We start from the raw sequence: 55,805 nt of genomic DNA on the forward strand, positions 1-55,805 counted from the left end.
TCGCTTCGTCGAGCAGGGGCAGGCAATCGCCGACCGGCAGTTCCATCGCCGCGGCGAGGAGATCGACCCGGAAGTCCCGGCCGATGATCGCGGCCGCCTGGACCAACCGGCGGCAGTCCGGAGAGACCCGCTCCAACCGGGCGCCGATGATGTCGAGAACACTCCGCGGCGGCCGGTCCTCGCGCCAGGTGCCGTCCGCGATGGCTCGCGCGACCTCGCGGACGAAGAGCGGGTTGCCGCCGGTGATCTCCTGCACCCGCGCGGTCTGCCGGTCGCTTGCCATCGGCAACTGTTCACGGATCTCGTCGAGGCCGAAGCCGGTGAGATCGAGACGCTCGGCGGAGCGCGAGCGGAGCAGGTCGGGCAGGAACCGGGGGAGCGCGGCCGACGGCTCGGACTCGCGGCAGGTGGCGAGGACGAGAACCGGTAGCTCGGCGAGCTGGTCGGCCACTTGCCGTAGTACCAGCAGGGACGGCTCGTCGCCGCGATGGATGTCGTCGAGGATGACCACCAGGCCGCGCGAACCGGCGGCGGTTCGCAGTACGTCGACCAGTTCCTCGAACAGCCGGAAGCGATCCTCGGTTGCCGTCAGCACCTTGTCGGGGTCGATCTTCAGCGACCTGAGGATCTGCCGCCACGGCCAGTAGGCAGGAGCGCCCTCGGTCTCCACGCAGCGCCCCCAGGCGACGGCTGCACCCACCGCCAGTGCGGTCCCCGCGAACTCCTGCGCCAGCCGGGTCTTGCCGATCCCGGCCTCACCGACACACACCACCAGGCGCCCTGCGCCACCGCGCGCATCGTCAAGCCACCCCCGCAGCCCCGCCAGTTCCCGGCCCCGCCCAGCAATCCCCATCCGGCCAGCATCCCCCACGGACGGGGCAGGCGGAAGTAGGGCGCTTGTGTCCGTCGGAGAGACTTGGCCTGTGAAACGGGCCGTGCGGGGGTTGCGTCGGGTGCTGGTCGGATTTCTGGTTCTGCTGGTTGTTGTCACGGGGGCTTCGCTGACGTACAACGCGTTCACTGGTGACGAGGAGCCGCCGCCGGAGGGTCTTCGGTTCGTGATGGCCGGCGATGTCAACACGCGGTACGAGACGTGGGGTACGACGGGGAGCCCGGTCGTGCTTGTGCACGGCTCGACGGAGTCGGTGGAGAAGTGGTCGAAGCTGGTGCCGCTGCTGGCTCGTGATCATCGGGTGTACGCGTACGACATCACGGGATATGGGTACAGCGAGCGCAAGGCGCCGTACACGGTGGAACATCTGGCGGCGCAGCTGCTGGGCTTCCTCGATGCGATGAAGCTTGGTGGCCCAAAGCAACCACGTCCGCTGCTTGTCGGACATTCCCTCGGCGCGGGGATCGCCGCCGAAGCCACGCTGGAGGCACCGAGTCGGATCGGTGGGCTGATGTTCCTGGACGGGGACGGCCTGCCGCTCCCGGGTGGGCGCGCGTCCTTCGTACGGCATGTCTTCGTCAATCCCTACAAGACAAGCGCTCTGCGGTTGGTCCTCGGCTCTGACACGATCGTCCGCAAGCTCTACAACTCCGCCTGCGTCCAGGGCTGCCCTGCCCTCGACCACGCAGGCGTCGACCAGTGGACCCGTCCGCTTCGTCAACCGGGCGCGGAGAAGGCCCTCTGGCAGATGACGGCCAACGGCATCCCTGCCGTCACCCCCGAACGCCTGGAAACCTTCCGCACCCTGCCGATCCCCACCTCGGTCGTCTTCGGCGCCCTCGACACCCAAGGCGGCTCGGCGCAGGACACCGCCACCCGCATCGGCGCTCCAGCCCCGACCCTCATCCCCAACGCGGGCCACCTGACCCTCATCTCGTCCCCCACAGAAGTAGCGACGGCGATCAACGCCCTCGCCGCGAGGCCGCCTTCGGGTTAGGCGCCCGCGGTCAGGTGGAGGTTGGAGGCTGCGGCGGTGAGGACGATGGATTGGCCGCTGATGGCGATCTCCTTCAGGGTGGCGCCGAAGGGGAGGTCGGGCAGGCCGATTCCCTTGGCCAGCAAGGAAGTCACCGCGCGGCGGATGACGGACGGCACCTCTTCGGGAAGCTGGTCGACCAGGAGCCGGATCCGGCCGTTCACCGCCTGAGGGCGGACGGTCGCGGTCGCGTCGACTCCCCGGACCTTCACGCGGGCCTGCAGTTTGCCGCCGACGATCTGCAACGACAACCCGTCCAGCCCGCTGGCGGCCGCGGTCAGCTTGGTCAGCGCGCCAGGGGAGACCCGAAGCCGTACGTCGGTCGTGTCGACCGTGACGACCGCCTTCGAACCGGTCAGCAACTCGTGCGGCACATGGATGCCCGTCATCACCGCGCTGAGATCCTCCGCCGCGACCGACTTGAACGACGGCTCCTGCATCGTCACCGTGATCTTGGAGAACTTCTCCTTGGCAACCTGCGGCAGAAACCCGAACCCACCGATCTCGGCCGACGTGCGAGAGGCCTGTACGTCGTACCGTGCCGCCTCCTGCTCGGCCGCCTTCGCCAACTGCCCCTCGGCCAGCGACTCGCCGACCCGATCGACAGCGAACAACAGGCCGGCCAACAGCACAAGGAGAATCACCAGCACCTTGAGCCCGCACCCACGCCTCTTCGGGCTCATCTGCCCCTCCCCGACATCGGCTGGGTCGGCTCCGGGCGGCATACGGTCGTCATGGCGTGACCCTATCGACCCCCTGCCACCCACCGAACTCTCAGCCTGTCAGCCATGCCAGACGGGGGCGACGTTCTTCCGGTAGCTCCGCCCGAAGACGCCGTTGATGATCGCGAAGACCGGCGCGGGGATGGTGTCGGCGAGCGCGGCCTGTTCCTCGGGCCCGGCGCCGTCGATCGCCCAGGCGAAGAAGCGACCACCCCGCGCCGGGCTGACCTGGCCGAACTTCCGTCCCATCGCCTTGATCTCCGGGCTGTCCTTCTTCGCGAGATAGACCGGCTCGATCTCGGCCTCCTCGTGATCGAGGTGCCGCACGGTCACCGTCTGCAGCTCCCGCATCGCCGCCAGAGCCGCCTGGGCGTCATCCGCGGACGCCGTACTCCGAAGGGTGCCCATCGCGCTCCGAGCCGAGGCGAGCGCAGCCGCCATCGTCTCGTGCTCGGCATCCATCTGAGTCAGCAGTTCGCGACTCACCCCGACCGCTTCGAGCGCCGGCCAGGCGATCTCGTGCTCGCCTTCGTGGTGATACACCAGCTGATCGTCGAAATTCGCCCAAGCGGTGGCGAGCTGCTCAGCGCGCTTCCGGTCACCGGCGGGGAACGCACTCAACGCGTCCACGAACCGCTTCAAATCCCGGCGGAACGCAGCGTGAATCGCCCTGTTCATACTCATCTCGGCCATGACCGGAGTCTAGGCCCGCCTCACCGCTTCGCGGCGCGTTTCACCTCCTGATCACTCGCCTCGCTCGGCTGCCCCTGAACGATCAGCCGCTCCGCGAAACCGGCACCGAAGGCTGCCAGCAGCAGGTTCGCCGCGTTGACATTGGCCGTCTCAGCGGTCGCGATCGAGAACAACCACACGGTGAGTCCGGCAACCCCACCGATCGGAATCCTCGACAACGACGCGACATTGGAACCGAGCTGCGCGAGCACATGCTCGGGAAGGATTCCGGTCGACCTCTTGGCCGCACTGATCACCGCGCCCAGAACGCCGAGCAGCGCCGACAGGATGGACAGGAACGGCCCGGACGTCCATTCCTTCGTACCGATCTGATCCGAGAAAACGGCGAGGATCACCAAGACGGCGAGCAGGACCGGTCCACCGATGAGAATCAGCAATTGCTGATAGTGGCGCACGATCGCGAGCCGCCAGTAGTCGTTCGAGATTCCTTCGTTCCGGATTCTCATCGCGGCGGTGACCTTCTCCCGCGACGCGGCCAACTCCGATTCGGTCCAGGAGAAGTACGGATCAGGCAGCACGTGACGAATCGCCTTCACCCGCCATTCCGGCAGTCGCCCTGGTTCCTCGGCCTCCGCAAGCAGCAACGTCGCATGCAAGCGCAGCTCTTCGATCCCGTACCCCTCGATCAACTCCTGCTGAGCACGATGAAGGTGGTGCCAGGCCGTCTCCATGTCGAGCCGTTCGGACGCCCTCTTCGCCGCCGTGATGAGCTTCACCGCCCCCGGCTGATCACCGGCCTCATCGACCTCCAGCCGGAATTCGGCGATCTCCGCCTCGATCCAGGCCTGCCGCGGATCCTTCCAGAACATCCGCACCCGCCGCCATCGCGGCGGCGAGGTCTCCGTCCGGAGTCTGGCCATTGCTCCCCCTCGACTGAATCAAGCCACTGATTTCCGGACGAGCCGATCGTGCGGTCATCAGCTGCCGCCGGAACCACGGAGAAATTGCGCAGAACCGGAACGGCCCCTGCCGCGCAGTATCCAAACCGGAAATGCCCCTGTCAACGCCTCGAATCACCCCGACCGGAGACCGCGAATTGGCGGCACAAATCGCCGGCGTACCCGCCAGTTGCAGGAGCTTCGTTTGCCCGCGGCCAAGACAACCCAGGACGCACATCGGCAGCTGAGCCCGCTGTGTCACCCGGCTGCGGCAACAGAATTCCTTGACTGATCTTCCATTGGTCCCCGTCGGGAGGGGCCTTCGGACCCTGGAACACCCGGCGCGAACGCCAGATCGTAAGAACAGGGCGGATGCCGAGACGTTCGCCCGGCGGACGACTGGGGGTTCCATGACAACGACACCGAAGCCGGACTCACCGCAGTTGCCGGTGGGCTGGCATCCGGATCCCTGGACCGATGGCGACCTCTACAGGTACTGGGACGGATCCACCTGGACCGCCCAGACCAAACCCGCACCCCGGAAGAGCAAGGAACCCCGCAAGCGGCGCTCCGTTGTCTTCCCGCTCACCTTTGCCGCGTTCCTTCTGGTCGCTGTGGTCACCGCCGTGATGATGACCAGAGGCGATGCGTGCAAGGTTTCGATCGGCCCCGCAACGGTCGACTTCTTCGCCTGCCAGGACGTCGAAGCGCGTCAGTCGCAGATGCAGCAGGAGGTGAATTCCGCGAAGGAGAACGCTCAGGCGCAGGCAGTAGGTCAGCCGACCTCGACGGTGAATCTCACCGGCCAGTGGACTCCCACGCAGGGCGGTTTCAGCTGGCAGATCGAGCAGTACGGCAACCAGGTGGTGGTTCGCGAAGTCACGCCGTACGGGATCACCGCAGTCGCGCAAGGCACCCTCGCCGGAACCGTCGCCAACCTCACCTACCAAGCCGTCGACGGAAGCAGCGGCAGCAATGTGCTCCAACTGGTCGACAACAGAACTCTTCGGGGCACGGTCCGCAGCTACGCCACAAACGCCGAATCAACCATCGAACTCCACCGCTGAGCCATTGCCCTGCCGTGTTTTCGCCGAGATGCTGTGAGCCGGGGGAACTGATGACAACTGACGGAAAACCGGCGGCAGAGGCAGCCATAAAGCTGATAAAGCTCCGGTACGCCGGCGTCTGCACGTGCGGCGCCGCCGTGGCGCCCGGCAGCTACGCCGGCTGGGACAAGGTAACCCGTAGCGTCCTCTGCGAGACCTGCGTTGCCACCCCGCCCGCGGACTCGAACGGTGCTGCTGAACAACCAGTAGACATCGGCCGCCCCGGCGCGTCCCTAGACCGCGAATACCAACGCCGCAAGCACTCCCACGAGAACCGCGTCCGAGCCCGGTTTCCACGGCTCGGCGGCCTACTCCTGGCAGTGACGGGCGAACCAGCCAGCACCAAGTCGTTCGCAATCGGCGCCGAGGGAGAGCAGCATGTTGCGTCCAGGCTCGAGAAGGCCTGCGGTGACGAGGTGCTCTTCCTCCACAACCGGCGGCTCGGCAAGCGACGGCGCGACGGTGACATCGACCACCTGGCCATCGCAGCTTCGGGTATCTACGTGATCGACGCCAAGCACTACAAGGACGCCACAGTCCGCGTACGCCGTACAGGTGGCCTTCTCTCCCCGGCCAGGGAGCAACTGCTGATCAACGGCCGCGATCGCACCAACCTCATCGCCGGCTCCACCAAGCAACGGGACGCGCTACTAGTTGCCCTCGACAACCACCCGCTCGCGGCGTCCGTTTCCGTCACCTCGCTGCTTTGCTTTCGCACTGCCGACCTGCCGTTCTGGGGTGACGCCGAAATAGCCGGCGTACGAGTTCTGGCTCTCCGCGGAACCATCAAGCTCCTGCGCCGCAACGGACCATTGACTCCTTCCGATCGCCAATCCCTCCATCGCCATCTAGCGGCCGAACTCCCGCCGGCCTGACCCGTTCACCTGGGCGTTTGTAACGTTCAACGCGGTGGGGCGATGTACCGGTCGTTGGCGGTGTGACCGGTCGGGCTCTGGGGAGGGACGGCCGGCGGAAGAAGCCGCCTGTTATTCGAGGGGGAACAACTGCATGCGTTATCGACCCGTCGCGTTCGGGCTCGCGGTGGCGGCGCTCGCCGCTGTCAGCCTGACCACACCGGCGCAGGCCAAACCGGCCGCTAGCAGTACGACAATGGCAAACACCACATCCGCGGGGACGACCGCCACGAGGGTGGTGACCGCCGCGATCCCGTTCGGGCAGAACGGTGACATCCCGGTCGCCCGCAACTACTCCGGAGACAGCCGGTACGAGATCGCGGTGTTCCGCCCCAGCAACGGGACCTGGTACATCCGAGGTGTCGGCGCGTACAAGTTCGGGCAGAACGGCGACATCCCGGTGCCGGCCGACTTCACCGGAGACGGCCGCGCCGAACTCGCCTTGTTCCGGCCGTCCAACGGCTATTGGTACGTCCGCGGCGTCGGTCAGTTCACCTGGGGCCAGGCCGGCGACGTACCGGTTCCGGCGAACTACATCGGAGACAGCCGTGCAGAGGCGGCGGTGTTCCGACCATCCACCGGCAAATGGTGGATCCGCGGCACGGCCGCCATTGCCTGGGGCAGGAGTGGGGACATCCCCGTGCCGGCCGACTACCTCGGTGACAGTCACGCCGATCTGGGCGTGTTCCGGCCGGCGACAGCGCAGTGGTGGGTCCGTGGTGCCGCCACCATCGCGTGGGGCGTGAACGGCGACATCCCGGTGCCCGCGAACTGGGTAGGCACGGCCAAGGCCGACCTGGCGATCTTCCGCCCGTCCACGGGCGCCTGGAACCTCCGCGGTACCAGCCCGGTCACGTGGGGCACGAACGGCGACCGCCCACAGCCCGGCAACTACGCCGGCGACACCGGCACGGACCAGGTCGTCTGGCGCCCATCCAACGGCACTTGGTACCTCCGCTACCGAGTCCCGATCACCCCGCCACCGCCTCCGCCGCCGAACTGCGACCCGTCGTACCCGACCGTCTGCATCCCACCGCCACCACCGGACCTCAACTGTGGCGACATCACGTACCGGAACTTCAAGGTGATCGGCACCGATCCCCACCACTTCGACTCCGACCACGACGGAATCGGCTGCGAAAGCTGACCCACCAATCCACCGGCCCCGAGTAGCAGCTCGGGGCCGGTACTTCGCTGTCCCCGTCCACCGCGGCGAGCCATCTTCTGGCTGATGCTCTCAGCCATCGGCCGGGCCACGTCCTTGCCGGATCGCCTCGACCATCTCCGGCAACTGCCGCGCGAATGCCTCAATACCGCTGCGCGTACCAGGTCGGTGGCTCGCCGAACATGCTCTTGAAGTCGCGGATGAAGTGGCCCTGGTCGGCGTAGCCGAGGTCCGCCGCCAGCGCGGCCCAGTCGATCGCCCCGCCAGCGGCCATGCGTGCGGTCGCCTCGTGCAGGCGGTAGCGGCGGATCACCCACTTGGGTCCGATGCCGACGTACTCCGCGAACAGCCGTTGGAGCCCCCGAATGCTCAACCCCAGCTCACCAGCGAGGCGTTCGACCCTGGTCACGGCCTTGTCCTCGGCGATCAGCTCGACCGCGGCCGCCGCCTGGCGTACCCGGGGGTCGTCATCGTCCGGCAGGTGTTCCAGCAGGAACGCATCCATGGTCGGCGCGTCGAGCACCGTGGGCGAGTCCGGGCCGAACACTTCGGCCGCCGGGACGACACGGTCGGTGATGGTCGAGACTGAGGCACCGAGGAACGGGCGGAAGCAACCCGGCCGGAACGCGACGCCGAAGACGTGGTCGCGGCCCTCGAGGACCTTGAGCTGGTAGCTGCTGCAGACGCCATTGACATCCGCGCGGCCGCCGCCGAACGACAAGTGCACGTTCGGGTACGGCACGATCTTCTGCCGGTAGGGCTCGACGTAGTCCCAGCGAGCCTCCCAGTAATGCTCCACCCATGGCGAGAGCGCCGGCGACGGGTGGTGGAACGCGTGGCGCTGATGCCTGGTCCAGGCACTCGCCAGCTCACGAATGTCCCGTCCCACGCGGCAGAGTGTATGTCGTCTTTGTTCAATACCCCTCCGGTCCACGCTGCCTAGCATCGCCGCCATGTCACACGTTTCCGACGCGGCCCAGGCCATGGCCGCAATCGCCCGCACCATCACCGACGACCAGCTCGCCAACAAGACTCCCTGCACGGAGTACGACGTGCGGGCCCTGATCAACCATCTGCTGTTCTGGGGCCCGTCGCTCGCCGGCGCCGGCCGCAAAGAGTCCGTTCCGCAGCCCGCGAAAGCCGAGTCCGATGTGGACCTGGCAGCCGGCGACTGGCGCGGCCACCTGCTCGCTCTGCTGGACGACATCTCGTCGTCGTGGACGCCGCCGAGCGCCTGGGATGGCGAGACGAGCATGGGCACACCGCAGATGCTGCCCGCGCCTGTCATGGGCGACATGATCGTCGGCGAGTTGGCCGTGCACGGCTGGGATCTGGCGGTCGCGACGGGGCAGCGGCTGGAACTGCCCGCCAATCTGCTGGCGCATCTGCACGACACGATGTTCGCCGGCGTCGAGCAGGGGCGGGAGATGGGCATGTACGGACCGCAGATCGCGGTGCCGGCCGACGCGTCCACCTTCGACCGCATCCTCGGCCTGACCGGCCGTGATCCCGCCTGGGCGTAGTCCCCACCCGGCTCTGAGCAGCGGTGCACCCTCCGAAAGAAGGTCGGGGGGTGCACCGCCCGCATCACATGGCTTGGCAGTGGTCTTCCTCCGGCCGGCAAGCGCCCGGGAGGCGATTCGTAGTCGGGCGCTCGCCATCCGATACGCTAGGCCCGCGTGCGCCCCCGTAGCTCAGGGGATAGAGCAGTGGTTTCCTAAACCATGTGCCGCAGGTTCGAATCCTGCCGGGGGCACTTTGTGATGTCTCAAGACATCGGCAACAGCTGAACCCATGTTTCGTGGGTTCAGCTGTTGTCATTTGGGGTGTCTGCGGGTGGGGCCTACCCCGCTGTGCTTCGTGGGGGTGGGTCAGCCGACCAGGGCTCGGATGTTCAGGTGGCCGGCTATGGAGTCGTAGCGTTCGGCGTAGAGGGTGGTGCAGCGGCCGGAGGTGCAGCCGGAGCCGGCGAAGGCGAGGCCTCGGATGGTGGCGGTGGTGGAGGTCGGGCGGGTGTAGATGGGGCCGCCGGAATCGCCACTGACGATGGCGGTTGCGCCGTCGCGGGTCGCCCGTACTACGTACGTGGTGCAGCCGTCGGCGTCGCAGTACTTGGCGCTGGTGGAGCGGACGGTGATGCCGCACAGCGAAGTACTGAACGAACCCGATTGGCAGATGCTCGTGCCGACCGCGGGGTCGGCGCCGCCCTTCACAGTGCGGGTGTCGACGCTGTCGCCGGGGCCGTCGGTCCAGATCTTGGCGCCGTACGAACTGCCGGCCAGCAGGGACTGGTCGTAGTCCGGGTAGTTCGTGCGGACCGTTGTGGTGCCGTAGTAGTTCGAGCCTGAGCGCCAGATCGTGCCGGGGCCGCCGCAGTGGCCGGCCGTCACCGCGCCGCGGGTGTTGGTGGCCTGGATGACGACCGAGAAGCCGGCGGTGCAGTTCTTCGTTGTCGAGGTGATCCGCGCCCCACCCCAGTGACCGCCGGTCGCGGTGTCGCTGAGCCGGGTCATGCGCTGCGGGCTACCGGCGACCACCGAGACTCCTGCCATCGATTCCAGCCCGGCGATGCTGGCGGCGGAGGTGGTGGCCTTGTCGTACTCGACCAGGATGTTTTCGCTGGCCGGATCGAGATCGGCGGTGAAGGTCGTCTTCGCGGCGTCCGCGGACCAGTCGCGAGCGCCGATCTTGGTCCAGGCGGCCGCGATGGAGCGAGCGGACCGGCAACTGCGCTCGACGGTCAGCATCTTGAGACCGGGCTGCGGGACGTTGCGGGAAATGGCTGCCTTGTACTTCGAATCGTCCACCACCGAGTCGTCGAGCACGACCTTGTAGCCGGTCTCGGGTGAGCCGAGGAGGCCGACGATGCCCTGGCTCAACCCGTACGGCAGGCCGGATGTCGGCCGGCCGGTGTTGGTGAGCGGCTCGGTCGAGCGGACGGCGGCGGACACGCCTTCGCCGAGCGCCTGGCCGAGCGGGCGTGGATCGGTCGCGCTGGTCGGTTGGGAGAGCCTGGTCGCGTTCATCGAGGTGGTGGTCGGGTCGGCATGCGTGCAGGCCGCCGGCGCTGTCACTGAGGCGGACGTGGGCAGCACCGACACCGAGGCGACGGTGACTGACAGCGAGCAAAGGGCGAGCAGCGGGACGGTGGCTGAGAGTCGCACTAAGCTCCCCAATCGGTGGACGGCCTCCGTGAATGGTCCGCGCACGGACGACTCATAGTCAATAGCCGATCACCGTCTGCGAGCAAATTTGACTACCGTGTGCGAGCGTAGATCGCAACTTCACGCCCGTCGCCCGCGTAGAACCGCAGTGTCGCCTGGTCCGTGCTGATCCGCCGGGCCGCGGCCAGTACGGCGGTGTGCGGCACGTTGCCGCATTCGATCAACCGCTGGCCGTCCGCGTGACTGGTGAATTCGCCGCGCTGGCCGATCGTGAACGTCCCGGCAAGGCTGTTGCAGCCGTCCGAGCCGGTCCAGGTGCCGTCGCTCCGGAAGGTCAGCGTCGGGTCATCGGGCCGACCGACCTTGAGCGTGGTGAAGCCATTCAGCTTCACCGGTCGCCACGTGCCGGCAAGAGCTTGCGCAGAGGTCACCGCGGCTGTCGTTGCGGCTGCTGTCGGTTTGCTGGCCACAGGGACCGGCGGTGGGGAGGTGCTGCCGTGGTCGAGGCTGACGCCGACACCGGCGACCACGGCGATCGCGGCAGCGGCAGCGCCGGACGCGATCCACGTACGGCGTTGTGCCTGCCGCACGCCGGTGGTCGCGCGGCCGGCTAGGTCAGGGGCCAGGGGGACGGAAGCGGCGGCGCGTTCGAACGTGGCGCGCAGGTCTTCCTCGAGCTCGGTCTTGCTCACGGCAACCTCTCATCAACACGGTGGGACTGCCTCGTCTTCCGCAGTGCGGCGAGCGCCCGGCTGGCGGTCGCTCGCACGGAGGACGGTTTGATGCCGAGCAGGTCGGCGATCGTCCGGTCGTCCATGTCCTGGTAGTAGCGCAGGACCAGGACGACCCTTTCCCGGGCCGACAACGTGGCGAGGGCGCGCCAGAGGTCGTCGGAGTTCACGATGTCGGTGGCGGGATCGGGCACCGTGTGGTCGGTGTCGATCTCGGCCGCCGGAGCCTCGGTGAAGGACCGGCGGCGCGTCATCGACAGGTAGGAATTGATCAGGATCCGCCGGACGTAGGTGTGCGGGTCGTCCGCCCGCTGCACCTTCCGCCAGGACCGGAACGCCTGCATCAGCGCGATCTGGGCCAGATCCTCCGCCCGCTGGTAGTCGCCGGAGACGGTGAACCCGAGACGCACCAGTTCCTGTCCGCGCGCGGACGCGTACTCCTCGAAATCCACTCGCAACTCCCAGCCTGGGCGTACAACACCTCACACCTATTAGACGCAGTGAGCTACCCAGGGTGCTGCAACCTTTCACACACAGTTGCGTCTCACCCTGCAGTCAAGCGTTCGACGTGAAGCCTCTGGAGGTGGCGGGGATTGACCGCCCGCCTTGCGGGTCGACACCGAGGGGTGACCCGCAAGGCGGGGGGATGACCCCGGCTCGGACGGCTTCGGGGGGCGCGTCCGAGGGAGGGTCAGCGCAGGGCGAGGGACTTGATCAGTTCGGGCGAGACCTGCCGTGGTGACGCGAGGTCGCCCGGCTTGCCCTGGCCCTCGAACGAAGTCGCCACCAGCCGGCGGCAGCCGAAGGCTTCGGCCGTGTACGAGAGCACGCCGCGGTCGTTGTCGGTGAACCGCAGCACGTACGTCGGGCCGAGTTCCTTCGTGCACATGTTCGGCTTCTTGGCCACTGGCTTCGCGCTGTTGACCAGGGTGAACAGCTGGGTCGCCTGGGCGGCCATGCGTTTGGTCTGCACCGTCGCGTAGTCCTGGCCGGTCGCCGTCGGGTCGTACTGGCAGATGGTCACACTGACCGGGTTGAACGCGGACTTGGCGGTGCCCTTGCCCCAGACGGCTTTGTCGACGGCGGCTTTCACCGCGGCGATCGTGTCGGGGCAGTCCATGCTCGGCGTTCCGCTGGGGGTGGGCGGAGTAGCGGTGGGTGTGGTGCCGGTGGTGGTCGGCGTTTCGGTGGGCTGGGCACCGGGAGTAGGGCTGTCCTCGTTACCGCAGGCGGCGGTGACTCCGAGGACGGCCACGACAATCGATGCTCCGATGAGGCCCCGTGTCCTTGATGCACTCACGACTCGGTCCTTCCGGGTTGGCAAGGAGGCCCATCATGCTCGACCTGCCACTCACAGGCCGTATAGGTACTGTCACGGGGCGGCGTCTATCCGGTCACGAGCTGGATCGAGTGTCAAAAGCAGCAGTTCTGTAACGTGTGCGGGCTGTTCGGGTCGCGGGTTTGGGATGATCTGGAAGGGCAGTCGACGGAAGGACGGACGTGGGCAAGAAGAAGGATGCGGCGACGCTCGCGCAGCGGGAGCGCGAGGAGTGGCAGCTTGGGCAGGACTGGGCGCGCTGGCTGATGGCCGGCAACGCACCGCAGCCGCTCACCTTGTACGGCATCGTGCTGGAGCAGGGCGAGGTCGCCTATCTGCAGGCACCCGCGCACTACGCGCGGCTGTACGGCGGCAGCGGGCAGTACACCCAGAGCGGCGGCATCTTCTTCGGCAGGCCGGGCATGGTGCTCGGACTGATGGCCGCGAACGCCGCCCTGAACGCCGGCCGGAAGGCGGCCGCGCGGCGCGACATGCAACTGCTGTGGCGTGATCTGCAAGAGGTGCCGACGATCGCGACGAACTACCGGTTGATGTGCCATCTGCCGGCGCGGGGCTGGTTGAGCTTCTACTACACCGCGGTGCAGGAGTTCTATCCCGACCCGGCCAACTGGACGATCACCTTCGGCTTCCAGAACGCCGAACCGCTGCGGCTGGGCGGTCTGTCGACGCCGACTCTGTCCGTGCTGACCGCGTGGACCGTACTCGGAGCCGAGCGCTGGAAGAGCGAGCCGGGCATCGCGCCGCTGATCCAGGCGGCGACCGCGCAACAGGTCGGCCCGGGACAGCAGCAGGGTCAACTGGAAGGCCAACAACGCAACCTGCCTCGAATCCCCGGACAGGACTGAGCCCGGAATCCCGGGCAGAGATGCGAACCCTCGACGGAGTGATTCGGAGTTCCGGGCGGGGGCCGAACTCAGGTAGGACGGGTCTGGAGTCTCCGGGCGGGTGAGCGGGAATTCTGGGCAGGGTTATCGGAGTCTCGGGCGGGCTGAATCCTGGGTGGGAATGAGCCGAAGTCTGCGGGCGGGAATGCTGGATGGCAGTGAGGTGTGGGTCGCGTAATCTGGGGGGTATGACGAGCCCGTACGAAGACGACGAGCCGCTGCTGCCGGAACAGACCAGCGATGACGATCCCCGCTCGTGGGGGGAGAACGACCCGCGTAGCGACGATGACGAGCGCATTCTTCGCGAGGTTCCTCCGCATCACGGATGACGGTCGATTCGCAGCGCGGCGGTAGTCGCGTGTTTCTCGTCCATGGCGGGTTGTGGGATGCCATGGATTCGAGGGGTTTCTGGCGCACGCCGGGGATTTCGGCGGGGCTTGAAGCTGCGGGGTTGGACGTGATCGCGCCCGATCGCGTGCGCAGGGCTCGCAGTTGGGCGCAAGAGGTCGACGAACTCGCGGCGCTCCTGCCGGACCAGCCGGTGCCGCTGGTTGGTGCTTCCAATGGATGCTCGGTGGCAGTGCGGCTGGCGCTGGCATATCCGGAAGCCGTGAGTCAGTTGTTGCTCGCGTGGCCCGCGACCGGGGGAGACGTGTCCGTCGACGAGCGGACCAGGGCCGGCCTGGTGGCGCGGGGTGCTTCCGGCGAGGTGGCTGACGGGTTGCTGGCTGGAGAGACGTTGCGTGGGGTGGCGGATCGGGAGCTTGCCGGGCTGGGAATTCCGGTGGCGGTGTTGCCGTCCGCACCGGAGAATCCGTCGCATCAGCGCAAGACGGTCGACGCCTTGCTGGGGCTGATCCAGGGGAGTCGGGAGTTGCCGGGCTGTCCTGAGCCGCCGACGCCGGATTTCCCGCCGCACCGGGACGCGCTGGTAGCCGCATTCGTGGAGTTCGCGAACGGCTGACGCAGAGTTTCAGGGGGAGTCGTGGAGTTGAAGGCGTTCGAGGATTCGCACGCGGCGGTGGTGGCGAGCTGGGCGAGTACTGCGCAGGAAGTCGCGCTGCTGTCCGGGCGCGAGGAGTACCCGTTCCCGGCGGACCTGGTGGGCAGTTGGCGGAAGGTGGCCGACGACATCGCGTCGTACTTGTACTTCGATGGGGGAGCGCCTGTCGGGTACGGCGAGCTGTGGCTGGATGACGAGGAGGACGAGGTCGAGCTCGCCCGGATCATCGTCGCGCCGGACCTTCGGGGGCAGGGGATCGGCGCCGAGTTCGTCCGGGCCTTGTTGCAGCCGGCGCTGGCGGCTGGTTATTCAGCTGTGTTTCTGCGAGTCCGACCTGACAACGAGCGGGCGATCAGGACCTACCTGCGGGTGGGCTTCCAGCCGGTCGACGAGAGGCTCGCCGCCGAATGGAACGAACCCCAGCCGATCAACTACGCCTGGCTCCAATACCCGACGGTCAACGCCAAGTAGGCACCAGGCCGACGAGACGAGGCGTCACAAGAGGCACGCCTCGCCTACGGCAGGGTCGGGCGCGACTGTCAGGGGCGGGTGCGGAGGGCGTCGCGGATCTCGACCAGGAGTTGCTGGTCGGTGGTCAGGGGCTCGGGCTCCGGCTCCACGCCGGTGGCGGCGGCCGCGGCGCGGCGGTCCTGGATCTTCTTCATCGGCACGACCAGCACGAAGTAGACGACGGCCGCAGTGAGCACGAACACGATCAGGGCGTTGATGATCGCGCCGACGTCGACGATCGACTTCTCGTTGCCGTCGACGATGTGGAAGGCGAGGCCGTTGACGTTCGTGCCGCCGATCGACGCGATCAACGGGGCGACCAGGTTGTCCACCACGGTCTTGACGACGGTCGCGAACGCGGTGCCCATCACGAACGCGATGGCGAGGTCGAGGATGTTCCCTCGCATGATGAATTCTTTGAAGCCCTTGAGCATTCCGTGCCTCCACGATTGGGACCCTGGCGGCCCGCGGCGGTCGATATCTGCAAAACGTAGGGCCATCGGGCGGTGCGGGGCGAGGAACCGCGCCGCAACGGGGCTGACAAGTGATCGACAGTCAGGAGGTCGCTGGCGATGCCGTGAGGGCAACTGTGAGGCGGGAGTTGGTGCCGGCCTGGGCCAGGTGGGCCGCCGTCTCGGCGGAGGTGGCGACGACTATCAGCGCGCCAGGACTGCCGCTGGGGGAGGCGCGCGGGTTCGGAAGGGCGATCACGCGAGCGGCGTCGGCGAGGAGGGTCGCCAAGGCCGTGCCGGTGCTGGTCGCGCCGTAGACGTCGATCCGGTCGCCGACGCGGAGCAGGGCGGCGATGTCGGCGTCGTCCAAGCGAAGTGGGTACGCAACCAAGCCTGGGCCGAGTGCGTTGGGCGACAAGAAGCGGGCGTCCGTCAACGGTTCGCCGGCGCGGACCGGGCCGGCCAGCACCCGTTTGGCGAAGTCGGCGCCAGGCCGTAGTACGCCGGTGGGCGCGGCTGCGGGAGGTAGGTGCAGGGTGCGCAGGTCGCTGGTCGAAGGCACGGCTCCGCCGGGGAGGTCGCGCGCGGCGGCGAGCACAGCGATGGTCGGCGGCGGCTCGGGCGACACGGCGGCCAGGGCGAAGTAGACGGCTGCCGCCGCGGACACCCCGGCGAGCAGCCGGCGATGCCAGCGGACGGCTTTGCGGAGGTCGCGAAGAAAGGAGTTCGATCGGTTCATGCCAGAGAAAGTACGAGTTTCTCCGGCAGGTCAGGCCCCGTTGTCCACAGGGCCCTCAGAGCTGGTCAGGCCGCGCTGGTCTTGCTGGCGCTGCCCGCCGACGATCCGCCCGAGGAGCTGGACGAGGACGACGAACCCGAAGACGACCCGTTCGAAGACGACCCATTGGAAGACGAGCCGTTGGACGAGGAAGACCCGGAGTCGGACGAGGACGTCGAAGACGAAGAGCTGGACTCGCTCTTGGCCGGCACGGTGCTGGTGCCGCTCGAACGGCTGTCGTTCCGGTAGAAGCCGGAGCCCTTGAAGACCACGCCGACCGCATTGAAGACCTTGCGCAGGGTGCCCTCGCAGTTCGGGCAGACGGTCAGCGCATCGTCCGTGAAGCTCTGCCGGACCTCGAGCGAGTTGCCACACTCGGTGCACTGGTACTGGTACGTCGGCACGTTGGTTCCCTTCAGGCCGCTAGCACTCCTACTACTCGACTGCTAATAATGCGGCACGGGCCCGAAGTATTCCAACTCCTGCCCGTCAGTCCGCCGGTCTGGACCAGTTTCGCCGGCCTGGCAACCTCCGCACCGGTCGGTTACGTCTCCCCAGCGTGGGATCACTGGGGCGGGACAGCCTGAAACCGTTACTGAGAGTGACGCCAGGCCTGCTCATCTGGGCGACTGGCTGCCTGCTCCTGGCCGCCTACGGTACGCGATGGGACACGATCGGCCTGTTCTCGCTCTACCTGGGCCTGAGCATCGTGATGCCAGGAGTCCTCCTCTGGCGCTGGCTACGCGGCAACGGCGACGGGTTCGCCGCCGACTTCGCCTTCGGCACGGGCCTCGGCCTGGCTCTCTCGATCCTCACCTACATCCCTGGCCGAGCCCTGGGCGTACCGCTCCTGCCTCTCGTCGTCCCAGCCGCCACCTTGGACGCCTTCCTGACAGTGCCCGTACTACGAACCAACTGGCGCACCCGACGCGCTCCGATGCCGGCCTGGTGGGCGTGGTCTGTAGCGGCCGCGGCAGTGGTAGGGCTCTGGGTGATCACCCGCAACGGACTCGCCATCGAGCCGATCGCCTTTCCCGACGCCGCGTTCCAGTACAGCGACATGCCGTACCAGTTGGCGCTGGCCGGCGAGCTGAAGAACCATCTACCCGGCCAGATCCCGTACGTCATCGGTCAGCCACTGAACTACCACTGGTTCATGCATGCCGAGGTGGCCGCCACCACCTGGCAGACCGGCATAGAGCTGGACGTATTGCTCCGCCGACTCTTCCCGACTCTCTGCGCCCTGCTGCCGATCCTGTCGGTCGCAGCGCTGGCCACGAAGCTGGCCAAGCGGTCCTGGGCAGGCCCGCTCGCTGCGTGGCTCCTGCTAACCGTCACCAGCTTCGACGTGTACGGCTGGGACGGGCGAGAGTTGATCAGCCAAGCGCCGTACTCCACTGCCGTCCTCATGTACAGCCTCACGCACGCCTTCGCGGTCGTATTGGCCATCCCAGTCGTCTGGCTGATCGTCTGCCTCCTCCGTGAAGACAGGCGACCCGGCAACTGGCTGCTGCTGGCAGTAGGAATCGCTGCGCTCGCAGGCGCCAAAGCGTCGTTCGTGCCAATGCTGGTCGCAGCCATCGCGCTGGTCATCGCAGTGCAACTCGCAACGACTCGCAGACTCGACCGCGCTCACCTGGGCCTCGCTGCAGTAGCCGTGCTCGCGCTAGGCGTGGCCCAGGTCGTCCTGTTCAGCGCAGGCTCGTCCGGCGTCGCCCTCGGCCCAGGACAAAGCTTCCGAGCGCTCGCCCCCAAGGTCGGCTTCGGCAACCACTACGGCAACCATGCGGCAGAAGTAGCGGTCCTCGGTACTACGGGCCTAACGCTCCTGGTCTCCTGGGCGATCGGCGGCGTCGGCATGGTCGCCTTCCTGCAGAAGGGCAGGTGGAAGGACCCGACCGCTGTCTTCTTACTCGGCTTCCTCATCGCCGGTGTGGCTGCCGGTGCTCTCCTCCATCACCCAGGCTTCAGCCAGCTGTACTTCGTCCGCGCAGCGTTCCCCATCGCCATAGCCGGCTCGGCTTGGGGTCTGACCCAGCTGCTCGACAGCGTGCGCTTCCGCGTCGCCCTCCCACGCATGGCGGCAGCCCTCGCAGTCGGCGCGGTACTGGCCAAGATCCTCGGCGCGGCGACTCCGGACCGACCTCTCAAGCGCCAGGGCGTCGCACTGGTCAGCCTGCAGGTCATCGCTCCGTGGCTGACAGCGCTGCTGGTAGCGGCGATCGTGACGCTCCTGCTGACCAAGACCCCCGGCCACTGGAAGGTCCGACCCCTGGCGCTCGGCCTCGGCGTACTCGTGGTCTTCGGCGTGGTCGGCATCGCTCTGCCTGAGACGGTGATCACCACAGTCGGCGAGAAGGTCTGCGTGTCCGGTCCGGAGAGACCAGACTGCCGTCACCCGAGACGCCAGATCCCGGACGGCGGCGCCGAGGCAGCGCGCTACATCCGGGACCACTCGAGCGTCAACGACAGGCTCGTCACCAACTCACACTGCATGCCCGCGTACGACCCGAGGCGCTGCGACACCCGCAACTTCTGGCTGTCCGCGTACGCCGAACGCAGGGTGCTCGTCGAGGGCTGGGCCTACACCCCGAGAGCGCAGACCAGCAAGAACGCGACGAACGGGCCGTTCTGGGATCCCGAGTTGCTGGCACTCAACGACGCCGACCCGTCCCCAACGACGCTGGACCGCCTATGGACGCAGTACGGCGTGCGCTGGCTCGTGTACGACACGAAGGTGTCCCGGCCACCGCACTCGCTCCAGTCCCACTGGCGGTTCAGCGCAGGCACTGTCCAGGTCTTCGAGCTGACCCCGCCGATCAGCCCGACCCCGAGCTAGACGCCAGTGACGTTCACGTCCGTTCAATGGCCACGGTCCTGTTCGACCGAGTGTGTCGGTGACCAGCATTTGGGGTGCGGGGCGGCATTCTCTACGGTTGGGTCCGTGCGTCGCCTGCTTCGAGTCCTCATCATCGGCGGTATCGGCCTGGTCACCTTGCTGCTCGTGGTGGCGGGGACCGGGATCTTCGTCGTCCGTCATTCCTTGCCCAGCTATGACGGGACCGTCGATCTGGCGGGCCTGGACGCCGATGTCGAGGTGGTCCGCGACGCCAACGGCATCCCGCAGATCTACGCCGACAAGCCGGACGACCTGTTCGCCGCGCAGGGCTACGTGCACGCGCAGGACCGGTTCTTCGAGATGGACTTCCGCCGCCACGTCACCTCCGGGCGACTGTCGGAGTTGTTCGGCAAGGGCGCGCTGGAGACGGACAAGTTCATCCGGACGATGGGCTGGCGCCGGATCGCCGAGAAGGAACTGGGGCTGCTGTCACCGTCCACCCGGCAGTACCTCGACGACTACGCGCGCGGCGTCAACGCCTACCTCGACGAGCACTCCGGCTCCGGCCTCAGCCTCGAGTACGCCGTACTGTCGATCAACTATGGCGCGTATCGCCCTGAGCCGTGGACGGCAGCCGATTCGCTGGCCTGGTTGAAGGCGATGGCCTGGGACCTCGGCGGCAACATGGCCGACGAGATCGACCGGACCAAGCTCGCCGCGACCCAGCCGGCCCGCAACGTCAACAGCCTCTACCCGGCCTACCCGTACGACCGCAACGAGCCGATCCTCGCCGGCGGTTCGGTCGGCGAGGACGGCAAGTTCAGCGCCCAGCCGGTCGAGAACGAGGCCCGCCGCGGGATGCTCACCAAGGACTTCCTGAACTCGCTGGACACCGTCGACAAGGTGGCCAAGGGCCTGCCGCAGTTGCTCGGCCGCGGCGACGGGATCGGGTCGAACTCCTGGGTGGTCTCCGGTGAGCACACCACCACCGGCAAGCCGCTGCTGGCCAACGACCCACACCTGGGCGCGAGCATGCCGGGCATCTGGACCCAGGTCGGTCTGCACTGCAACAAGTTCGGCCCGCAGTGCCCGTTCGACGTGTCCGGGTTCAGCTTCTCCGGTCTGCCCGGCGTGATCATCGGCCACAACAGCCAGATCTCCTGGGGTTTCACCAACCTCGACCCCGACGTGATGGACCTGTACCTCGAACGGCTGGACGGCAACAACGCGCTCTACAGCGGCAAGCTCGAGCCGCTGACGCTGCGGGCGGAGTCGTTCAAGGTGGCCGGCCAGAAGGAGGAGGAGCGGATCATCGTCCGGGAGTCCCGGCACGGTCCGATCATCTCCGACGTCGGCGACGACGAGCGGGAGACCGGCGAGCTCGCCGCGAAGGGCAAGAGCCCGGTCCCGTACGCCGTCGCGCTGCGCTGGACGGCGCTGACGCCGGGGCGCTCGGCCGACGCGATCTTCGCCATCGACCGGGCCCAGAACTGGACCTCGTTCCGCAAGGCGGCGAGCCTGTTCGAGGTCCCCTCCCAGAACCTGGTGTACGCCGACCGTGACGGCCACATCGGTTACCAGGCTCCCGGCCGGGTGCCGATCCGCAAGGCGGGGACCGGCGACTGGCCGGTGCCCGGCTGGGACCCGAAGTACGAATGGAACGGGTTCGTCCCGTTCCAGGCGATGCCGACCGAGTTCGATCCGGACGACGGGGTCATCGTCACCGCGAACCAGGCGGTGGTGCCGAAGTCGTACAAGTACCACCTGACCGACGACTGGGACTACGGCTACCGCTCGCAGCAGATCCTCGACCGGATCCACGCGGTCGACAAGCTGGACGTCAACTCGATGGCGGCGATCCAGCTGGACACCAAGAACAAGAACGCCGAACTGCTGGTGCCGTACCTGCTACGGATCGCCATCAACGACGACTTCGACAAGCAGGGCCAGGACGCCTTGCGTGGCTGGGACTTCACCCAGCCGGCCGACTCCGCGCCCGCGGCGTACTTCAACATCGTCTGGCGGAACCTGCTCGCGCTCACCTTCCACGACCAACTGCCCGAGTCGGCCTGGCCGGACGGCGGGTCGCGCTGGTTCGAGGTGATGCGCAACCTGGTCGTCCAGCCGAACAGCGGCTGGTGGGACAAGCAGGGCACGCCGCAGCGGGAGACCCGCGACGACATCCTGCGCGAGGCCCTGGTCAACGCCCGGGCCGAGATCACCACCAAGATGGCCCGCGAGCCCTCGAACTGGCAGTGGGGCCGCCTGCACAAGCTGACCCTGACGAACCAGACGCTGGGCACCTCGGCACCCGGTGTGATCAAGAAGCTGTTCAACCGCGGCCCGTACGAACTGGGCGGTGGCTCGTCCACGGTCGATGCGACCGGCTGGAACGCGGCCGACGGCTACACCGTCACCGCGACGCCGTCGATGCGGATGGTGGTCGACCTGTCCGACTTCGACAAGTCGCGCTGGATCAACCTGACCGGCATCTCCGGCCATGCGTTCTCGTCCAACTACACCGACCAGACCGAGCTGTGGGTGAAGGGCGAGACGTTGCCCTGGGCCTTCACCAAGGGCGCGGTCGAGGCGACCCGGAAGCACACACTGACCTTCACCAAGCCGGAGCGCTAGCCGGTCAGCGCGGTGTCGAAGGTTTCGAGCAGGCCCGGTGCCGGCGTCCAAAGGGCGCGTTGGGTCAGCAGCAGGGCGAACGTCTGCTGCTCGGGCAGCGTGTACCAGAGGGTGCCCAGGCCACCGGCCCAGCCGTAGCGGTCGGGCAGGACCGCCAGACCGAAGCCCCAGCCGGCGTCCGAGCCGAGGAAGGCGGCCGCGTCGGCGCGTTGCTCGGCGCTCAGGTGGTCGGTCGTCATGGCCGAGACCGACTGTGGTGACACGATTCCGGCGCCTCCGGCAACCAGCAGCTGAGCGAAGGCGGCGAAGTCGTCCGCAGTCGAGATCAAACCGCCGCCGGCGTCCGGAAAGCTCGGTGGTTCGAGCCACTGACTGTCCGCCGCGTCGTCGTACACCCCTTGCCCGAGGTACGCCGTGGTCAGCCGGGCGCGCTGATCCGCCGGTACCGCGAACCCCGTGTCCTTCATCCCCAGCGGCTCGAACAACCGCTCCCGGAGCAGCACCTCCAACGGCTGACCACTCGCCCGCGCAAGCAGTACGCCGAGGATGTGCGAGCCGGTCGCGTACCGCCAGCGCTCGCCCGGCTGGTACTGCAGCGGCAAAGTCGCCAGCCTGCGGATCCACTCGTCCGGCTCCAGCGAAGTCCTCGGCTTCGGTGGTCCGAAGGTCCGTACTCCGAGCGCTGCCTCCGCCTGCTGCAGCGGCAGGCTGTTCGGAGCCGCCATCGGCTCGCCGAGACCCAGCCGAAACGTCAGCAGGTCCCGCAGCGTGATCGGCCGCTCAGCAGGCACCGTCTCGTCGACCGGTCCATCCGGCCGGCTCAGCACTCGAGGCGATGCCAGCTCCGGCAGCAGGTCGTCGATCGGCGCATCGAGTTCGAGGTGCCCTTCGTCCACCAGGATCATCGCCGTGGCGGCGACGATCGGTTTGGTCCACGACGCCACGCGGAACAGGCTGTCGCGCTCGAGCGGCGCACCGCCGTACGCCAAGGCTCCGAGCACGTTCACCCGTACCTCGCCCGGCCGGCTGACCAGCGTGATCAGGCCCGCGACCTCGCCGCGGTCGACGTACCCGGCCATCGCCTCGTCGAGCCGGTCCACTGCCTGCCAGCTGGTCATGACGCCTCCGTCACTGTCCGAGAAGGACGAGTCGGGTGGGAGTGAGTGCCGCGGTCACCGGGTGGTCGTGGGGGTCGGCCGGTAGGTGGTCGACGATCTCCTCGTCGAAGACGGCCGCCCAGATCGGCGTACCGGCGGGAACCCGGGCGAGTGCACGGTCGTACGAACCGCCACCACGACCCAGCCGTACGCCGTGCCGGTCGACCGCGAGCGCCGGGCAGATGACGAGATCCGCGGTGGCGATCGCCGCGGCACCCAGGTCGACGGGCGGCTCGGAGAGGCCGAGCCGGCCGGGAACGAGGTCGGCGGCACCGGGTGCCACTCCCCAGCCGAGGTCGTTGTCGGCGTACAGGATCGGCAGGAGCACTTCACGACCGCTGGCCAGCAGCCAGTCGATCAGGGCGCCGGTCTGTGGTTCCGGGCCTCGGGAGACGTAGAGGGCGATCCGCTGCCGCGCGCCCAGGTGCTCGCGCGCGGACTCCAGCAAACCTTTTCCGGAAGGCCGGACGGCCCGGGCGGCGAGCAGCGCGTCGCGCGCGGCCGTCTTGGTAGCAAACACCTCCTGATCGTACGGACCGCCACCGCCCGACCGCCCCGCGCGCGCCGCGATGGCTTAAACCACGTCGGTTGCGGGCACTAGGGTTGCCTTATGAGTGAGGCGGGGCTTCGACAGGCACAGGAGAAGATGCGCGCGGCCGGTGCGGCCGACGTGGCGATCAAGGTCTTCTCGCACTACTACCGGCTGCTCGAATCGGGCCAGCAGGGGACGATCCGGGAGTCCGAGATCGAGCCGGTGGGTGATCTTCCTCACCTCGAGCACCTCGACACCGACGCCGAGTCGATGCGTGCCGCGCTGGCCGAGACGGTGGTGATCAAGCTCAACGGCGGCCTCGGCACCTCGATGGGCGTGACCGGTCCGAAGTCGGCGCTGCCGGTCAAGGACGGCCTGAGCTTCCTCGACATCATCGCCCGGCAGATCCTGAGCACGCGCAAGGAGTACGACGTACCGCTGCCGCTCGTGCTGATGAACTCCTTCCGCACCAAGGACGAGTCGCTCGCCGTCCTCGACCAGTACGCCGAACTGCCGGTGGACGGGCTGCCGCTCGACTTCCTGCAGAACATGGAGCCCAAGCTGCTGGCCGACGACCTCACTCCGGCCGAGTGGGAGGCGGACCCGGAGCTGGCCTGGTGCCCGCCCGGGCACGGTGACCTCTTCACCGCATTGGTTGCCTCAGGCACCCTCGACGCGCTCCGCGAGCACGGCTTCCGGCACGCGTTCATCTCCAACGCCGACAACCTCGGCGCCACGCCGGACGGCCGGATCGCCGCCTGGATGGCCGAGCACGACGTCCCGTTCGGGATGGAGGTCTGCCGCCGGACCAGGTCCGACCGCAAGGGCGGCCACGTTGCCGTGCGCAAGTCCGACGGCCGGCTGATCCTGCGCGACAGCGCCCAGGTGCATCCCGACGACGTCGCCTCCTTCCAGAACACCAAGCTGCACACGACCTTCAACACCAACAACCTGTGGATCGACCTGGACCGGCTGGCCGAGCTGATGACCGGTCACGACGGCATCCTCGGTCTGCCGATCATCGTCAACCGCAAGACGGTCGACCCGGCGGACTCCTCATCCCCGAAGGTGATCCAGCTGGAGACCGCGATGGGGACGGCGATCGAGACCTTCGAGGGTTCGCAGGCCGTGATCGTGGACCGGAGCCGCTTCAAACCGGTGAAGACCACGAACGACCTGCTGGTACTGCGTTCCGACGTGTACCAGCTCGACGAGGCCGGCGACCTGACCACCACCCACGAGGGCGACGAGCCGTACGTCGACCTGGACCCGGAGTTCTTCAAGATCCTGGCCGACTTCGAGGCCCGGTTCCCGGCCGGGCCGCCGTCGCTGGTCCGCGCCGACCGGCTCGAGGTCCGCGGCGATGTTGCCTTCGGCAAGGATGTGGTGGTGGTCGGCGACGTCGAGGTCAGCGCCGAGCCGGGGCAGCAGCGGCAGGTCGACGACGGGACCGAGCTGCGTGGATGATGTCTGGATCCGGCCGCTGGAGCCGTACGACACCGATGAGGCCGCGGACGTCTGGTGGGCTGCCCGGCACGCCGAAGGTGCTCAGCTGCCGCCGGCGATCCACTCGATCCAGGAGGTTCGGACCTGGTTCGCGGAGGTCCTGCTGCCGGACGCGCAGAGCTGGGTCGCGCTGGACGACGGCCGGATCGTGGCGGTGCTGACGCTCGACGGTGACGACCTCGACCAGCTGTACGTCGTACCGGATGCGGCCGGGCAGGGGATCGGGTCGACGTTGGTGGAGCTGGCGAAGGACCTCCGGCCGGGTGGGCTGGCGTTGTGGACGTTCCAGAGCAACGAGCGCGCGCAGAAGTTCTACCGGCGACACGGGTTCGCCGAAGTACGCCGTACGGACGGAGCGGGCAACGAGGAGAAGTCGCCCGACGTACGCATGGTCTGGGGCGGGCACCCCGAAAGATAGAGTTCCTTGGGTGAGAAGGAGCGTTGACGAGCATCTGGAAGTCGTTCTCGGCAGGGTGAGGCCGCTGCCGCCGTTCGAGCAGCCGTTGATGGAGGCGCTCGGGCTGGTGCTCTGTGAGGACGTCGTCTCGCCGGTGAGCCTGCCGGGCTTCGACAACTCCGCGATGGACGGGTACGCCGTACAGGCTGCCGACCTCGCCGGGGCAGCTCAGGACAACCCGATCAGGCTGCCCGTCGTCGGTGAGATCGCCGCCGGGCGGAGCGAGCCGATCGTCGTGACCCGGGGCACCTGCGTACGGATCATGACCGGCGCCCCGATGCCGCGCGGCGCGGACAGCATCGTCCCGGTCGAGTGGACCGACGGGGGAGCCGCCAGCGTGCGGATCACCCAGCAGCCTCCGCTCGGCGCTTCCGTACGCCGTGCTGGTGAGGACCTGAAGGCCGGCGACAAGGTGATGGACGCCGGCACAGTGCTCGGGCCGCGGCAGATCGCCGTACTGGCTGCTGTCGGGCGCGCTCGCGTGACGGTTCGCCCACGCCCGCGGGTTGTTGTGGTGTCCACGGGAGCGGAGCTGCGCGAGCCCGGGACGCGGCTGCACGAGGGGCAGATCTACGACTCCAACAGCTACACGCTCGCGGCGGCGGCGCGGGAAGCCGGGGCTGTCGTCTACCGGGTCGGCATCGTCGACGACGACCCGAAGAAGATCATGGACGCCTTGTCGGACCAGCTCGTGCGTGCTGACCTCGTGATCACCTCCGGTGGGGTGAGCAAGGGGGTGTACGACGTCGTCAAGGAAGTGCTGAGCAAGCTCGGCACGATCGACTTCCCCGAGGTCGCGATGCAACCCGGGAAGCCGCAGGGCTTCGGCGTGATGGGCGAGGACGAGGTGCCGATCTTCACCTTGCCGGGCAACCCGGTGTCGGCGTACGTGTCGTTCGAGGTGTTCGTCCGGCCCGCGCTGCGCAAGCTGATGGGGGCGATGCCGTACCGCCGTACGCCGGTGCAGGGCATCGTGCTCGACGGGTTCGCCTCGCCGGCGGGCAAGCGGCAGTTCGTCCGGGCCGCGGCCACCTCCGGCGACCAGGGGTGGATGGCCAGTACAGTCGGCGGGCACGGCTCACACCTGCTCGGCGGGTTGAGCCGATCGAACGCGCTGATCGTGGTGCCCGAGGACGTCACCGCCGTCCGGGCCGGCGACCAGGCCGAGCTGTGGCTGCTGGACGAGGAGACCGGATGACCGACAACGCTGGCCGGACCGGCGACGCTGCTGGTGCTGATGGCGCCGCGGGTGGGTTGACGCATGTCGATGCGAGTGGTGCGGCGCGGATGGTGGATGTCTCGGCCAAGGACACCGGTGCCCGGCGGGCTGTTGCCTCGGGCAAGGTTTTGGTGAGCGCCGAGGTGGTTGCCGCGCTGCGCGGTGACGGCGTGCCGAAGGGCGACGCGCTCGCCGTCGCGCGGATCGCGGGGATCATGGGCGCCAAGCAGACCCCTTCGCTGATCCCGCTGTGCCACCCGATCGCGATCACCGGGGTCAAGGTCGATCTCTCGGTGGCAGACGACGCGGTGGAGATCGTCGCCACCGTGAAGACGACCGACCGCACCGGCGTCGAGATGGAGGCGCTGACCGCCGTCACGGTGGCCGGCCTCGCGGTCGTCGACATGGTGAAGGCGCTCGATCCGGCCGCCGTGATCACCGACGTACGGGTGGAATCCAAAGAAGGCGGCAAGACCGGACACTGGGTCCGCCCGTGAAGGCGCTCGTGATCAGCGTGTCCAACCGCGCTGCGGCCGGGGTCTACTCGGATACGACCGGCCCGTTGATCGTGGACGCGCTGGCTTCCTGGGGCTTCGAGGTGGACGGCCCGCAGGTCGTGCCGGACGGCGCACCTGTCGGTGAAGCCTTGGTCGCCGCGGTCGGTTCGGCGTACGACGTCGTCCTGACCACGGGTGGCACCGGGATCTCGCCGACCGATGAGACCCCCGAGCGGACCGCCGCAGTACTGGAGACCGAGATCCCCGGGATCGCCGAGGCCATTCGCGCGTACGGCGTGGCGAAGGGCATCCCGACTGCTTCGCTGTCGCGCGGGCTGGCCGGGGTCGCCGGGCAGACGATCATTGTGAACCTGCCCGGCTCGCGCGGTGGCGTGAAGGATGGGCTGGCCGTGCTGGAGCCGGTGTTGATCCACGCGGTCGACCAGGTCCGGGGCGGCGATCATCCGCGGTCGGACGAGGTCTGATGGCTGTCGTGCACTGGCCGGTTGAGCTCCAGCACGGACCGGTTCAGCTCCGGCCGCTCAAGGCGAGCGACGGACCGGAGTGGAGCGCGGCGCGCCAGCGCAACATCAGCTGGCTGCGACCCTGGGACGCCACGCAGCCGCCGGGTGCTGAGGACGGTGCGCGCACGTTCCGGTCGATGGCGCGCGACTGGAACCGGCAGGCGCGGTACGGCCGGATGCTGCCGTTCGTCATCACGTACGGCGGTGCCGCCGGTCCCGGTCCGCGCTCGAAGTGGCCCCTGGTAGGACAGCTCACCGTCTCCGGGATCACCTACGGATCGGCGCGGTGGGCGAACCTCGGGTACTGGGTCGACGAGCAGTACGCCGGTCGCGGCATCGTCCCGGTCGCGGTCGCGCTGGCGGCCGACCATTGCTGGTTCACGCTCGGTCTGCACCGGATCGAGGTCGCGATCCGGCCGGAGAACAAGGCGAGTCTGCGAGTGGTGGAGAAACTCGGCTTCCGCTACGAAGGCGAGCGGCCGAGGTTCCTGCACATCGACGGAGAGTGGCGGGACCATCGCATCTTCGCGTTGAACGCCGAGGAAGTCGGACCGGGCCTGGTAGCACGACTGCCCTGATCACGGTGCGTGCTTATTCACACCAGTCACACGAGTCTTCTTGCGACACACCGGCTCACGTACCGGAACTCGCCGTCTGCTGGTCTTAGCGTCGTCGCATGGGGACGACAGGGCTGATCTATGTGGCGATCGTCGCCGCGTGGGCTGCTTACCTCGTCCCGATGCTGCTGAAGCGGGGCGACGAGGTCAACCGGCGCCGCACGGCGGAGAAGTACTCGTCGTCGGACGCGCGCGTCCTGGCGCGCAACAACGACGTCCAGTCGCGCTCGAAGTACGTCGTACGACCGGCTGGTGCTGTTGGTACGTCGGGCTCTTCCGGTGCTGTTGGTTCTTCCGGTGCTCTGGGTTCGTCGGGCTCGGCCGGTTCGTCGGGCTCGGGCTCGGGCTCGGGCTCCTCGGCTTCGGGTGGCTCGGGTTCGCATGCCGAGCCGGTCGGGACGGATTCGTCGCCGCCGGCGCGCTACGTACCGAACCGAGCCCGCCGGGTGGCCGCCATGCGCCGCCGGCGGGTGCTGTCGATCCTGACCCTTTCGCTGCTGTCGATGACGGCCCTTGCCGGGCTGGAGATCCTGCTCTGGTGGACCGTCGCGATCCCGGCGACGCTGATCGTCGCGTTCGTCGTACTGACCCGCGTCCAGCTCCGGCGCCAGGCTCGCGAGCGCGCCGCCCTGATCGCCGAGCGACGTGCCCGTGCGCAGGCCCACCACGACTGCGGCCCGGCGTCGGCGCCTTCGTCCTCGCCCGACCACGAGATGACGGTCGAAGTGAAGCTCCCGATCGCGGAGCCCGCCGAGCCCGTCGTGACTGCTCCGGAGCCGGCGGCGGAAGGCCTCTGGGACCCGGTCCCGGTCACCCTCCCGACGTACGTGATGAAGGAGAAGGCCCCCGCTCCGACGGTTCGCACGATCAGCCTGTCGGGCCCCGAGGTCTTCTCCTCAGCCCGCACCGCGGACCCCGACCCCGAGGCGGCCCCCGTCGTACCGGAACCCGCCGCCCCCATCGAAGAAGAACCAGAAATCCGCCGAGCCGTAGGCGACTGACCTCGCCCACCCACAGGATGGGCGAGGTCGGAGCGCCCGGTTTCGAACAGCGACCATCTGCGTGTTAGAGTTTCGCGGTCGCAAGGCACCACCGCGACAACCTGGGGCTGTGGCGCAGTTGGTAGCGCGCTTCGTTCGCAACGAAGAGGCCAGGGGTTCGAATCCCCTCAGCTCCACCCAGAAAACAAGGCCGGTCCTCCCCTTCGGGAGACCGGCCTTTTGCTCGTACTGCGTAGGTCGCCCACGCGCCTGCGTGCTCGCTCCTGCGTCGCTCACACTCCGGACGCTCCCACCCGCCCGTTCCCGCTGCTCCTCCGTCGCGGCTCGTGCGTGGGTGCGGGTTGCCTTCTGCGGCTCGTTACGGCTTCGGCCATACCGGGCGCCACCACGTCGGCTCCGTAGGCCGTTCCAGGGCTGCCGCTGAGACAGCGCGCGGACGTCGTTGTTGTAGGTGCTGCGCGGGGTCGGACGGTGGTCAGGAGGTGTGGCGCAGGAGGGCGTCGACGACGGTGGGCCAGGTTGCGCGCGGTAGGCCGGAGCCGGTGCGGGGGAGGGTGAGGAGCGTGGCGTCTGGGATCTCGTCGGACAAGGCAACGCCGTTGCCGTGTGGGAAGAAGGGGTCCTCGTCGCCGTGCACCACGAGGGTCGGTACTGAGATTTCGCCGAGGCGTTCGCGCCAGCGAGGTTGGCAGTTGATGGCGCCGAACGTGGTGCCGAGATGGCTTGCGCGCTGGGCCTTCGGAGTTGGTGCGGCTCGGTCGAAGATTGCCCCGGCGGTTGCCCGGGCGTCCTGCTCGTCGAATCCTCGCGAGCCGGATAGCAGGCGCGTGGACTCCGCCATGTAGTCGATGACGCTGTTGCGGTCGGTCCAGTCCGGGGCGGGACGGCCGAAGACCTGTGCCATCACTTCCGGTGCGTGGTCTGGGAGGTCGGCGTCGACTGGGCCGGGGGCGACCGGACGGGTGGAGACCAGTGTCAGCGAGGCGACCTGGTCGGGGTGGTCGAGGGCGAGGAGTTGCGCGATGAAGCCGCCGACGCCCATTCCGACGACGTGGGTGGGGCCGAGTTCCAGGGCTGACAGCAGCTCGGAGGCGTCGGTCACCAGGTCGCGCAGGTCGTAGTCGGGTGCCTCCGGGTCGGCGTACGTCGATTGGCCGGTGTCACGCAAGTCGTAGCGCACGACATGGCGGCTGGTCAGTGCGGTGCACAGCTCGTCAGGCCAGCTCAGCATGGTGATGCCGATCAGCAGCACCGGGGGATCCGCTGGGTTGCCGAAGGTCTCCACGCACAGTTCGACACCGTTGACCTTGATCTGCATTTCCGGTTCCTTCCGGTCCATCACACAGTACGAAACTCGTCAGCTCTTTTGTTCTTACGACGAACGGGCCAGGCCGAAGCAGACATCGCACGGGTCAATGTCCAGCGAGGAGGGGCGCGTTCATAGTTGAGAGGATCGTTGGAGGTGGGCGATGCAGGTCAGGAATGTGCGGTGGTTCGAGGTCGACGACGTGCGTCAGGCCCTGACCGAACTGGAAGCCGTCGGTGTCGCCGCTGTCGGCTCGGTGGAGCAGGACAGCGAGTGGGAGCAAATCCACTTCCGAGCTCCGGACGGCCACCTGTACGAGCTGGCCAGCCGGCGCGAGGGAACCCCGCCGACTCCGTGAGCAGGAGCCTGATCGGCGAAATCGGTCGTAGTAGCGGACGGCAGGAGGCAAGCCGCAGCCGGGCGCGAGGCGCGACGGAGGAGCGGCGGGGAGGGGTGGGCGGGAGCGCTCTGGAGCGGGAGTGACGGAGGAACGGGCGCGGGAAGGGGGCGGGGGGAATCACCCGAGCAAGTGGTCAGGAATCGAGAAGCGGGGTGGGGTGGGGGTGGATAGCGTGAGGGGTGTCGAGGGGGTCTCGGCGTACGGATGTAGAGAGCTAGGAGTGGTGATGAGCGGGACTGAGGGTATTAAGACGGTGTTGCACCCGGTGACGGATCTGGGGAAGGCGAAGGCTCTGTACGGCGCGTTGCTCGGGGCCGAGCCGTCGGCGGATTCGGAGTACTACGTGGGGTTCGATGTCGAGGGGCAGCACATCGGGCTGGTGCCGGGGAGTGATGAGGCTGGGCCGGTGTCGTACTGGCATGTTGCGGACATCGAGGCCAAGTTGGCGGAGGTGACCGCGGCCGGTGGGACGGTCAAGCAGGAGCCGCGGAACGTCGGTGGGACGCGGCGGGTGGCGACTTTCACCGATCCTGACGGGAATGTCCTCGGCCTGCTGCAGGATTAGGATCGCGGTCCGGACGACAGATGGGGAGAAGATGAGCAAGTCGCCTGAGCATGTTGCCGACAGCCACGATCTGATCCGTGTGCACGGGGCACGCGTGAACAATCTGAAGGATGTCAGCCTGGAGATCCCGAAGCGCCGGCTGACGGTGTTCACCGGGGTCTCCGGCTCGGGCAAGAGCTCGCTGGTGTTCAGTACGATCGCGGCCGAGTCGCAACGGATGATCAACGAGACGTACAGCGCGTTCGTGCAGGGGTTCATGCCGACGCTGGCCCGGCCCGACGTCGACGTACTCGAGGGCCTGACCACCGCGATCATCGTCGACCAGGAGCGGATGGGCGCCGACCCGCGCTCCACGGTCGGTACGGCGACGGACGCGAACGCGATGCTGCGGATCCTGTTCAGCCGGCTCGGCAAGCCGCACATCGGTTCGCCGCAGGCGTTCTCGTTCAACGTCGCGTCGATCTCGGGCGCCGGCGCGGTCACCATCGAGCACGGCGGCCGGAAGACGAAGGAGCGGCGCAGCTTCAGCATCCTCGGCGGCATGTGTTCACGGTGTGAGGGCCGGGGCGCGGTGAACGACATCGACCTCACCCAGCTGTACGACGAGAACAAGTCGCTCAACGACGGTGCGCTGACGATCCCCGGTTACAGTATGGACGGCTGGTACGGCCGGATCTTCGGCGGCTGCGGCTTCTTCGACCCGGACAAGCCGATCAAGAAGTTCACCAAGCGGCAGCTCGACGACCTGCTCTACAAGGAGCCGACCAAGATCAAGGTCGACGGCATCAACCTCACCTACGAGGGCCTGGTGCCGAAGATCCAGAAGTCGATGCTGTCCAAGGACGTCGACTCGCTGCAGCCGCACATCCGCGCCTTCGTGGAGCGGGCGGTCACCTTCACCACCTGCCTCGAGTGCGGTGGCACCCGGCTCAGCAAGGAGGCCCGCTCCTCGAAGATCAACGGGATGAACATCGCCGACGTGTGCGCGATGCAGATCAGCGACCTGGCCGAGTGGGTCCGCGGGCTCGAGGAGCCGTCGGTGGCTCCGCTGCTGGAGGCGCTGAGCGAGACCCTCGACTCGTTCGTGGACATCGGCCTGGGCTACCTCAGCCTCGACCGGCCGGCGGGCACCCTGTCCGGTGGTGAGGCACAGCGCACCAAGATGATCCGGCACCTCGGTTCAAGTCTCACCGATGTCACCTACGTCTTCGACGAGCCCACGATCGGGCTGCATCCGCACGACATCCAGCGGATGAACGAGTTGCTGCTCCGGCTGCGCGACAAGGGCAACACCGTCCTGGTCGTCGAGCACAAGCCGGAGATGATCGCGATCGGCGACCACGTCGTCGACCTCGGCCCGGAGGCCGGCAGCAAGGGTGGCGAGATCGTCTTCGAGGGCAGCCTCGACGACCTGCGCAAGAGCGACACCATCACCGGTCGCCACCTCGACGACCGGGCGGCGTTGAAGGAGAAGGTCCGTACGCCGGCCGGCGTACTCGAGGTGCGCGGCGCGAACACCCACAACCTCCAGGACGTCGACGTCGACATCCCGCTCGGCGTCCTGACCGTCGTGACCGGCGTGGCCGGTTCGGGCAAGAGCTCGCTGATCCGTGGCTCGGTGTCGGGCCGCGACGGCGTGGTCTCGGTCGACCAAGCGGCGATCCGGGGCTCGCGGCGGAGCAACCCGGCGACGTACACCGGGCTGCTCGAGCCGATCCGCAAGGCGTTCGCGAAGGAGAACGGCGTGAAGCCGGCGCTGTTCAGCGCCAACTCCGAGGGCGCCTGCCCGAACTGCAACGGCGCCGGGGTGATCTATACCGACCTCGGGATGATCGCCGGGGTCGCGGCGACCTGCGAGGTGTGCGAGGGCAAGCGGTTCCAGGCGTCCGTGCTGGAGTACAAGTTCGGCGGCAAGAACATCAGCGAGGTGCTGACGATGCCGGTCGCCGAGGCCGAGGCGTTCTTCGGCGACGGCGAGGCGAAGCTCCCGGCCGCCCACAAGATCCTCGACCGACTGGTCGACGTGGGGCTCGGGTACCTGACGCTCGGCCAGCCGCTGACCACGCTGTCCGGTGGTGAGCGGCAGCGGATCAAGCTGGCCACCCACCTGGGCGAGCAGGGCGGCGTCTACATCCTCGACGAGCCGACCACCGGTCTGCACCTGGCCGACGTCGAGAACCTGCTCGGCCTGCTCGACCGGCTGGTCGACTCCGGCAAGTCGGTGATCGTCATCGAGCACCACCAGGCGGTGATGGCGCATGCCGACTGGATCATCGACCTGGGCCCCGGTGCCGGCCACGACGGCGGCCGGATCGTCTTCGAGGGTGCCCCCGCCGATCTGGTCGCAGCCCGTTCCACCCTCACCGGCGAGCACCTGGCGACCTACCTCGGCCGGTGAGCGCCACCTGGGAATCTCATCCCTGGGGTGAGGTAGATGAGCGTTCAAGGTCATGCGGTGGGCGATAGTCAACGCTCGGTAGTGGGTGGGATCGTGGAGGGGACGCCGGGGGGTATGTCGGGGGGAACCGATTCCGTGGGGGCGCGGAATCGGAGGACAGGGGCTCGACAAACTGGGCGTCCGGAGAGTGGTCGCGGATGGTGTAGTACGGCGAAGGTCCTGGGAGGGCGCCTGCGCCGGCAGTGAGAGGTATCCAGTAGAACGGGCTCAATCTGGTGGTGAGCTCGATAGGTGGAGAAGTCCCGCATCATCCGCGACCGCCGCTCTCGCTCAGGGGGCGGCGGTTTTTCGTGTACGAGCGGCCCCTGCCGGTGAGAGAGTCGTCGGGTGAAGCCTCCCGTCGAGATCGCCTGTGACGAGTCCGGGTACGAGGGGGAGAAGCTGATCGGCGGGGTGACGGACGTGTTCGCGCACGCCGCCGTCGCGCTCGACGAGGAGGCGGCCGCCCGCTGCATCAAGGAGCTTCGCGAGCGCATCAGGTCGCCTGCCACGGAGTACAAGGCGAACCATGTACTGCGGTCCAAGCATCGCCCGGTGCTCATCTGGCTGCTCGGCTCGTCGGGGCCGTTGTCCGGTCAGGCCCAGGTCCAGCTGGTCGACAAGGCCTACTTCTTGGTCTCTCGACTCGTCGCGTTCCTCACCAGCACCGACACCACGCTGGCCGCCGACCTGTACGCCGCGGGCCGCAGTACGGGCGGACCCGCATGGGGAGCCTTCCTCGCGACAGCGAACAACCTCCTGAGAGCCAAGGACCTCCCCGAGGCGACCACACCGGTCGAATCGTTCTACCAGGCAGTCGACGCGCTCACCCTCAGTGAAGTGGAGCCGTTGAAGTACTCCCGCCCGTACGCCGACCAGGTGCGCGCCGGCCTCTTCGACGACCCCCGCGGCATCCCGCCGCTGGATCCCCTGATGCCCGCCATCGTGCGCGCGATCGAGTACTGGGGCCAACCCGATCGAACCGTGGCGATCGCCCACGACCGCCAGACCACCCTCTCGCCCGACCGGATCGCCCAACTGAAGCAGCTGACCGGGAACCTGGCCGAGCTCGAACTGGTCGACTCCTTCTCCCACCCGCGGGTCCAGGTCGCGGATTTCCTGGCCGGCGTCGCCCGCAAGATCGCCTCCGACCAGCTGAAAGGCACCGACGACGCGGAGCTCACCACCCTGCTCCGCCCGTACGTCGATCCGCTCTCGACCTGGTCCGACTCGTCCAGCTGGCACCGCCTCACCTCCTGAACGCGGCCGCCGGTACCGGGATGGGGACTTGGCAACGAAGGGTGACCTCGGCATAGTTCAGGATGGATCTGAACACGAGGGGGTCCGCGGCTGTGGATGCAGACAAACCAGCTCCGCTGCGGGTGGATGCCGAAACCGCCATCATCCTGCGCGAGGCGTATCACAAGATCGAGGCGCTGTACCGAGGCGATCACTACAGCCTCTACAACTATGTTCGCGCGGTGGTCGGCAAGATCGCCCGGGTCGACACCTTCTATGTCGGATTCCTGCAGGGCACCAGCCGGGTGCGCTATCCGTACGGCTACGACTCCGGCAAGTTCGACGAGCCCGATACCCACAACTTCGGGCCGAGTGGGCAGACCGCGTGGCTGCTCAAGCACCGGCAGACCTATCGCTTCGCCTACGACAACGGCGCCGTTCTCCAAGCCGGCCACATGTTCGGCGACTCGAAACGGGTGTCGGCCGATGTGGTAACGGTGCCACTCTTCCGCCCGGCCCCGTCCGGCGACGGGCAACTGTTCGGCATGATCTCCATGCACAGTTACGAGCCGGACACATACGACGACAACGTCGTCCGGGCGTTCGAGTGGCTGGCGGGCGTGGTGGCCCGGGTGCTCACCCGCGAAGTGGAGGACCGCGACGCGCTACGCCGCCTGCCCGCGGGGGACGACACACCGAACCAGCTCACCTCGGATCACGTGATGGAGTACCTCGCGCACCGGATCGGGACGTTGCGGGAGATCGCCGGCGAGGCGATGGCGGAACCGGAGGCGGCGAGCCCCGTCGTTCAGGGGTACCTGACCCGGCTCGTCCAGGCCGCCGAGCAGATCCAGTCCGAGTTGATCGAGATGATGCTCGAGACGGATCTGGGGCCCGAGCAGCGGTACGCGAGTCTCACCAAGGCCCAGCAAGGCGTAGCGGTGCTGCTGGTCGACGGTCTGGACAACGATCAGCTCGCGGCGGAACTCGGAATCAGCCTCAATACGGTGAAGACGCACCTGAGTGCGATCCTGAAGAAGTACCAGATGACGACTCGCGCCCAAGTGGCCGACGACATCCGCAAATACCTGGCCCGCTAGCCAGTACGCCGTACGCCGGCCGGCCGGGACGCCGCCGGCCACACCAGCCGGCCGGTACTGCGTGCGCCGAGCCGGCCGGCGCTCTCAGGCGTTCAGGTGCTCGCGGAGCCAGGGTTTTGCGATCGGGAGGATCTTGTCGGCGTGCATGGCCTGCATATGGTCCAGGCCATCCAGCAACTGGACAGTCCAGCCGAGGTCCTTGAGTCTCGACCGGTTCTTCTCGACGGCTTCGCCGATGGCGACGTAGGCGTTGCGCCAGCGTTCGCCGTACTGGATGTTGTCGGCGCTGCCGGCGATGCACAACCGCGGGCAGCTGAGGCGCGACTGAGCGGCGTGATCGTCGAAGGACTGCAGGGATCGGTAGAGACTGAGGAACTGCTGAGCCTGATCCTTGCTCATGGCAACTTCTGTGGAATCCCAGTCGCCCGGCTCGACCGGCTGGTCCGACACCGGGCCGCCGGCCAGCTCGTACGTCGCCTCGGTGACCTGGAGCATCGCGTCGTACGGGCCGTCCAGGGGCGGGAAACCGCCCATCACCAAGGCAGTCAGGCGATCCGTGCGGAGGGCGACCTGGAGTCCGGCGAGGCCGAGCCAGCTGTAGCCGTAGTACGCGAAGGTCGGCGCTTCGGCCGCATCCGCGACGGCGAGGAAGTCGGCGACGAGGTTGTCAGGAGTGAGGGTGGCCGGCTTCGGATGGGCCTGGAGCTGTGCCTCGTAATCGAAGGCGATGACCCGGAAGTGCTCGCCGAATCCGTGGGTCAACGAGTGGCCCAGCGCCGGATCCGCACCCCAGGCCCGAAGCTGGTCGGTCTCAGGACCCTCGACGGCCGGTGCCGGATCGACCGGCAACAGCAACGCCGGCGCGCCGGCCGGTCCGTACGTCGTGAACTCGATGGTGCTGCCGTCGTGCAGGGTTGCCGTCACGAAGTACTCCTTACGTTGTATAGTGTTTCGACGGTAACACTTTACGACGTAAGGAGAAAAGTGGAAGACGCCGTCCGCACGCTCGAGCTGCTCTGGGGCAAGGCGCCGGCACCCCGGCGCGGGCCGAATCAGACGCTCACCGTCGACCAACTCGTCACGACCGCGATCGGCATCGCCGATCGGGACGGGCTCAAGGGAGTGACGATGCGTGCCGTCGGCAAGGAACTCGATCGCACGGCGATGTCCCTGTACACGTACGTGCCGGGTCGCGAGGTGCTGATCACGGTGATGCACGATCGCGTTCACGCCGAGGTGCCGACTCCGCGGAAGATAGCGGACTGGCGGAAGGCTGTCACGGCGTGGTGTCAGGAGCTACGTGAGCTCTACGTCCGCCACCCCTGGGTTCTCGAGGTGTCGCAGGCGCGACCTGGATTCGGGCCGCACGAGCAGGATGTGCTCGAGGGGCTCCTGCGGCTGCTGGCACGCGCAGAGGTGCCGCTCGCGGTTCGGCCGACGGTGACGAGCGCGCTCTACAGCATCGTCCGCGAAGCAGCGAAGCGGAAGGTCGAGGCGCTGGCGGAGTCGGCTCAGAGCGCGGAGTGGTGGGCGGAGCGAGGCAAGGCGCTCCAGGCGGTCGCCCCAGACTTCGCCGAGCGCTACCCGGAGAGCACCGCGATCGCCCGCCACCAGTCGACCCAGGGCCCCCAACCGTGGATCAAGGCAGCCGAAGACGCTTTCACCGGCGCGATCGCGCTATTGCTGGCCGGTCTGAGCTGACCTGTACCTCGAACTCCCCGTTCAGCCATTGATAAGGGGGTGGTGCTCAGATCTGAGGGGGTACGCCTGATGTGGCTTATCTGCTCCTCGCCGCACGGTGGATGCAGACGGCGATCCGCGCCGTGAGGAGGAACCATGAAGCACATCTACACCCTCGTCGCCATCCCCGCAGTGGCCTGCGGGATCGTCCTGGCCGGTTCGGCCCAGGCGTCGGCGCGAGTGATCTACCCCGACGACGCCTACCGCGAAAGCGTGGTGACCGTCCCTGTCCCCGGCCCAGCCACCGTCACCGAGGTCGACGATGCTCTGGCCGAAGGACTGCAAGCGGGCGCTAGCGCCATCGGTGGTGCCGGTATCGCCCTGTCCGCCCTGTGGGTCTACCGGCGGCGTCATCCGCTCGGTGCTCACTGACCGGACAGGCGCTCCGCCAGGGCCGCCGCCTCCACTCTGCTGGAGGTGGCGGTCTTCCGGAGGATGTTGGAGACATGCACACTGACTGTCTTGTCGCTGATGAAGAGCTCCTTCGCGATCTCCCCGTTGGACCGGCCGGCGACGAGGAGGGCGAGCACCTCCCGCTCCCTGCTGGTCAGCCCGGCCAGCACGGTCGCCGGTGTAGGCCCGACCGGCATCGACTCGCGGAGTTCGATCTTCGCCCGCCGGGCCAGGCCTTCGATGTCGGCCTGCAACGGCCTGGCGCCGAGTTCGACCGCACAACGGTGGGCCTGCCGCAGCAGGTCGCCCGCCTTTGTCGGCGTCCAGCCGCCGGCCAGCCCGGCCTCGGCACACCGCCACTGCGCGACCGCCTGATGCCAGCGGTTTCCGGTGCTCCCGCACGCATCGGCTGCCCTTCGCCAGAGCTCGGCCTGGTGTGGACTGTCCCGGCATCGGGCGACCTCGGCAACGAAGACGGCCTCGCTCATCGCCTGGACCTCGACGTCTGCCCGGTCGAGCCCGAACAGGGGCCGGCCCCACCCGTCGACGAGATCCTCGATCACGCCCGTGGCTGCCGCGGCGCCGGCACGATCGCCGTTGTCGCGGGCCGTGCGCGCGCACTCGGCCGCCGCCTGGGCATAGAAGGGAAGGACGTCGTCGTCATACGCATCGGGTGGCTGACCAGGGGTGGTCAACCGGGGTCGTGCAAAGGCCAACGCTTCCGGTGCTCTGCCCTCGGCGAGCATCAACTCGATGCCGGCCTGTGTCATCGGCTGGCGCAGTGGCGAGAATTCTTCGGAGATCAACTCCAGCGCGCGATCGAAATGCTGCCGTGCCTCTTCGGTTCGGCCGGTTCGGACGGCGAGGAGACAAGCGGTCAACCTGATTCCTGCGCCCGGAATGCCGCCGCATCGCGCGGCCAAGGCGGTCCGCAGCAGCGTCCGGCACTCGTCCCAGCGGCCGAGGAGCAGGAAGTCGGCAGCCGACTGGAAGGCCAGGAAGTAGGCCCAGATTCCGTGCCCTGCGGCGATGGCGTCCTCGAAGGCGGCGCGAGCTGTCTCGGCCGCATCCTTCCAGCGACCGAGTGCGTGCAGAGCGTTGAACTGCCAGATGCCCGATTCGGCCACCAGGGAGGTGGCCCCGCACGATCTCGCCAACTGCACGGAGAGCTCGGCGTCGGCGAGCGCAGGCACCGGCGTCTCGTAGCCCCAAGAGGCCGCACGCGCGCCGAGTGCCTGCGCGAGGGCGCGCGTCGAGCCTGACGCCCGCGCGATCCGCACGGCCTCCTGCGCATGGGTCAACGCCTTGACGGGGTCGGTGAACGACTCGGTCCCGGCCAGTTCGGCGAACGCCAAGGCCCGCTCCGCGCTCGGCGGCAAGTCGGCCGTGAGCCGGATCGCTTCGAAGATGTCGTCCATGTCCCCGTCCATGGGCGTTGTGACCTCCCAGCGCGCGTTGCACCTGACGACGAGCAGCTCGCAAGCCAGCAACGGCTCCTTGCTCTTGTCCACCAGGTCCAAAGCGTCAGTGAGAAGGGACAACGTCAGCTCGGGCCAGCCTGCGCGGCTGCAGACCTCACTCGCCCGGCGGAGCAGCTCGATCCGGTCGTTCCGGCTGCCGCGGACCGCTGGGGACACCCTGTCCCGGAGCTCGCAGGCGCGGCGAAGCTGGATCGCCTCCTCGGTCGGCGCCCGCAGCCGGGCCGCTTGGTCGGCTGCCACCAGCGACCACCGGTACGTCGCGTCCAGCGATCCGGCGCGCTCGTTGTGGACCGCGAGATCGGCAGCCGGCGCATCGCCGACACCAGTGGGCAGAGCTTCGAGGACGCCGACGTAGCCGGCGTGCACCTTGGCGGCTTCCGGGGCCGGCAGACCGTCGTACAGAACCTCGGCCAGCAAGGGATGACGGAACCACCAGAGTCCGTCGGAGGTCTCCACGACGCCACGATCCTGCGCATCGACCAGGCTGGGGATGATCGCGTCGGGGGCGATTCCGACGCCGGCCGCCACTTCCGTCAGCACAGCCGGCGCGGTGGGGCGGCCGCCGACCGCGAGGACCCTGGTGAGTCGTCGGGCGTCGCCGGACAGCCCGTGCCACGCCGCGAGCAGGGCGTCCCGTAATGCCGCGGGGACTGTTGCCGGGAGGGTGGTCTCTGTTCCCGAGAGGTCCCGCGCCAGCAGCTCGACGAGATAGGGATTGCCGTCGGACCTGGCCAGCACCTGGGTGGCCAGGTCGAGGTCGGGTGCCCGGCCGAGCAGGCCTTCGAGCTGCTCGCTCGTGGCGTCGAGATCCAGCGGCCGCAGGTGGATCTCGGCGAAGTGCGGCATCCGGCGCATGTCCGCCAGCCAGGAGTGCAGCGGGTGCCCCTCGGGACGTTCCTCGGTACGGCAGGTCGCGATCAGCACCAGCGGCTGGGTGCGGAACCCGGCGATCAGGTAGGACAGCACATCCAGCGAGGCGACGTCGGCCCATTGCAGATCGTCGATCACGACGATCGTCGGACGGCGCGCCGCGATCCGGTTGACGACGAGGTCGACGAGCATCGGCAGCCTGGTGGTGTCGGTTCCGTCGGCGACGCCGAGCGCGGGCAGCAGCGTGGTGAGTCCGTCGGTGCCGGTGAGGAGTTCGGTCCGCTCGGCCTCGTCGGCCCGGGTCAGCCAGTCCTGCAGGAGGCCGGTGATCGGGGCGAACGGGACAGAGGCGCCGCCGAAATGCACGCAGGATCCCCACAGCGCGGTCAGTTGCTGATCGCGGCAGGTCTCGCGCGCGAGCCGGGTCTTGCCGATCCCCGCCTCGCCGTGGATGACGATCGCCCTGGGCGCGCCACCGATCGCGGCCCGGACGGCATCGCCGAGGAGCTGCTGTTCGGGAGCACGTCCGGCAAAACGATGATCGGCCCGCAACGGCCTCATGCGCCCCAGTCAACACCCGCCACTCACGATTGCACAGAGCATTCCGACCAGTCGTCGCACCATGACCAGGCGCGGCCTCGGGTGAGCCCGGCGAGGGGCAGCCAACTGCTTCCGGCTGTTCATCAAGGGGAGGGGGGAGCCAGATGCTCCGGCGATCGTCCGGGCTGGTGCACGCCGGGTCTCGGGGGCGCAGGCGATGGTCAACCGACTGTTTCGGGGTGGTCGTCTGGGGAGGTGAGGGTGATGCCCAGGGCTGAGGCCAGGGCGGTGGTTACGGCGAGGGTGTCGATGGGGGACGAGTTGGCGATCTTGGTGCCGGTCAGGCTGGCGATGCCTTTGGTGCCGTCCCAGCGGCAGTCGACGAAGACGGCGCCGGGGGCGCGGGCCTGGGAGAACTCGACTCCGGTGAGGTCGCAGCGGCGGAAGACGGTGCCGGTCAGGTCGGCGGAGACGAAGTCGGCGTTCTGCAGCCGGCAGTCGGTGAACTCGACCTTCACGAACTTCGCGAACCGGAACGAGCTGAGGTCGAGCACCGAGTCGCGGATCGTCACATGTTGCAGGCTCAGCCCAGGCCCGGCGAACCCGGTCAGCCGGGACGACGTCACCGCCAGCCGGGTCCCCGACGCGTCCGACCAGCGAGCGTTGGCCAGATCGCAGTGATCGAGGACGACGTCGACCAGGATCGCCTTCTCGAGGTCCGAACCGCCGAAATTGCACCGGGTCAGCCGCCCGCCGCTGATCTCCACGTGCTGGGCGACGACGTCGCTGAGATCCTGCTCGTCGAGCGTGACATCGGTCAGCCGATCCTCGTCCTCCAGCCCGTCCGGTCCCACCTCGTACGCGTCGAGGTGAGCCCGAAGACGGGGTACGGCGATCCGGACAGCAGGTTTGCGAGCGGCCATCCGATCACCGTAGCCGCAGCCACCCCCAGGCCGGCGTCAGCGGGTGAAGTGTGCGGCCGCACCCAGGATCGCCGAGTGCTCCGTATCGGCCGTCGCCGTCGCAGGGAACGGGAAGACCGACTCGACCACATCGAAAGCCCCGGAGATCGAACCACCCAGTACTACGCGGCTCGCGCCGAACCGGGTGACCCACGACGCCACCACCTCGGCCAGCACCCCGAAGGAATCCAGCAGCACCTGACGAGCGATCTCGTCCCCGCCCCGCGCGTGATCGGCGACCTCCTTCACGCCCCAGCCTTGCGGCAGGGAGCCCGCGCGCTCGGAGTACAGACGCAGGATCGCTCGGGCGGAGATCCAGTCCTCCAGCGGTTTCCCGCGGTACTCCGTGCGGTAGAGCTCGCCGCCCGGCGGCACGGTGTCGCCGGTCCGCACGACCCGGCCGTCGTCGAGGAAGCCCGAGCCGATCCCGGTCCCGATGGTGACGCCGATACAACGGTCCTGACCGCGCAGTTCGCCTACGGTCCACTCGCCGACCGAGAACGCCTCCGCGTCGTTCAGGAACACCACGCGCTCGACTCCGAGTGACTCCCGCAGCGCCGCACCGAGATCCAGCCCGTAGAGCGCGGCGAACTTGTCCAACCGGTACCCGGCGACCCCGGTCTCGTAGTCGAACGGCCCGGGCAACGCCATCACCAAACCATTTGCCAACGGCAACTGTCTGGCCGCCGCCGCGAACGCTGCGACGATCGCCCCGGCCGACCCCTTCGAGTCCAGCGCCGCCCGCTGCGCCACCTCGACGTCCCACGATCCCGGCCGCACCGAAGCCGCCGTCACATGACTCCCGCCAACCTCCAGCACAGCCACCATTTCCGACACACCCATCCGCCCATCATCCCCGACGAAGCAGACCGGTTGCCAAAGGCAAGGCACCTCAGACTCGGTAGTGCCCTAGCTCCCGGCCGGCGGCATCGTAGATCCTCGCCATCGCCGGCCGGCTGGGATCGGGTACCGTCACCCAGTGGCAGGCGAAGAAGCCGTCCCGGATCGTCGCATCGACCGGCTTCCCGTCCCCGGACGGCGTCACGGTCACCCGGACCGCCTTCGCGGGCAATTGGCCCATGAAGACCGTCATGAGCTCGGTGCAGGTCGGGTCGGTCTTGCAGGCCGGGATCAGCCAGACCGACGCCTTCGGGAGCAGAACCTGCCGGGTGGCGTTGGTCGGCTTGCCGGAGAACTCGATGCAGAAGGCGAGCTGTCCCGCGGAGCGGCGTACGGCGCTGGACCCGTACTTGTTCTTGACGGAAACCATCGGCTGCCACTTGTCCGCACCCTTCGGCGCCGGCTGGCCGGCCTCGTCCAAGCACTTGGTCACCAGCTTCGGGACGGTGGCGCTGCTCGTCGCCTGTCCGGCCGGTGGTGGTGCCGGGAGAACACTGGGTCCGCTGCTGCCGCCCTGGTCCAGGGCGATCGCACCAGCGGTGGCCGCGACGGCAACCGCTGCCACCGTGCCCGCGACGGTGACCGCGAAGTGGGAGCGGGCGCGGCGGCGACCGGCGGCCAGCAGGTGGTCGAGGTCAGGAACGAAGGCGGTCGGGCGGTCCGTGGCCTCGTCCAGTTGGGTCTTGAGATCCTGCGTTGTCATGTCAGCCTCCATGTCCGGCGAAATCGCTGAGTTCCGAAGGGGCCAGCTCGGCGCGCAAGCGGTCCAGGGCGCGCGTGGTCTGGCTCTTGACGGTGCCGGGACGGCAACCGAGGGTGGCCGCCGTTTCGTCGACGGACAGTTCGTCGAAGTACCGCAGTACGACGCAGGCCCGTTGCCGGGGAGGCAACTGCGCCAGTGCCCGGACGATCACCAGCCGGCTCTCGGCCAGTCCGATCGGGTCGGCCGGATCCGCCGCCGCGGTGAAGTACGCCGAACCTCCGACCACCTCCCGGCTCGAGCGGGGCCGCAGCGCGTCCAGCGTCGTCGAGACCACGACCTTGCGGGCATACGCCCCGATCCCGCCTTTGCGCTGGATCCTGGGCCAGACCCGGTAGAGCCGGATCAGGGCCTCCTGGGTCGCGTCCTCGGCTCGCCGCCAGTCGCCGCACAGGAGGTACGCCGTACGGCACAACCGGTCGGCGTGGTGCGTCACGAACTCGACGTACTCACTCTCCGCGCTGCTTTTCACCCGTCACCCCTTCGTGTTGTCGGGTTATGAACGTGGTGAGCGCGGAATCGGTTGCATCGCCCGGAACTACTGGCGCCGGTCCGATCGTAAAGCTTGTGGAACGATGGACAGCGGCTGTCCGCCCTGACGACGAAGGTGACCGGTTTTGCGTGCCGAGACGAGTGCGACCTCCGCTGTCGTGACGCTCGGCGTCGCGGTTGCGGTAGGCGGGCACGTCCTGGTCTCCGGCGCGTCGGTCCCGCTCGTTGTGGTTCCCCAGCTTCTCGCGCTCGCGGGGGTGTGCTGGTTGCTTGGTGAGTTCCTCGCCGGGCGTCGGGCGCTGGCGGTCGGAGTACTGGCTGCGGTGCAGCTCATCGTCCATCTCACGCTGAACTCGACGCACTCCGAACCGGTCGCGCACGTTCACGAAATGCCCATGGACATGGCGATGCCGATGGACATGCCGATGCCTGGGGCAACCGAGTCCCCGGGGCACAGCGCGTTGACGATGACGGCGACCCACCTGCTGGCGTTGCTCATGGGCGTGTTTGTGGTCGGTCGAGCACACGACTGGGCCGTTCGCGTACTGCGGATCCTCGCGCGCCTGGTCCCTGAGCTCCCGGCCGGCCTGATCGTCGTACCGGCGGTGCGTCGCCCGCTGACCGCGGTACCGGAGCCGCCGCTGACCCAGCGGTGGCTGAACTCGAACGGATCGCGGCGCGGGCCGCCGGCCGGACACCTGTTGTTCGCCTCGTCCTGACCGGCCCCGGGAATGCCCGCGGACCGGCTGAACCCGTGTGTCCGCGAAAGGTTCCACAGCCATGCCCAAGAGATTCGTACTCCGCGCTGCCGCGATCGCCGCGGCCGCAGCGCTCGTCCTGGCCGGCGCCGCTACCTCGGCGTCGGCCCACGTCACCGTGTCCTCGCCGGATGCCAAGCCGGGCGGCTACGCCAAGCTGGTGTTCCGGGTCCCGAGCGAGTCAGAGACGGCCGGTACGACGAAGCTGGTCGTCACGTTGCCCAAGGATCATCCGTTCGCCGGCGTCGGCGCCCAGGTGAAGGACGGCTGGAAGGTCCAGAAGACCAAGGAGAAGCTGGCCGCGCCGGTGAAGGTCGGCGATGTCACGCTGACCGAGGCGATCACGACCGTCACCTGGTCCGCGGTGCCCGGCACCGCCGGTGTTCCGCCGAACGACTTCGACGAGTTCGCGCTGTCGGTCGGCCGGTTGCCCGAAGGCGTTGATTCGCTCAGCTTCCCGTCGGTCCAGACGTACAGTGACGGCGAGGTGGTGAAGTGGGAGGAGATCGCCAAGGACGGCGCGGACAAGCCGGAGCACCCGGCACCGTCCCTGCAGTTGGCCGCCGCGATCACTCCGGTCGCCGCGACCACGGCGGAGACGAAGCCGGACGACGTCGCCCGGGTCCTCGGCGGCGCCGGGTTGCTCGTCGGCCTGCTCGGGCTCGGGTTCGGCCTGCGATCGCGTAAGGCGAAGCCGTAATCGTGCGCCGGCTGATCGCAGTACTGGTCGCGTCGCTGCTGGCCCTGGTGGTTGCCACCGGGCCGGCGGCGGCGCACGCCAAGCTGGAATCCATGTCGCCTGCCGACGGTTCGACGATGGCGGCGCCGCCGACGCAGGTGGTCCTGACGTTCAACGAACCGGTCGGGAGTACCGGGGCCGAGGTCCAGGTGAAGTCGCCGTCCGGGAACAACGTGTCGACCGGCGATGTCCAGGTGATCGACAACAAGGTGACGCAGCCGGTCGGGGCCATGATCGAGGCCGGTAAGTACACCGTCGACGCCCGGATCGTCTCCGCCGACGGACATCCGATCACGGTCAGTGCCGGCTTCACCGTGACGCATGCCGGGCACGCGCCGGGCAGCGTCGTCACGAACCAGCCCTCGACTACTCAGGGCAACTCGAACGTCGTGGTGATCGTCGCCATGGTGCTGGTGATGCTGGTGGTCGTCGCCTTGGCGATCGTGATCGTCCGCCGCCGACCCGCCGCGCAATGAGGAAGCTCCTCGCGATCGGGGTAGTTGCCGCAGGCATCGCAGTACTGGTGGTTGCCCTGCTGGCTGCCGGCGGTGCGCCGAAACCATTGCCTGCGGGGCTTTCGGGCGCGAGCATGCCGGTGTCCTGGGCCCTTCCCGTACTACGGTTCGTGGCTGATCTTGCTGCCATCGCTTGCGTCGGTGCCCTGCTTGCGGCGGTGGTGCTGCTACCCGGTGATGGCGGAAAGCTCGGTGGGCAAGGGCTTCGGGCGGTTCAGGACGCGGCCGTCGTCGCCGGGGTGTGGGCGGTCGCGAGCCTCGGGGGACTGGTGACAACCGCGGCCGTGATCCTCGGCGTACCGCTGTCTCATCTTGGTGAGCATGCCGAGCTCGCGGGTGGTCTGAATCAGGTCAGGGCGTTGGCAGTCACCATCGTGCTGACAGCGATCCTCGCGGTCGTGCTCAGTGGGTGCCGGACTGTCGCTACGGCGCGGGTCTGTCTTGGTCTGGCAGCGGCCGCGCTCGTGGGGCCGTTGCTCAACGGGCACGGGGCGATCGAGCGGACCACGTTCTGGTCTGTGCTGGCCACCGGCTCACTTGTTGTCCATGTGTTCGCGGTGACGGTGTGGATCGGTGGGCTGGGTGCGCTCCTGCGGTACACGCGGGACCGGAACGCGGTCGAGCGCTTCAGCGCCATGGCGTTGATCTGCGCGGTGTGTGTCGGCGCTACCGGGTTGCTGACGGGGGAGATCCACCTGGGTGGACGTGAAGACGGCTGGGGGCTGATCACGCAATGGGTGACCAGCGGGTATGGAGCCCTGGTCTTCGCGAAGGCTGTCGCTTTCACCGCGCTCGTGGTCATCGGGTGGTGGCATCGCAAGGCCACGCTGCCGGCTCTCGCGGATCGCCCGGCCGCCTTTTGGCGGCTGGCCGCTGGGGAGTTGATTCTGATGGCGGCGACCGTAGGTCTCGCGGTGGCGCTGTCCCGAACGCCATGAGTCCGACCTAGGTGATATGTCAACGATGGCCGCTACGATGGGTGGATGGCCCAGACACGGTGGCTCGATGCGCGCGAGGCGCATCTGTGGAAGTCGTACCGTGACAGCCACCGCGAGTTGCTCAGCGCGCTCGAAACGCGGCTGATCAAGAACTCGGGGCTGTCCGGCGCGGAGTACGCCCTCCTGCAGCCGCTGTCGAACGCGCCTCACGGCGTACTGCGTACGCGCGATCTCGGCCGGGCCATCGGCTGGGAGCGCAGCCGGTTGTCGCACCAGGTCAGCCGGATGGAGAAGCGCGGCCTGGTCACCCGCGAGGAGTGCGAATCCGACGCCCGCGGCTCGATGATCCGCCTGACGGACGCCGGCCGCACCGCCGTCGACGCCGCGTCCCCGGACCACGTCGACGCTGTGCGCAGCTACCTACTCGACGCCCTCACCCGCGAGGAGCAGGACACCCTCACCACTCTCCTCGACCGCATCCTCGCCAACCTCCCGGCCCGCGACCTCTGTCGCACCGATCCGTCCGACAGCGACGTCTCCTCCCCTGAGGACGGCCGGTCGTTGGTCGCCCAGAGCGGTCAGTAGCTGCCCTTCACGATCCGCTGGAACCTGCCGGCGATGGTCTTCGGGGTCAGTTCGTCGCGGAGGTCGAGCAAGTAGCAGAGCGGGGACTTCGCACGAGCGGACTCCCGGGCAGCGCGTACCTGCCACCAGGCGGCTCCCATCGCGGCGACTGTGCCGACCGACATCCCGACAGTGCCACCTGCCCCCAGCTGTTCCAGTGCCATGCCCGCCAGTGGCGGAGCTGCCAGCGTGCCGGTGACGAGCATCGTCCGCACAGTGTCCAGCTTGTGCAATTGGAGTCCGCGTTCGAGTCTCTGCAGGGGCGCTTCGACAGTGTCGTGCACGTGGTCGGCGAACGCATCGAGCTTGCGCTGCCCGGGCGGCAAGGAGGTGATGGCGGTCAGTTCCTGCTTCTGCGTCTCGACGAAGGCCCGGAAGTCGGCGAGTTCGGCGGCCAGGTTCTCCCGGCAATCAACGATCTGCTCGGCCGAGACCTGCCCCATTGCCTTCGGCCGGACGCACTGGAGGGCGAGCATCACGTATTCATCGACCCCGGCTGCCGGGTCAGGACGGTGATCGGCGGACCGGCCGAGCAGGAGGTCGAGCGCGGACGCTATGCCGTTGTTCGGAGCCGCGATGCGCAGATCCGTCTGGTCGGTCAACGGCTCCAACCGCAGCCGGCTGCCGAGCTCATTGGCCAGCGCCGTCATGTAGGCGGCCCCGAGGGTCGGGTGCACGCCGATCCACCGATGGCCGCCGGGAAGCCTCGCCCGGAGTTCCGCCAGGCCCGCGCGCCGAAGTTCGTAGACGAAGGAAGTGCTGAGCTTCGCGCTGTGGATCAAGGCAAGGTCGCCCTCGACAGGTCCATCTGCTGACGAGGTGGGCAGCTGCCGACCCGCTGACTCTGCTTTGGCCCGCGCCGTGGTGTAGTCGCCGAGCTTGTCGACGTTCGCGAGCAAGGTTCTGAAGAACGCGTTGGCGTCGGAGTCCTTGATCGGTTCCATCGTGTGGAGCAGACCGGCAGCATCGAATTCGCGGGCGGTCCGGCTGTCGCTCGTCTGGTAGTCGGGTGGGACCAACCGGTAGAGCCGTGGCCAGTAGAGCAGTGCCAGCTTGAGCCAGTCGTCGTCGCGGACGTGAATGAACGGGAAGTACAAGCCGGCCTCGTGCATCGCCCTTCCCCCTGGTTCGTCCATGCCTCGACGCGAGGATACAGCGGCCGCGCGGTGACTACGAGTGCTCAAGGGTAGGTGATGGTGACACGCCGTTACGGTCGGCGAGGGGATCCGGGGTGGCGGAAGAATGTGTGGGGTCCGTTCAGATGCGCCTGAATTTGACAACGATTTTCATTAACGGCAGGATTCGATCCGGCGACCACTCCTCGCTGGAGCCCACTTACCGTGAAGGAAATGCGGATGTCCGAAGCTCTGAACAGACGAGGATTCCTCAGCCTGGCAGGTGGTTTGGCCGTTGCCGCGGTCAGCGGCTGCGGCTCGGGCGACAGCCCCGCGGCGGCTCCGAAGTCCGGCGGCCGGCTGCGCGCGGTGTTCGCCGGTGGTGGCGCCAAGGAGGTGCTCGATCCGCATCTGCAGAGCCTGTTCGTCGACATCGCCCGGCACAAAGCCTTGTACGAGAAGCTGGTCGAGCTCGGCCCCGATCTCAAGCCGGTGCCGCGGCTCGCGACGAAGTGGGAGGCGGACGCGCAGGCCGCGACCTGGCGATTCACCTTGCGGGACGTCACTTTCCACGACGGCAAGGCGTTGACGAGCCAGGACGTGCTCTACAGCCTCGCTCGCATCGCCGATCCGAACGCGCCCGAGCGGGTCGCGCAGTCGTCGCTCGCCGCCCTCGACCTCCGGCGCTGCAAGGCGATCGACCGGCGCACGGTCGAGCTGACCCTGGCGGCACCGAACGCGGAATTCCCTGCCCTGCTGGCCGGAATCGGCACCCAGATCGTCCGCGACGGATTCAAGAACCCCGCCGAACCGAACGGAACCGGCGCTTTCCGGTACTCCTCCTTCGAACCAGGCCGCTCGATGGTCGCCACCAGGTTCGACGACTACTGGGACGGACCCGCGAGGATCGAGGAACTGCAGATCCTCTCCGCCGACGCTGAAGCCCGGGCGAACGCAGTACAGGGTGGCCAGGCGGAGTACGCGAACGAGATGACCGCTACGTTCGCTCGCACGGCCGAGGCCGGCCGGGCCGTCAAGATCGTTGCGGCGAAGGGATCGACCACACAGGCGTTCGTGATGAAGGTCGACCGGCCGCCGTTCGACAACTCCGATGTCCGGCTGGCCTTCAAGCTGCTCGCGGACCGGCAGCGGCTGGTCGACGTCGTACTGGCCGGGCGGGGTGCCGTGGGCAACGACCTGTTCGGCAAGGGGTTTCAGTATTACCCGGCCGACCTGCCACAGCGGGAGCGCGACGTCGACCAGGCCAAGGCGTTGCTGAAGAAGGCCGGTCTGATCGGTAAGGAGGTGGAGATCTTCACCTCGGACGCCTCCGCAGGATTCGTCGAGGCCGCCACGTTGTTCGCCGAGCAGGTCGCCGAGGCCGGCGTGAAGCTCAAGGTGACGACCGGAAGCGCGCAGACCTATGCGAAGGACCTGCTCACCAAGGGAGTGATCGGAAGTCACCGCTCAGGCGCGATGCCGATCCCGCAGTACATCACCGATCGGTTGCTCACCAAGTCGCCGTTCAACGTGACGCACTGGCGCCGGCCGGCCTTCGACGCGGCGTTCGCGGCGGCCCAGGTGCAGACGGACGAGGCGGCGCGCGAGGCGAAGTACGGCGTACTGCAGAAGACGTTGCGAGACGAGGGCGGCATCCTCGCGTGGGGGCATCCGGACTTCCTGGTCGCGATCTCGCCGAAGCTGCAGGGCGTCCAGGCGGTGCCGCCGAACACGCTCGACTCCGGCCGCTTCGACAAGGTGTGGCTGGCCTGAATGCGGTCGTACGCCGCGCAGCGGGCCGTCCTGGCCCTGGCGCAACTGGCTGTCTTGTCGATCCTGGTGTTCGTCCTGACCGCGTTGCTGCCGGGCGACGCCGCCGATATGCGGTTCACGGAGACGCTCACGCCTGACCAGGTGGCCCGGCTTCGGTCGCAACTCGGCCTGGACGAGCCCGCGATCGAGCGGTTCACGCACTGGTTCGGGAACGTGCTGACCGGCGATCTCGGGACCTCGCTGATCAGTGGGGGACCGGTCGCCGACATCGTGAAGGCCTCAGTCGGCGCGACGTTGGTGCTCACGCTGGCGACGTTGACAGTCGTGGTCCCGCTGGCCGTGCTGCTCGGGCTGGTGATGGGCACCCGCGAGAACGGGCGGCTCGATCGGGTCATCACGTCGATCACTCTCGCCTTGAGTGCGATACCCGACTTCGTGATCGCGGTCGTGCTGATTACCTTGTTCTCGCTGAAACTCGGGTGGCTTCCGGCGACCTGGGTCGGCGGCAGACTGCTCACCAACCCGGCGCTGCTGGTGCTGCCGGTCGCAGTGCTGCTCGGCAGGACGGTGTGTCTGCTGTCGCGGCAAGTCCGGGCGGGGACGATCAACGCGCTGAACGCGGAGTACGTCGTACAGGCGAGGCGCCTCGGAGTGCCGCGGCGCCAGTTGTTGTTGCGGCATGTGCTGCCGAATGCGGCGGTGCCAGGTGTGCAGGAGTTGGCGCGGACCGGGGACACGTTGCTGGGCGGAGTGCTGGTCGTCGAGGCGATCTTCGCGATCCCAGGCTTCGCGACGGCGCTCGTGGATGGTGTCGAGACCCGCGATGTGCCGGTGGTGCAGGGTCTCACGTTGGTGCTCGCCGCCGCTGCATTGCTGATCAACCTCGCCGCCGACCTCATCTGCAACCGGCTCGTCCCAAGAACCGAGCTCCTCCGATGAGCGCCCCTTGGCAGTCACTGCGAGCCCGTATGCCGGTGGCCGTCTCCGCTGTACTGGTGCTGATTCCCTTGCTGGTGGCGATTTTCGGTCCGTTCGTGCCGCTGAAGATGAAGCCGGGTCTGCCCTATGAGAGCGGTACGCGGCTCGGGACGGACGGGCTCGGACGGGACGTGCTCCAGTTGCTGCTCGTCGGCGGCCGTACCGCGCTCGGGATGGCGGTGGGTGCCGTGGTGCTCGCCTATCTCATCGGCGGGACGATCGGACTGGTCGCCGCGTCGACGCGGCATCGCTGGGTCGACGAGGGGCTGATCCGGCCCCTCGACGTACTGCTGCCACTGCCCTCCTTGCTGGTGATCAGTGTGGTCGCGGTCGGCTGGCGGGCCTCGCCGTTGGCGATCACGCTGGCCGTTGCCCTGGTCAACGTTCCGACGGTGGCGCGGCTGGTGCGTGCGGCCGCGCTGGATGCCGCCAGTGGACCGGTGGTCGAGGCGTTGCGGATGCAGCGCGAGAGTTGGGTCGCCATCCAGCTCGGGTACGTCGGCCGCTCGGTGCTGGGGCCGGTCGCGGCCGATCTGGGCACGCGGATCACCCTGGCGGTCTTCCTTGTTGCCTCAGTCAACTTTCTGGGTCTGGGGCTGAGCCCGACCGCGCCCGACTGGGCGGTCAGTGTCTCGCGCAACCGGGAGGGCGTGCTGTTGCAGCCCTGGGCCGTGGTCGCGCCGGCGTTGATGCTGGTGGCGTTCACCCTCGGCTTCAACCTGCTCGCGGATCGCCTGGTGCACCGCTCGCGCCGCACAGCCACGGAGTTGGTGGACAGATGAAGCCACTGGTGGAAGTGCGTGGACTGTCTGCTGCGGCAGGGACAGCCGTCCTCGTTGACGGGGTGGACTTCAAGGTCTGGCCCGGGCAGGTGACAGCACTGGTCGGTGCGTCAGGGTCGGGCAAGACGACTTCAGCCCTTGCGCTGCTGGGCGAACGCGGCAGAGGAGTGCGCCTGTCGGGCGAAGTCGCAGTGGACGGCGTCAATCTGCTGCGGGTCGAGGCGCCGGGTGCACGGGCGGCGAGCGGTGGCGGCGTGGATCTTGCTGCCGCGGCGGCGATCCGGGGACGCGTGGTGGCCTACATGCCCCAGCACCCGGGGAGTGCGCTCAACCCGGCGAGGCGGATCGGTACGGCGATCGGTGAGTTGAGCAAGCTGCACAACCACGGGGTAGACGGTGTGGTGGAGGCGCTGCGGGCCGCGCAGTTGCCGGCTGATCGCAGTACGCAGCGCAGGTTTCCGCATCAGTTCTCCGGTGGACAGCGGCAACGGATCGCCTTGGCGCAGGCGCTTGCCTGCCGTCCGAAGGTGCTGGTGCTGGACGAGCCGAGTACCGGGCTGGATTCGATCACCCGGCTGCAGTTGGTGAGCGAGCTGAGGGAGCTGACCGACCGGGGCCTGGGCATCTTGTTGCTCAGTCACGATCTCGATCTGGTCCGCGCGCTGGCGCAGGACGTCGTGGTACTCGACGCCGGCCGGGTGATCGATGCCGGCGGTATCGATGTTCTTCCAGCCGCAACAAAACTCCAGGCCCGGCCGGGAACCACTGGCGCTTCAACACCGTTGCTCCAGGCAATGAATCTCTCCGCTGCGCTGCGTACACGCGGGCGTGATCCGATCCTGCAGGAGGTTGAGTTGGCCGTGCCGCCCGGTAGTTGCGTGGGTGTCGTCGGCCGCTCCGGCAGCGGCAAAACCACCCTGGCCCGTTGTCTGGCCGGCCTGCACGAGCGGCACACCGGCCGGATCACCCTGTCCGATCAGCCACTTCCCGTACTCCGGAAGCGGTCGGCCGAGCAAGCTCGCCAGGTCCAATATGTCTGGCAGGAGGTCCGCGGCTCCTTCGACGAGCGACGCCGCGTCGACGACCAGGTAGCCCGTACTGCGGAACGCCTGCGCGGGGTCGGCCCGGTCGAGGCGAAAGCCGAAGCCGTTGCCACCCTCGCTCGTCTCGGCGTCTCGGCAATGGTGGCCGCCAGACCGCCCAGTCAGCTGTCCGGCGGAGAGCTTCAACGGGCGGCGATCGCGCGAGCCCTCCTCGCCCGTCCCGAGGTGCTGATCTGCGACGAGATCACCACAGCGCTCGACGAGCACGGAACCGCCTTGGTGGTCGAGTTGCTGTCCGAGCTGCAAGGCAGCGGGATGGCCCTGATCTGGGTCAGCCATGACCTCGGGCTGGTCGCGGCGGTCGCCGATCGAGTGCTGGTGCTGGAGGCCGGCCGGGTGGTTGAAGTAGGGCCGCCGGCCACCGTGATGGCGAAGCCGGCTCACGAAACGACCGAGCGGCTGGTGAGGGCCGCGCGGCTCGGGCGAAGCGGAGTCGGGTTGCCCGCTGTGGATCCCGGGTCGCGCGCGCCCGCAGTACCGGAAGCCGTAGTACCAGAAGAAGAACCTCCGCCCGTGCTGACCAGTTGTGCCGACACGAGGAGCGAACCGCAGCGATGAAGCCGTCCCGATTGCACGATCATCTGGCCGAGGCGATCAAGGACCCCGACCCGATCCGCGTGGGCGACGAGCTGATCTGCCTGCGGTTCGAGACGATGAAGGTGTACTCCGCGCTCGGCGCGGTCCGGCACCTGCTCGACAGCGGCGCGGTGAAGCCGGGGGACACCCTGATCGACTCCTCCAGCGGGATCTACGCGCACGCGCTCGCGCTGGCCTGCCACCGGTACGGGATGAAGTGCCACATCGTCGGCTCGACCACCGTCGACCGGACGCTCAAGATCCAGTTGGAGATCCTCGGCGCCACGGTCGAGCAGGTGCCGTCGTCGAACAACCTGCAACTGGACCAGAACCTGCGGGTCCGCCGGATCGCCGAGATCCTGCGCGACAACCCGACGTACCACTGGATGCGGCAGTACCACGACGACATCCACTACCTCGGCTACGGCGCGGTCGCGGATCTCGTCGCCGAACTCGTGCCGTCGGGACCGCTCTGCCTGGTCGGCGGCGTGGGGACGGGAGCGTCGACCGGCGCGATCGCGGAGTTCCTGCGCCGGCGCGGGCGGGACGTGAACCTGGTCGGCGTCCAGCCGTTCGGCAGCATCACCTTCGGCGCCGGGCACACGCAGGACCCGGAGATGATCATCGCGGGGATCGGCAGCTCGATCGAGTTCCGCAACGTGCGGCACGACCTGTACGACCGGCTGCACTGGGTCTCCTTCGACTATGCGATGTCGGCCGCGGTCGATCTGCTCCGCACCTCCGGGGTTTTCGCCGGGCTGTCCGCGGGCGCGGCGTACCTGTCCGCGTTGTGGGAGCACAACTGCGACAGCAGCCGGCAGCACGTCTTCCTCGCGGCCGACACCGGCACCCGGTACGTCGAATCGGCCTTCGCCCGGCACGCCGAGGCGCGGCCGATGAACGCGATGCGGCCGCGCGAGATCGAGTCGCTGGACGATCTCGCCGTTCCGTGGTCGGCGATGTCCTGGGACCGGCGCGAGTCGGCCCAACTCCGGCGCGAAGAGTTTCCATCTGCGACTCCGTCGCATTAGAGTCTGTGCCCCAGCGCTGAAAGGCTGCCCCGCCATGACTTCTGTTGCCGCCCTCACCGAATCCGTCCTGGCGGGAGAACGCGGACCGTCGCCCGCCGATCTGTCGGTGATCAGCGCGTTCTGGCTGCATCACACCACCCGCTTGCCGGGCGCCGACGTCACCTACCGGAACTACTACCTGCTGCTCCGGGTCGGCGAGGTCTTCGGTGCCTGCTCCTTCGAGCCCGGCGAGCTCGACCCCTCGTACTGCGAGGAAGCCTCCGGGCTCTCCCTGGACAAACTGATCGGCGATGCACCACTCCCGGTCCGGATCGCCGCGCTCGATGCTTACCTCGCATCGGTCGAGCCGCATCACAGCGCACCTGGTGCCGAAGAGAT

58 protein-coding genes and 2 tRNA genes (2 of these 60 only partly in view) are annotated in these 55,805 nt (G+C 68.1%); 38 read left to right on the forward strand and 22 right to left on the reverse strand.

The features are described from left to right. A protein-coding gene (locus EV138_RS23945; protein WP_133981028.1) for an ATP-binding protein crosses the window boundary here: on the reverse strand, positions 1 to 853 show its start. Its footprint begins 1,862 nt before the window's first position; 853 of the gene's 2,715 nt are visible here — the first part of the coding sequence; its start codon is at positions 851 to 853; the stop codon falls past the left edge of the window. Positions 854 to 923: 70 nt separating this feature from the next. Between EV138_RS23945 and EV138_RS23950 the strand changes: the two genes are divergently transcribed. Further along, complete coding sequence (locus EV138_RS23950) at positions 924 to 1,889, forward strand: alpha/beta fold hydrolase (RefSeq protein ID WP_133981029.1); 966 nt, start codon at positions 924 to 926, stop codon at positions 1,887 to 1,889. On the opposite strand, the gene EV138_RS23955 is transcribed toward EV138_RS23950, so the two are convergent. From EV138_RS23955 to EV138_RS23965, 3 genes are all read right to left on the reverse strand, one after another. Then, the gene (locus tag EV138_RS23955; RefSeq protein ID WP_133981030.1) at positions 1,886 to 2,611 is read right to left on the reverse strand and encodes an LmeA family phospholipid-binding protein; all 726 of its coding nucleotides are present in this window, start codon (positions 2,609 to 2,611) and stop codon (positions 1,886 to 1,888) included. The genes EV138_RS23950 and EV138_RS23955 overlap by 4 nt on opposite strands. A gap of 99 nt (positions 2,612 to 2,710) precedes the next feature. Then, positions 2,711 to 3,343: a hemerythrin domain-containing protein gene (locus EV138_RS23960; RefSeq protein ID WP_133981031.1), complete on the reverse strand. Its 633-nt coding sequence runs from the start codon at positions 3,341 to 3,343 to the stop codon at positions 2,711 to 2,713. A 20-nt stretch (positions 3,344 to 3,363) separates the two neighbouring features. After that, positions 3,364 to 4,263 (reverse strand): hypothetical protein, encoded by a 900-nt coding sequence (locus EV138_RS23965; protein ID WP_133981032.1) that lies wholly within the window; start codon positions 4,261 to 4,263, stop codon positions 3,364 to 3,366. A 428-nt stretch (positions 4,264 to 4,691) separates the two neighbouring features. Here EV138_RS23965 and EV138_RS23970 point away from each other — a divergent pair, with 428 nt between their 5' ends. From EV138_RS23970 to EV138_RS37705, 3 genes are all read left to right on the forward strand, one after another. Next, entirely contained in the window at positions 4,692 to 5,348 is a 657-nt protein-coding gene (locus EV138_RS23970) for a DUF2510 domain-containing protein (RefSeq protein ID WP_133981033.1), read from the forward strand. 50 nt (positions 5,349 to 5,398) lie between these two features. Then, entirely contained in the window at positions 5,399 to 6,262 is an 864-nt protein-coding gene (locus tag EV138_RS23975; protein WP_133981034.1) for a nuclease-related domain-containing protein, read from the forward strand. A gap of 133 nt (positions 6,263 to 6,395) precedes the next feature. Beyond that, positions 6,396 to 7,448, forward strand: a complete 1,053-nt coding sequence (locus EV138_RS37705; RefSeq protein WP_202866809.1) for a hypothetical protein — start codon at positions 6,396 to 6,398, stop codon at positions 7,446 to 7,448. A gap of 160 nt (positions 7,449 to 7,608) precedes the next feature. Here the strand turns inward: EV138_RS37705 and EV138_RS23985 are convergent, their stop codons facing one another. Then, positions 7,609 to 8,355, reverse strand: coding sequence for a helix-turn-helix domain-containing protein (locus EV138_RS23985; protein ID WP_238158314.1), 747 nt, complete (start codon positions 8,353 to 8,355; stop codon positions 7,609 to 7,611). A 64-nt stretch (positions 8,356 to 8,419) separates the two neighbouring features. Here EV138_RS23985 and EV138_RS23990 point away from each other — a divergent pair, with 64 nt between their 5' ends. Together EV138_RS23990 and EV138_RS23995 are read left to right on the forward strand one after the other, a co-directional pair. Further along, on the forward strand, positions 8,420 to 8,989 hold the full coding sequence (locus EV138_RS23990; protein ID WP_133981035.1) for a TIGR03086 family metal-binding protein: 570 nt from the start codon (positions 8,420 to 8,422) through the stop codon (positions 8,987 to 8,989). Between the two features lie 160 nt (positions 8,990 to 9,149). Further along, positions 9,150 to 9,222, forward strand: a tRNA-Arg gene (locus EV138_RS23995). A gap of 115 nt (positions 9,223 to 9,337) precedes the next feature. Here the strand turns inward: EV138_RS23995 and EV138_RS24000 are convergent. The 4 genes from EV138_RS24000 to EV138_RS24015 form a co-directional block, all read right to left on the reverse strand. Beyond that, entirely contained in the window at positions 9,338 to 10,630 is a 1,293-nt protein-coding gene (locus tag EV138_RS24000; protein ID WP_238158315.1) for a chymotrypsin family serine protease, read from the reverse strand. Positions 10,631 to 10,722: 92 nt separating this feature from the next. After that, positions 10,723 to 11,322: an META domain-containing protein gene (locus tag EV138_RS24005; protein WP_133981036.1), complete on the reverse strand. Its 600-nt coding sequence runs from the start codon at positions 11,320 to 11,322 to the stop codon at positions 10,723 to 10,725. Continuing rightward, on the reverse strand, positions 11,319 to 11,813 hold the full coding sequence (locus tag EV138_RS24010; protein ID WP_133981037.1) for a SigE family RNA polymerase sigma factor: 495 nt from the start codon (positions 11,811 to 11,813) through the stop codon (positions 11,319 to 11,321). Before EV138_RS24010 ends, EV138_RS24005 begins: the two co-directional genes overlap by 4 nt. A 239-nt stretch (positions 11,814 to 12,052) precedes the next feature. Further along, on the reverse strand, positions 12,053 to 12,616 hold the full coding sequence (locus tag EV138_RS24015; RefSeq protein WP_238158316.1) for a hypothetical protein: 564 nt from the start codon (positions 12,614 to 12,616) through the stop codon (positions 12,053 to 12,055). Between the two features lie 245 nt (positions 12,617 to 12,861). On the opposite strand from EV138_RS24015, the gene EV138_RS24020 reads away from it, so the two are divergent. From EV138_RS24020 to EV138_RS24030, 4 genes are all read left to right on the forward strand, one after another. After that, entirely contained in the window at positions 12,862 to 13,545 is a 684-nt protein-coding gene (locus tag EV138_RS24020; protein WP_133981038.1) for a hypothetical protein, read from the forward strand. A gap of 227 nt (positions 13,546 to 13,772) precedes the next feature. Continuing rightward, the gene (locus EV138_RS37360; protein WP_166678662.1) at positions 13,773 to 13,913 is read left to right on the forward strand and encodes a hypothetical protein; all 141 of its coding nucleotides are present in this window, start codon (positions 13,773 to 13,775) and stop codon (positions 13,911 to 13,913) included. Continuing rightward, complete coding sequence (locus EV138_RS24025; protein WP_133981039.1) at positions 13,910 to 14,548, forward strand: alpha/beta fold hydrolase; 639 nt, start codon at positions 13,910 to 13,912, stop codon at positions 14,546 to 14,548. Before EV138_RS37360 ends, EV138_RS24025 begins: the two co-directional genes overlap by 4 nt. A 21-nt stretch (positions 14,549 to 14,569) precedes the next feature. Continuing rightward, complete coding sequence (locus tag EV138_RS24030) at positions 14,570 to 15,058, forward strand: GNAT family N-acetyltransferase (RefSeq protein WP_133981040.1); 489 nt, start codon at positions 14,570 to 14,572, stop codon at positions 15,056 to 15,058. A gap of 68 nt (positions 15,059 to 15,126) precedes the next feature. On the opposite strand, the gene mscL is transcribed toward EV138_RS24030, so the two are convergent. From mscL to EV138_RS38625, 3 genes are all read right to left on the reverse strand, one after another. Further along, positions 15,127 to 15,531: a large conductance mechanosensitive channel protein MscL gene (gene mscL, locus EV138_RS24035; RefSeq protein WP_133981041.1), complete on the reverse strand. Its 405-nt coding sequence runs from the start codon at positions 15,529 to 15,531 to the stop codon at positions 15,127 to 15,129. Between the two features lie 121 nt (positions 15,532 to 15,652). Then, the gene (locus EV138_RS24040) at positions 15,653 to 16,288 is read right to left on the reverse strand and encodes a CpaB family protein (RefSeq protein WP_133981042.1); all 636 of its coding nucleotides are present in this window, start codon (positions 16,286 to 16,288) and stop codon (positions 15,653 to 15,655) included. 65 nt (positions 16,289 to 16,353) lie between these two features. Further along, positions 16,354 to 16,731 carry an FmdB family zinc ribbon protein gene (locus tag EV138_RS38625; protein WP_133981043.1) on the reverse strand — a complete coding sequence of 126 codons (378 nt, stop codon included), beginning with the start codon at positions 16,729 to 16,731 and terminating at the stop codon, positions 16,354 to 16,356. A 197-nt stretch (positions 16,732 to 16,928) separates the two neighbouring features. Between EV138_RS38625 and EV138_RS24050 the strand changes: the two genes are divergently transcribed. Next, complete coding sequence (locus EV138_RS24050) at positions 16,929 to 19,166, forward strand: glycosyltransferase family protein (protein ID WP_133981044.1); 2,238 nt, start codon at positions 16,929 to 16,931, stop codon at positions 19,164 to 19,166. Positions 19,167 to 19,271: 105 nt separating this feature from the next. After that, entirely contained in the window at positions 19,272 to 21,800 is a 2,529-nt protein-coding gene (locus EV138_RS24055) for a penicillin acylase family protein (protein ID WP_133981045.1), read from the forward strand. On the opposite strand, the gene EV138_RS24060 is transcribed toward EV138_RS24055, so the two are convergent. Both EV138_RS24060 and EV138_RS24065 read right to left on the reverse strand, forming a co-directional pair. Continuing rightward, positions 21,797 to 22,918: a serine hydrolase domain-containing protein gene (locus EV138_RS24060; protein WP_133981046.1), complete on the reverse strand. Its 1,122-nt coding sequence runs from the start codon at positions 22,916 to 22,918 to the stop codon at positions 21,797 to 21,799. The genes EV138_RS24055 and EV138_RS24060 overlap by 4 nt on opposite strands. Positions 22,919 to 22,928: 10 nt before the next feature. Continuing rightward, complete coding sequence (locus tag EV138_RS24065; RefSeq protein ID WP_133981047.1) at positions 22,929 to 23,477, reverse strand: 5-formyltetrahydrofolate cyclo-ligase; 549 nt, start codon at positions 23,475 to 23,477, stop codon at positions 22,929 to 22,931. Between the two features lie 90 nt (positions 23,478 to 23,567). On the opposite strand from EV138_RS24065, the gene EV138_RS24070 reads away from it, so the two are divergent. The 8 genes from EV138_RS24070 (at position 23,568) to EV138_RS24105 (ending at position 29,486) form a co-directional block, all read left to right on the forward strand. Next, positions 23,568 to 24,956, forward strand: a complete 1,389-nt coding sequence (locus EV138_RS24070; RefSeq protein ID WP_133981048.1) for a UTP--glucose-1-phosphate uridylyltransferase — start codon at positions 23,568 to 23,570, stop codon at positions 24,954 to 24,956. Continuing rightward, positions 24,949 to 25,413, forward strand: a complete 465-nt coding sequence (locus tag EV138_RS24075) for a GNAT family N-acetyltransferase (protein WP_133981049.1) — start codon at positions 24,949 to 24,951, stop codon at positions 25,411 to 25,413. The genes EV138_RS24070 and EV138_RS24075 overlap by 8 nt, the downstream gene beginning before the upstream one ends. 10 nt (positions 25,414 to 25,423) lie before the next feature. Beyond that, the gene (gene glp, locus EV138_RS24080) at positions 25,424 to 26,650 is read left to right on the forward strand and encodes a molybdotransferase-like divisome protein Glp (RefSeq protein WP_133981050.1); all 1,227 of its coding nucleotides are present in this window, start codon (positions 25,424 to 25,426) and stop codon (positions 26,648 to 26,650) included. Next, positions 26,647 to 27,168 (forward strand): cyclic pyranopterin monophosphate synthase MoaC, encoded by a 522-nt coding sequence (moaC, locus tag EV138_RS24085; protein WP_133981051.1) that lies wholly within the window; start codon positions 26,647 to 26,649, stop codon positions 27,166 to 27,168. Before glp ends, moaC begins: the two co-directional genes overlap by 4 nt. Further along, positions 27,165 to 27,653: a MogA/MoaB family molybdenum cofactor biosynthesis protein gene (locus EV138_RS24090; protein WP_133981052.1), complete on the forward strand. Its 489-nt coding sequence runs from the start codon at positions 27,165 to 27,167 to the stop codon at positions 27,651 to 27,653. The genes moaC and EV138_RS24090 overlap by 4 nt, the downstream gene beginning before the upstream one ends. Then, positions 27,653 to 28,270, forward strand: a complete 618-nt coding sequence (locus tag EV138_RS24095) for a GNAT family N-acetyltransferase (protein ID WP_133981053.1) — start codon at positions 27,653 to 27,655, stop codon at positions 28,268 to 28,270. The genes EV138_RS24090 and EV138_RS24095 overlap by 1 nt, the downstream gene beginning before the upstream one ends. Positions 28,271 to 28,368: 98 nt before the next feature. Continuing rightward, entirely contained in the window at positions 28,369 to 29,310 is a 942-nt protein-coding gene (gene sepX / locus EV138_RS24100) for a divisome protein SepX/GlpR (protein ID WP_133981054.1), read from the forward strand. A gap of 103 nt (positions 29,311 to 29,413) precedes the next feature. After that, positions 29,414 to 29,486: transfer RNA gene (locus EV138_RS24105), tRNA-Ala, on the forward strand. 299 nt (positions 29,487 to 29,785) lie between these two features. On the opposite strand, the gene EV138_RS24110 is transcribed toward EV138_RS24105, so the two are convergent. Beyond that, entirely contained in the window at positions 29,786 to 30,628 is an 843-nt protein-coding gene (locus EV138_RS24110; RefSeq protein WP_133981055.1) for an alpha/beta fold hydrolase, read from the reverse strand. Between the two features lie 151 nt (positions 30,629 to 30,779). On the opposite strand from EV138_RS24110, the gene EV138_RS24115 reads away from it, so the two are divergent. The 5 genes from EV138_RS24115 to EV138_RS24135 all read left to right on the forward strand — a co-directional run bounded on the left by EV138_RS24115 (position 30,780) and on the right by EV138_RS24135 (position 36,357). Beyond that, on the forward strand, positions 30,780 to 30,974 hold the full coding sequence (locus EV138_RS24115; protein WP_133981056.1) for a VOC family protein: 195 nt from the start codon (positions 30,780 to 30,782) through the stop codon (positions 30,972 to 30,974). A 268-nt stretch (positions 30,975 to 31,242) separates the two neighbouring features. Next, positions 31,243 to 31,581: a VOC family protein gene (locus EV138_RS24120; protein WP_133981057.1), complete on the forward strand. Its 339-nt coding sequence runs from the start codon at positions 31,243 to 31,245 to the stop codon at positions 31,579 to 31,581. Positions 31,582 to 31,612: 31 nt separating this feature from the next. Next, positions 31,613 to 33,979 (forward strand): ATP-binding cassette domain-containing protein, encoded by a 2,367-nt coding sequence (locus EV138_RS24125; RefSeq protein ID WP_133981058.1) that lies wholly within the window; start codon positions 31,613 to 31,615, stop codon positions 33,977 to 33,979. 387 nt (positions 33,980 to 34,366) lie between these two features. Beyond that, positions 34,367 to 35,278, forward strand: coding sequence for a DUF3800 domain-containing protein (locus tag EV138_RS24130; protein ID WP_133981059.1), 912 nt, complete (start codon positions 34,367 to 34,369; stop codon positions 35,276 to 35,278). A gap of 92 nt (positions 35,279 to 35,370) precedes the next feature. Further along, complete coding sequence (locus tag EV138_RS24135; protein WP_133981060.1) at positions 35,371 to 36,357, forward strand: helix-turn-helix transcriptional regulator; 987 nt, start codon at positions 35,371 to 35,373, stop codon at positions 36,355 to 36,357. Between the two features lie 84 nt (positions 36,358 to 36,441). Here the strand turns inward: EV138_RS24135 and EV138_RS24140 are convergent, their stop codons facing one another. Beyond that, positions 36,442 to 37,281: an alpha/beta fold hydrolase gene (locus tag EV138_RS24140; protein ID WP_238158318.1), complete on the reverse strand. Its 840-nt coding sequence runs from the start codon at positions 37,279 to 37,281 to the stop codon at positions 36,442 to 36,444. A 60-nt stretch (positions 37,282 to 37,341) separates the two neighbouring features. On the opposite strand from EV138_RS24140, the gene EV138_RS24145 reads away from it, so the two are divergent. Continuing rightward, positions 37,342 to 38,058 carry a TetR/AcrR family transcriptional regulator gene (locus EV138_RS24145; RefSeq protein ID WP_133981061.1) on the forward strand — a complete coding sequence of 239 codons (717 nt, stop codon included), beginning with the start codon at positions 37,342 to 37,344 and terminating at the stop codon, positions 38,056 to 38,058. A gap of 135 nt (positions 38,059 to 38,193) precedes the next feature. Further along, positions 38,194 to 38,469 (forward strand): hypothetical protein, encoded by a 276-nt coding sequence (locus EV138_RS24150; RefSeq protein WP_133981062.1) that lies wholly within the window; start codon positions 38,194 to 38,196, stop codon positions 38,467 to 38,469. On the opposite strand, the gene EV138_RS38510 is transcribed toward EV138_RS24150, so the two are convergent. The 5 genes from EV138_RS38510 to EV138_RS24175 form a co-directional block, all read right to left on the reverse strand. Beyond that, complete coding sequence (locus EV138_RS38510; RefSeq protein WP_133981063.1) at positions 38,463 to 41,402, reverse strand: helix-turn-helix transcriptional regulator; 2,940 nt, start codon at positions 41,400 to 41,402, stop codon at positions 38,463 to 38,465. The genes EV138_RS24150 and EV138_RS38510 overlap by 7 nt on opposite strands. A gap of 200 nt (positions 41,403 to 41,602) precedes the next feature. After that, on the reverse strand, positions 41,603 to 42,304 hold the full coding sequence (locus tag EV138_RS24160; protein WP_133981064.1) for a pentapeptide repeat-containing protein: 702 nt from the start codon (positions 42,302 to 42,304) through the stop codon (positions 41,603 to 41,605). Between the two features lie 36 nt (positions 42,305 to 42,340). Continuing rightward, a complete protein-coding gene (locus EV138_RS24165; protein WP_238158319.1) occupies positions 42,341 to 43,186 on the reverse strand; it encodes an ROK family protein in 846 nt (281 codons plus the stop codon). Positions 43,187 to 43,235: 49 nt separating this feature from the next. Further along, positions 43,236 to 43,946: a hypothetical protein gene (locus EV138_RS24170; protein WP_133981065.1), complete on the reverse strand. Its 711-nt coding sequence runs from the start codon at positions 43,944 to 43,946 to the stop codon at positions 43,236 to 43,238. 1 nt (position 43,947) lies between these two features. After that, on the reverse strand, positions 43,948 to 44,475 hold the full coding sequence (locus EV138_RS24175; RefSeq protein WP_133981066.1) for a SigE family RNA polymerase sigma factor: 528 nt from the start codon (positions 44,473 to 44,475) through the stop codon (positions 43,948 to 43,950). A gap of 145 nt (positions 44,476 to 44,620) precedes the next feature. On the opposite strand from EV138_RS24175, the gene EV138_RS24180 reads away from it, so the two are divergent. The 5 genes from EV138_RS24180 to EV138_RS24200 all read left to right on the forward strand — a co-directional run bounded on the left by EV138_RS24180 (position 44,621) and on the right by EV138_RS24200 (position 48,030). Beyond that, the gene (locus EV138_RS24180) at positions 44,621 to 45,214 is read left to right on the forward strand and encodes a hypothetical protein (RefSeq protein ID WP_133981067.1); all 594 of its coding nucleotides are present in this window, start codon (positions 44,621 to 44,623) and stop codon (positions 45,212 to 45,214) included. Between the two features lie 61 nt (positions 45,215 to 45,275). Beyond that, positions 45,276 to 45,953, forward strand: a complete 678-nt coding sequence (locus EV138_RS24185; RefSeq protein ID WP_133981068.1) for a YcnI family copper-binding membrane protein — start codon at positions 45,276 to 45,278, stop codon at positions 45,951 to 45,953. 2 nt (positions 45,954 to 45,955) lie between these two features. Continuing rightward, positions 45,956 to 46,468: a copper resistance CopC family protein gene (locus EV138_RS24190; protein ID WP_133981069.1), complete on the forward strand. Its 513-nt coding sequence runs from the start codon at positions 45,956 to 45,958 to the stop codon at positions 46,466 to 46,468. After that, entirely contained in the window at positions 46,465 to 47,445 is a 981-nt protein-coding gene (locus tag EV138_RS24195; RefSeq protein ID WP_133981070.1) for a CopD family protein, read from the forward strand. Before EV138_RS24190 ends, EV138_RS24195 begins: the two co-directional genes overlap by 4 nt. A gap of 45 nt (positions 47,446 to 47,490) precedes the next feature. After that, positions 47,491 to 48,030, forward strand: a complete 540-nt coding sequence (locus EV138_RS24200; protein ID WP_133981071.1) for a MarR family winged helix-turn-helix transcriptional regulator — start codon at positions 47,491 to 47,493, stop codon at positions 48,028 to 48,030. Here the strand turns inward: EV138_RS24200 and EV138_RS24205 are convergent. After that, a complete protein-coding gene (locus tag EV138_RS24205) occupies positions 48,024 to 49,205 on the reverse strand; it encodes a DUF6236 family protein (protein WP_133981072.1) in 1,182 nt (393 codons plus the stop codon). The two genes, EV138_RS24200 and EV138_RS24205, sit on opposite strands and share 7 nt — an antisense overlap. Before the next feature lie 219 nt (positions 49,206 to 49,424). Here EV138_RS24205 and EV138_RS24210 point away from each other — a divergent pair, with 219 nt between their 5' ends. The 6 genes in view from EV138_RS24210 to EV138_RS24235 are tightly spaced (at most 34 nt apart) and all read left to right on the forward strand, a layout consistent with a single transcriptional unit that may run on beyond the window. After that, the gene (locus tag EV138_RS24210) at positions 49,425 to 50,957 is read left to right on the forward strand and encodes an ABC transporter substrate-binding protein (protein ID WP_133981073.1); all 1,533 of its coding nucleotides are present in this window, start codon (positions 49,425 to 49,427) and stop codon (positions 50,955 to 50,957) included. Further along, positions 50,958 to 51,896 (forward strand): ABC transporter permease, encoded by a 939-nt coding sequence (locus EV138_RS24215; RefSeq protein ID WP_133981074.1) that lies wholly within the window; start codon positions 50,958 to 50,960, stop codon positions 51,894 to 51,896. It begins immediately after the preceding gene. Between the two features lie 29 nt (positions 51,897 to 51,925). Next, positions 51,926 to 52,717 (forward strand): ABC transporter permease, encoded by a 792-nt coding sequence (locus tag EV138_RS24220; RefSeq protein ID WP_238158447.1) that lies wholly within the window; start codon positions 51,926 to 51,928, stop codon positions 52,715 to 52,717. Continuing rightward, a complete protein-coding gene (locus EV138_RS24225) occupies positions 52,714 to 54,378 on the forward strand; it encodes an ABC transporter ATP-binding protein (RefSeq protein ID WP_133981076.1) in 1,665 nt (554 codons plus the stop codon). The genes EV138_RS24220 and EV138_RS24225 overlap by 4 nt, the downstream gene beginning before the upstream one ends. Then, entirely contained in the window at positions 54,375 to 55,427 is a 1,053-nt protein-coding gene (locus EV138_RS24230; RefSeq protein WP_202866810.1) for a pyridoxal-phosphate dependent enzyme, read from the forward strand. Before EV138_RS24225 ends, EV138_RS24230 begins: the two co-directional genes overlap by 4 nt. Positions 55,428 to 55,461: 34 nt before the next feature. Further along, a protein-coding gene (locus EV138_RS24235; protein WP_133981077.1) for a Rossmann-like domain-containing protein crosses the window boundary here: on the forward strand, positions 55,462 to 55,805 show its beginning. 475 nt of this gene lie beyond the right edge of the window; 344 of the gene's 819 nt are visible here — the first part of the coding sequence; its start codon is at positions 55,462 to 55,464; the stop codon falls past the right edge of the window.

It is taken from the genome of Kribbella voronezhensis, from assembly GCF_004365175.1.
In the GTDB taxonomy this organism is placed as follows: Bacteria; Actinomycetota; Actinomycetes; order Propionibacteriales; family Kribbellaceae; genus Kribbella; species Kribbella voronezhensis.

Bases quoted from the DNA above. Each gene is read 5' to 3' on its own strand.
- EV138_RS23955 (WP_133981030.1), bottom strand. From the start codon at position 2,611: ATGAGCCCGAAGAGGCGTGGGTGCGGGCTCAAGGTGCTGGTGATTCTC.
- EV138_RS23960 (WP_133981031.1), bottom strand. From the start codon at position 3,343: ATGGCCGAGATGAGTATGAACAGGGCGATTCACGCTGCGTTCCGCCGG.
- EV138_RS23965 (WP_133981032.1), bottom strand. From the start codon at position 4,263: ATGGCCAGACTCCGGACGGAGACCTCGCCGCCGCGATGGCGGCGGGTG.
- EV138_RS23970 (WP_133981033.1), top strand. From the start codon at position 4,692: ATGACAACGACACCGAAGCCGGACTCACCGCAGTTGCCGGTGGGCTGG.
- EV138_RS23975 (WP_133981034.1), top strand. From the start codon at position 5,399: ATGACAACTGACGGAAAACCGGCGGCAGAGGCAGCCATAAAGCTGATA.
- EV138_RS37705 (WP_202866809.1), top strand. From the start codon at position 6,396: ATGCGTTATCGACCCGTCGCGTTCGGGCTCGCGGTGGCGGCGCTCGCC.
- EV138_RS23990 (WP_133981035.1), top strand. From the start codon at position 8,420: ATGTCACACGTTTCCGACGCGGCCCAGGCCATGGCCGCAATCGCCCGC.
- EV138_RS37360 (WP_166678662.1), top strand. From the start codon at position 13,773: ATGACGAGCCCGTACGAAGACGACGAGCCGCTGCTGCCGGAACAGACC.
- EV138_RS24025 (WP_133981039.1), top strand. From the start codon at position 13,910: ATGACGGTCGATTCGCAGCGCGGCGGTAGTCGCGTGTTTCTCGTCCAT.
- mscL (WP_133981041.1), bottom strand. From the start codon at position 15,531: ATGCTCAAGGGCTTCAAAGAATTCATCATGCGAGGGAACATCCTCGAC.
- EV138_RS24040 (WP_133981042.1), bottom strand. From the start codon at position 16,288: ATGAACCGATCGAACTCCTTTCTTCGCGACCTCCGCAAAGCCGTCCGC.
- EV138_RS24060 (WP_133981046.1), bottom strand. From the start codon at position 22,918: ATGACCAGCTGGCAGGCAGTGGACCGGCTCGACGAGGCGATGGCCGGG.
- EV138_RS24070 (WP_133981048.1), top strand. From the start codon at position 23,568: ATGAGTGAGGCGGGGCTTCGACAGGCACAGGAGAAGATGCGCGCGGCC.
- moaC (WP_133981051.1), top strand. From the start codon at position 26,647: ATGACCGACAACGCTGGCCGGACCGGCGACGCTGCTGGTGCTGATGGC.
- EV138_RS24095 (WP_133981053.1), top strand. From the start codon at position 27,653: ATGGCTGTCGTGCACTGGCCGGTTGAGCTCCAGCACGGACCGGTTCAG.
- sepX (WP_133981054.1), top strand. From the start codon at position 28,369: ATGGGGACGACAGGGCTGATCTATGTGGCGATCGTCGCCGCGTGGGCT.
- EV138_RS24110 (WP_133981055.1), bottom strand. From the start codon at position 30,628: ATGCAGATCAAGGTCAACGGTGTCGAACTGTGCGTGGAGACCTTCGGC.
- EV138_RS24115 (WP_133981056.1), top strand. From the start codon at position 30,780: ATGCAGGTCAGGAATGTGCGGTGGTTCGAGGTCGACGACGTGCGTCAG.
- EV138_RS24120 (WP_133981057.1), top strand. From the start codon at position 31,243: ATGAGCGGGACTGAGGGTATTAAGACGGTGTTGCACCCGGTGACGGAT.
- EV138_RS24125 (WP_133981058.1), top strand. From the start codon at position 31,613: ATGAGCAAGTCGCCTGAGCATGTTGCCGACAGCCACGATCTGATCCGT.
- EV138_RS24150 (WP_133981062.1), top strand. From the start codon at position 38,194: ATGAAGCACATCTACACCCTCGTCGCCATCCCCGCAGTGGCCTGCGGG.
- EV138_RS38510 (WP_133981063.1), bottom strand. From the start codon at position 41,402: ATGAGGCCGTTGCGGGCCGATCATCGTTTTGCCGGACGTGCTCCCGAA.
- EV138_RS24160 (WP_133981064.1), bottom strand. From the start codon at position 42,304: ATGGCCGCTCGCAAACCTGCTGTCCGGATCGCCGTACCCCGTCTTCGG.
- EV138_RS24165 (WP_238158319.1), bottom strand. From the start codon at position 43,186: ATGGGTGTGTCGGAAATGGTGGCTGTGCTGGAGGTTGGCGGGAGTCAT.
- EV138_RS24170 (WP_133981065.1), bottom strand. From the start codon at position 43,946: ATGACAACGCAGGATCTCAAGACCCAACTGGACGAGGCCACGGACCGC.
- EV138_RS24185 (WP_133981068.1), top strand. From the start codon at position 45,276: ATGCCCAAGAGATTCGTACTCCGCGCTGCCGCGATCGCCGCGGCCGCA.
- EV138_RS24195 (WP_133981070.1), top strand. From the start codon at position 46,465: ATGAGGAAGCTCCTCGCGATCGGGGTAGTTGCCGCAGGCATCGCAGTA.
- EV138_RS24200 (WP_133981071.1), top strand. From the start codon at position 47,491: ATGGCCCAGACACGGTGGCTCGATGCGCGCGAGGCGCATCTGTGGAAG.
- EV138_RS24205 (WP_133981072.1), bottom strand. From the start codon at position 49,205: ATGGACGAACCAGGGGGAAGGGCGATGCACGAGGCCGGCTTGTACTTC.
- EV138_RS24210 (WP_133981073.1), top strand. From the start codon at position 49,425: ATGTCCGAAGCTCTGAACAGACGAGGATTCCTCAGCCTGGCAGGTGGT.
- EV138_RS24215 (WP_133981074.1), top strand. From the start codon at position 50,958: ATGCGGTCGTACGCCGCGCAGCGGGCCGTCCTGGCCCTGGCGCAACTG.
- EV138_RS24220 (WP_238158447.1), top strand. From the start codon at position 51,926: ATGCCGGTGGCCGTCTCCGCTGTACTGGTGCTGATTCCCTTGCTGGTG.
- EV138_RS24225 (WP_133981076.1), top strand. From the start codon at position 52,714: ATGAAGCCACTGGTGGAAGTGCGTGGACTGTCTGCTGCGGCAGGGACA.
- EV138_RS24230 (WP_202866810.1), top strand. From the start codon at position 54,375: ATGAAGCCGTCCCGATTGCACGATCATCTGGCCGAGGCGATCAAGGAC.